We start from the raw sequence: 54,881 nt of genomic DNA, 5'->3' as shown, positions 1-54,881 counted from the left end.
CGCAGGATCTTGTGAATCACCCCGGCGTCATGCAGGAAGTTCTGCCCAAAGCGTTTGCGGGCGCGGTGCTGGAAGAGTTCGGACATCGAAGGCTCCGGAGAGCAGCCGGGCGCTTGCGGCGGCCGGCTGGAGGCGGAAAAACCATCAGTTTACCAGTCCGGCGCGGCCAGCACGAAACGCTGGCCGAACGGAATGCCGGGGTTCAGCGCGCGCCGGCCCCGGCTTCGGCCATCTGGTAGGCGGTTTCCAGGGCGACCTGCAGGCTGCCGCTGTCGATCCGGCCGGTCCCGGCGAGGTCCAGCGCAGTGCCATGGTCCACCGAGGTGCGGATGATCGGCAGGCCCAGCGTCACGTTCACCGCCGCGCCGAAACCCTTGTACTTGAGCACCGGCAGTCCCTGGTCGTGGTACATCGCCAGCACGGCGTCGCAGTGCTCCAGGTGCTTGGGAGTGAACAGCGTGTCGGCCGGCAGCGGGCCGATAAGCTGCATGCCCTCGGTGCGCAGGCGCTCCAGAGTCGGCTCGATCACGTCGATCTCTTCGTGGCCCAGGTGGCCACCTTCGCCGGCATGGGGGTTCAGGCCGCAGACCAGGATGCGCGGGTTGGCCAGGCCGAACTTGTCGCGCAGGTCGGCGTGCAGGATGCGGGTGACACGCTCCAGGCGCTCCGTCGTGATCGCATCGGCAATCTGCCGTAGCGGCAAGTGGGTGGTCACCAGCGCCACGCGCAGTCCGCGGGTGGCCAGCATCATCACCACCTGGGCGGTGTGAGTGAGGTCGGCGAGGAATTCCGTATGCCCCGAGAAGGCGATGCCAGCTTCGTTGATCACGCCCTTGTGCACCGGTGCGGTGATCATTCCGGCGAAGTGCCCGTCCAGGCAGCCCTGGCCGGCTCGGGTCAGAGTCTCCAGCACGTAGGCGGCGTTGGTCGGGTTCAGCGTGCCTGGTTCAACTGGCGCGGCCAGTGGCGTATCCCAGACGTAGAGGGTGCCCGCCGGGGCGGCGGCGCTGGGCCACTGGCCGGGGCCGACGTCCTGCAGGTCGATACTCAGCCCCAGCAGGGCGGCGCGCTGTGCCAGCAGTTCACGGCTGGCGATTGCGACGAGTGGGTGTGGCTGTACCTCGCGCGCCAGCAACAGGCAGAGGTCGGGGCCGATACCGGCGGGTTCGCCGGGGGTGAGGGCGAAAAGGTGGGAAATGCTCATCAGGAGGCTCTCGAATCGGTATCTGCAGCGGATGGGCTTACTCTACGACGAAGCCCTTGTTCTTCGAAGCTTTCGGCGGGCAAAAAGAAACCCGGCCAAGGCCGGGTTTCTTTGTGAGCGACTCAAGCGGCTTACTGCTTGATCTCGACGTAGGCTTCGTCGCGGATCTGGCGCAGCCAGGCCTGCAGCTCTTCGTCGTACTTGCGTGCGCGAAGGGTCTGGGCGGCTTGTTGCTCGCGGAACTTGTCGCTGCTGTCGGTGGCGCGACGGCCGAGGACTTCCAGCACGTGCCAACCGAACGGCGAGCGGAACGGCTTGGTGACCTGGCCTTGCGGCGCGTTGTTCATCACCTCGCGGAATTCCGGTACCAGGGATTCCGGGTCGACCCAGTTGAGGTCGCCACCGTTGAGCTTGGAGCCCGGGTCTTCGGAGAACTTCTTCGCCAGATCGCTGAAGCTTTCGCCGGCCTGGATGCGCTCGTAGAGCTTCTCGGCCAGGCGCTGCGTCTCTTCCTCGCTGCGGATTTCGCTGGGCTTGAGCAGGATGTGGCGGACGTGGACTTCGTCACGCAGCATCTTGCTGCCACCGCGCTTCTCTTCCAGCTTGAGGATGATGAAGCCGCCCGGGGTGCGGACCGGCTCGGTCACGTCGCCCACGGCCAGGCTGCCGATCATGCTGTCGAACGGGGAGGGCAGTTGGGCGGCCTTGCGCCAGCCGATCTCACCGCCCTCCAGGGCGTTGTCGCCGGCCGAGCGGGAAACCGCCAGCTGGCCGAAGTCTGCACCCTGCTTGAGCTGCTGATACATCTCCTGAGCCTGACGGCCCGCAGCCTGCACGGTTTCCGGCGAGGCACTGTCGGGGACCGGGATCAGGATGTTGGCCAGACGATACTCTTCGGAGAGCTGGATCTTGCCGAGGTCGGAAGCGAGGAAGTTCTGCACTTCCTGCTCGCTGACCTGGATGCGCTCGGCTACGCGGCGCTGGCGCACACGGCTGATGATCATCTCGCGGCGCACCTGCTCGCGGGCCTCGTCGTAGGACAGACCGTCGTGGGCAAGGGCGGCGCGGAACTGATCCAGACTCATGTTGTTGCGCTGGGCAATGGTGCCCATGGCCTGGTTCAGCTCTTCATCGGTGATACGTACGCCGGAGCGGTCGCCAATCTGCAGCTGGATGTTCTCGATGATCAGGCGTTCGAGTACCTGCTGGGTCAGCACGTGCTCAGGCGGCAGCGGCGCACCGCGCTTCTGGATGGTTGCACGGACTTCGCGCAGGCGCTGGTCCAGCTGGCTCTGCATCACCACGTCGTTGTCAACGATGGCGACCACACGGTCCAGCGGAACCACTTCGGCGTGCACGACGGAACTTGCCAACAGCGCGCCCAGCATCAGCGGGCGCAGGGCCTTACATAGCATTGTCTTCACGTTGACGATAACCCTGGATACCTTGGTCGAGGAAGCCTTCCACCTGGTTGCCAACCACGCCGCCAAGGCCTTTCAAGATGATTTGAAGGAATACACCGCGGTCGGCCTTGGACGTTGAGGTCACGAATTCCTCGTCGTCGTAGTCGACCCAGTAGCGATTGATCAGGCGCAGTTTCCAGCAGCAGCTGTCGTACTCGAAGCCACCGAAGGCTTCCAGTGTGCGGCTCTGGTTGTAGTCGAACTGCCAGCGGCCGATGGCGGCCCACTGCGGCAGAACCGGCCAGATGAACGAGAAGTCATGCTGTTCGATCTTGTACTCGTCACTGCCGTATTCGAACTGGCCGGTAGTGGGGTTGAAGCGCTTGCTGTCCGCACGGTAGCGGTAGCCGGCGTTCAGCACCTTGCGAGGATCGGCTTCGGGCTGATAGTGGAACATCAGGTTGCCGTTGTCGGTGTGGTGCGTGTTCGGGTTCCAGTTGAAGTCCGAGCTGGCGTACCAGTCGTGGTTGAAGCGATAAGTACCGGTCAGCGCGTACGGCGAACGCCAGGTGTCGGCATCCGGGTTCTTCGCGCCGCTGGCGCGCAGATCGTCTTCGGTCAGGCCGGGCAACTGAACACGGCGGTCGCTGAAGTAGTAGATCTGGCCGGCGGCAATGTAGGCGCGCTCGAAGCCATCATCCTCGATGAAGCGCGAACCCAGGCCGAGGGACAGCTGGTTGGCGTCGCCGATGCGGTCACGGCCGGTAAAGCGGTTTTCACGCCACAGCGAGTCATAGCTGAAGGTGAATTCGCCGGTGTCGAAGGTCGGCAGGTTGTCCTGGTCCTTGTACGGGACGTACAGGTACATCGCCCGCGGCTCCAGGGTCTGGCGGAACTTGGTGCCGCCGAAAGTGGTGTCGCGGTCGAAGTACAGGCCGGAATCCAGCTTGGCCAGGCCGAGCGAACGATCCGGGCTGCTGTCGTAGTCGATGTACGAGGGCAGCGTGGCTTTGCCTTTGCCGTCCAGGTCCAGGTCGTACTTGGTGTACAGCGCCTTGACCGTCGGAGTCATGAAGCCCCAGCTGCGGTTCATCGGCAGGCTGATGCCCGGCTCGGCGTGGAAGCGATCGCCGGTGGCGCGCGCCAGGCCCAGGATGTTGTTGTCCGGGCGTGGGTAACGGGTTGGATCGTTCACGTCGATGCGGTAGAAGCCTTCGTCCAGATCGCGGTCGAAACGGACGGCCTCGGTGCTGTAAGTGAAGTCCAGGCCACCCGGGTTGAACGGCAGCTTGCCGTCCAGAGTGAGCTGCGGCAGGCGATCGTACGGGGTGACGTCGGTCACGGTCGCCAGCTGGTAGGACTGCGCGTTCAGCTTGGCAGTGTAGCTGTCGCCGCGATAGGTCAGGCTGCCTTGCTGGTTGACGTAGGTCGGCGAGCCGATGCCCAGTGAGGTGTCCAGGTCCTGGAAGTAGTACGGGTCGCTGATACGGGTGTAGTCCACCTGCGCCAGCAGGCGGGAATCCAGGCCGCTGGTGTTTTTCCAGCCATACAGCCAACGGGTGTCGGTGTACTGCGGGAAGTCCTTGCGGTCGTCGTTCTTGTCGTTCAGGTAGGCTGCCGTGACCTGGCCTTCGCTGCTGTGGGTCAGGTAGCGGAACTCACCTTCCATCAACAGCCCGCGCTTGACCATGTAGTGCGGGTACAACGTGGCGTCGTAGTTGGGCGCCAGGTTGAAGTAGTACGGCGTGGTCAGCGTGAAACCGGTATCGGTCGAGCTGGCGAAGGACGGTGCCAGGAAACCGGACTGACGACGATTGTCGATCGGGAAATAGATGTACGGGGTGTAGAAGACCGGAATGTCCTTCACCCGCAGGGTCGCGTTGGTCGCGGTGCCGAAACCGGTGGCCGGGTTCAGCTTGATGTTGTTGCCCTTGACCACCCAGGCGTTGCTACCCGGTTCGCAGCGGGTGTAGGTACCGTCCTTGAGCTGGATGATCGCGTCTTCCTGGCGCTTGGCATACAGCGCGCTGCCGCGGATCTGCGCCTGGTGCATGACGTATTCGGCGTTGTCGATCTTCGCCGCGCCGTTGTCCAGTTGCAGTTCGGCATGGTCGCCGACGATCAGGGCGCCGTTGTCGCGCAGCTTGACGTTGCCGACCAGCTCACCACGGTTTTCGGCCTGGTGCAGGTTGGCCTCGTCGGCTTCCACCTGCATGCTGCCCTGGCGCAGGACCACGTTACCCGCGAGGGTGGCGATCTGCTTTTCCTGCTCGTAGCGGGAAACCTTCGCCGAGACGTAGGTCGGAGCCTCGTCGTTCGGCGTCTTGTCGTTCATGCCCGGGCGTACTGGCTCGACATAGGCGCCGCTGCAATACGGGCCCATTTCCGCCTGCTGGGCAGCGGTGAGCTTGTCGCGCGGAATCCAGTCGAGGTGACTGTAGTCGCTGCTGCGCGACTTCAGGCCGCGGCCGCCGGACTCGGTGACCAGTTGTTTGGGCTCTTCGCCAGCGCTGTTCGAGCTGCCCGAGGACTTCGAGCTACTGGCGGTGGCGCCACCGGCACTGACCGAGCTGGCGCCATGCTGCGGACGCGGTACGCTGCTGGCGCTGTTCTGCGACGAGCAGTCCCATGCGCCGGACGCGGAAGGCTGGCAGGCGAACTGCTCGCCGGGTGCCGCGGTCACAGAGGCAAGCGGTTGAATAGCCAGAAGGCCACCGGTCACCAGTAAGGGGAATTTTCTACGGAACACGGGGAAATTCACTGCCATCTTGTTAATCCGGGCTTCCTGCGAGCCTTCAGCCCAAAACGGGCCGCACGCCTATCGATGGGCTCAAAAAGATGCTGGATAATAAAGCATGACCCGCGCAACGGCTAGGGCCGTGGAGAACCCATAAAGATGTCACAGGATGCCCGTTACCAGCAGATGATCGGCTGGTTGGACTTGAGTTTGCCCGCTGTGTTCAACGCGCAAGGCTGGGGGGCGGTGCCCGAGGCCAGTCTCACCGCGGCCAGCAGCGATGCCAGTTTCCGCCGTTATTTCCGCTGGCAGGGCGAGGGGCGCAGCCTGATCGTGATGGACGCACCGCCGCCCCAGGAGAACGTCCGCCCCTTCATCAAGGTCGCCGGCCTGCTGGCCGAGGCCGGTGTGCATGTACCGAAGATTCTGGCCGAGGAGGTCGAGCAGGGTTTCCTGCTGCTCGATGATCTGGGGCGCCAGACTTACCTCGATGTACTCACTGCGCAGAACGCCGAAGAATTGTTCGAGGACGCCCTCGACGCACTGGTGGCCTTCCAGCAGGTCGATGTCGCCGAGCGCCTGCCGGCCTACGACGATGCCCTGCTGCGCCGCGAGCTGCAGCTATTTCCCGACTGGTACCTGCAGCGCCACCTGGGCGTGACCCTGGAAGGCGAGCAACTCGCCCGCTGGGAGCGCACCTGCGACCTGCTGGTGCAGAGCGCGCTGGAGCAGCCCCGCGTGTTCGTGCACCGCGACTACATGCCGCGCAACCTGATGCTCAGCGAGCCGAACCCCGGCATTCTGGATTTCCAGGACGCTGTCTACGGGCCGGTGACCTACGATGTCACCTGCCTTTATAAGGACGCCTTCCTCAGCTGGCCCGAGCCGCGTGTGCACGACGGCCTCTCGCGCTACTGGCGCAAGGCACAGGCCGCCGGCATCCCGCTGCCCGATACATTCGACGAGTTCTTCCGCGCCAGCGACCTGATGGGCGCCCAGCGCCATCTCAAGGTAATCGGCATCTTCGCGCGCATCTGCCACCGCGACGGCAAACCACGCTACCTGGGCGACGTGCCGCGCTTCTTCCGCTACCTGGAGAGCGTCATCGCGCGCCGGCCTGAGCTGGCCGACCTCGCCGCCCTGCTGGCCAGCCTGCCCAAAGACGAGACGCATCCCGCATGAAAGCCATGATCCTCGCGGCGGGCAAGGGTGAACGCCTGCGCCCGCTGACGCTGCACACGCCCAAGCCGCTGGTGCGCGCCGCCGGCGTGCCGCTGATCGAGTACCAACTGCAGGCGCTGCGCCGGGCCGGGTTCGATCAGTTGGTGATCAATCACGCCTGGCTCGGCCAGCAGATCGAGGATCACCTGGGCGATGGTTCGGCCTTCGGCGTGAGCATCCGCTACTCGCCCGAAGGTGAGCCGCTGGAAACTGGCGGCGGCATCTTCAAGGCGTTGCCGCTGCTGGGTGACGATGCCTTCGTCATCGCCAACGGCGACATCTGGACCGACTTTGACTACGCGAGCCTGCACGGCGCGCTGGCCGAGAGTGATCTGGTGCACCTGGTCCTGGTGGACAACCCTGGGCACCACACTCGCGGCGATTTCTGTCTGAGTGAAGGCCGAGTCAGCGATTACCGCGAAGGCCAGCCGAGCCTCACCTACAGCGGCATTGCCATCCTCCGTCCCGAGTTGTTCCAGGGCTCCGAGCCCGGCGCGTTCAAGCTGGCGCCGCTGTTGCGCCAGGCGATGGCAGCCGGTCGCGTGAGCGGCGCGCACCATCGTGGCCGCTGGATCGACGTCGGCACTCACGAGCGCCTGGCGGAAGTCGAACGCCAGTCGGCGGAGGGCTGAGGTGTTCTGGCCAGGCACCCTGGTAGGTGTCATTGCCGGCTGGGCATTGGCGAGCATTCCGGGCGCCATGCTCGGTGCACTGCTGGGCCAGGTGCTCGACCGGCGCCTGAAGAAACGCACGTGGCGGGGCCTGCTGGAGCAGTTGCGTGGCGGGCCCAGGGTCAGCGATCAGGAATTGCTGTTTCTCCTGCTTGGCCGACTGGCGAAGAGCCGTGGGCGCGTGGTCGATGCGCACATCCAGCAGGCGCGGGCCGAGATGCAGCGCCTGCAACTGAATGACAAGGCCCGGCGCCAGGCGATCGATGCCTTCGGTCGCGGCAAGCTGGGCGGCGAGTTGCTGGAGGTTGGCCTGCGCCAGCGCCATGGCCAGGAGGCCACTGCCGAAGGCCTGGTTCAGGCCTGCTGGCGCATGGCCTGGGCAGGCGGCGTGCCGAATGCCGCGCAGAAGAACCTGCTGCTGCAGTGGGGCGATTCGCTGGGGCTGTCCCGTAACAGGATCCTGGCGCTGTCGGCGGGCGCAGAGCCGCCCAAGCCATCCGCCACGCCGCGCGAGTCCTATACCGGGGCGCTGCGCTTGCTGGGCGTGACGGTGGACAGCGAGCCGGAAGAGATCAAGCGTGCCTACCGCAAGCTGATCAGCCAGAACCACCCGGACAAGCTTGAAGGCATGGGCGCGAGCCCAGAGCGGATCGCCGCGGCAACCAACCGCACCCGCGAGATCCAGGCCGCCTACCTGTTGGTGCGCCAGCGCCGCGGTTTTCGCTGAGCCAGGCTGCCGTCAGGGCTGCTCGATCGGCTCCAGGTGCAGCGACAGCCAGCCGCGGATGCGCCGGTAGAGCTGCTCCTGCTCGGTGCCCAGGTCGGCGGGTAGGGCGTTCATGCCGATCTGCACGTAGTTCGGTGCCTTCTGCCGCTTGCTGGCCTGCAGACGCAGCTTCGCGGCGGCAATGTCAGGCGCCTTGTCCTTGTAATAGAAGTCGCCGGTGGCGAGATTCAGCAGCGGCACGGTCTCGTCCAGTGACGGTTTGAACTCGCGCGGCATCTCCGGCGCCACCAACAGCAGGTTCTTGATCTCGGCCGGCGCACGTTCGCCCAGGTAGCGGGTTGCCCAGTAGGCGCCGGTGCCGTGACCGAGCAGCACGATGGTCTTGGGCTTGTGCTGCTGGGCCAGTTCGACGGCCGCCTGGATGCGCGCCAGTACGCGCTCGGCATGGGCCTTGCGCAGCTCCACCGGATCGGTGGGCGGTGGCGGGGCTTCCGGGCTGGCCTGGGCCGGCTCGGCGCTGCCGGCTTCGGCGGTGCTTTCCGGCGTCGGCGTGGCGCTGCCTTCGCTGCCTTTTACCTCCGGCTTGCTGGCGCTGTCGGTGGCCGTGGCGTCGGTGTCGGCGCTGGCCTTGTCCGGTGATTCCTTCGGGCGTGGAATCGGTGCGGTGCTCTGCGGGTCGGGGAGCGTAACGGCCAAGGTCTGCCAGCCGGCATCGGGCAGCTTGCGCCGCAGCGGGCCTATCGCCACCGGCCAGTCAGCGCTTTCGCCGTCGCCGGGGATGAGGATCACTGCGCCTTCGGCGTCGGCGGTGTTGGCCGGCAGCCAGAGGGCGAGGAAGGTCTCGTCGCCGGCCTTGAGCTCCTGGCGTTCGCTCTCTGGCAGCTGGCGCACCAGGCCGCTCGCTTCGTCCTGACTGCGCTCGCTGACCGCCGGGCGCTGCACCGGTGCGGCCGTCGATTTTTCATCGGTGGCGGGCTTGGCGTCTTCGGCCCAGGTTGCGCCCAGCGGTGCGAGGCCGAGGGCGGCGCAGAGGGCGAAAATGGTCGGGCGAGGCAGGTACGGCATCGGTGATATCCCTGTCTTGGCGGGCGCGAGTGCGGCCAGCCTAGCGGCTTGTATAAGCTTTGTCAGGCGCGGGCATGCCGGGTTCAATCGGGCTTGCTGTAAGGTATGCCGGCCATTTGCTTTGACCCGAGTGAAATCCATGGTGCTGTCGGCATGAGTCGTCTGTTCTGGAAAGCCTGCCTGGCCTGGTTCTGTTGCCTGCCGTTGCTGGCCGTGGCGGAAACCGCCGCGCCGCCGCTGACGCTGGACGACGCGCAGCTCGCCTGGCTCGCCGAGCACCCGCAGTTGCGCGTCGGCGCGGTGCTCGAAGCGCCCTATGTGCAGCAGGATCGCCGCCTGCAGCAGCTCTCCGGGGCCAACGTCGAGCTGCTGGAATGGCTGGCCAAAGCCCTGCGCGTCAGCCTGGAGTGGCGCACCTTCGCGGATCAGGCAGCGTTGGAAAAGGCAGTCCGCGCGGGGGAAATCGACCTCGCGCCCGGCGTCAGCCAGACACCTTCGACCCTGCGCGACTGGCTGTTCTCCGACCCCTATCTGCGCGTGCCGCGCCTGGTCGTCGGCGATCGCCGCAGCGGTACCTCGGTGGAGTTGGACAACCTCGGTGAAGGCGAATCCGTCTCCGTGCGCGGCCCCGGCCCGGTGGTGGACTACCTGCGCGGGACCTACTCGGGGCTGACCCTGCAAGTGGTCGACAGCGACCGTGAAGTGCTGCGCAAGGTGCTCGGCCGCGAAGCCAACTACGCCGTGATCGACGAGGCGCAACTGGCGCGCCTGACCCGTGAAACCGAGTTCACCGGCCTTTCCGTGGTGGCTGATATCGGCTATCCGCAATTGCTGCGTGTGGCGACCCGGCGAGGTCTGCCGGAACTGGCCGGGATCATCGATGCAGCCCTGCGCGCGGTGCCCGCGAAGGACCTCGACCAACTGCATGAACGCTGGCTGCAACCGACCTATCCGCGGCTGGGTTCCTCGCCCGGTTTCTGGCAGAACCTCTGCATCCTGCTCGGCCTGCTGTTGTTGTTTGCGGTTGCCGCGTTGCTGTTGCTGCGCCGCCAGCACCACGCCCTCGAGTCGCGCCTGCTCGCGGCACGGCGGGACATCGAGCTGCGCCAGTCGGCGGAACAGGCGCTGCGCCTGACCCAGTTCGCCATCGACAGCAGCACCGTGGGTATTCTCTGGGTCAACTGGGACAGCCACGTTCGCTATGCCAACCGCGCCGCTGAAGAAATGCTCGGCTATGTGCCGGGCGCGGTGGTGGACCGGCCACTGTCGGATTTCGAACCGGCGCTGAACATGGACCGCTGGCTCAACCTCTGGCGCCGCGCGCGCAATGCCGACGAGGCACCGTTGAGCTTCGAGACTCGCTGCCTGCGCGCCGATGGCCAGTGGCTGCCGGCGGACGTTTCCCTGAGCTTCCTGCGCTTCGGCGATTCGGAATACCTGCTGGTGTTCCTCAGCGACGTCACCGAGCGCCGCCGTGCCCGCGCCGCCCTGGAGGAAAGCGAGGCGCGCCTGCAGGGCATCGCCGCCAACGTGCCGGGGCTGGTGTTCCGCCTGGAGCCCAATGCGCCGGATGACGACTCCGATTTCGCCTATATCAGCTTCATCACTGGAGGCAGCGAAACCTCGCTGGGCTATTCGCCCGGTTACCTGCGCGAGAGTGGGCTGGGGATCATGGGGCTGGTGCATCCGTCCGAGCGCGAGGGGTATCTCGCCAGCCAGCTGGCGGCGGTGGAAGGCCACTGCAACTGGCTGTGGCAGGGCCGCATCCTCACCCGCAGCCACGAGCCGCGCTGGGTCGACATCAAGGCCACGGTACGCACGCTGGACGACGGCCGCCCGGCCTGGGACGGGGTGGTCTGGGACATCACCGAGCACAAGCAGATCGAGCTGGAACTGCAGGATTCCCGCGCGCAGCTGCGCGAGCTGTCGGCGCACCTGGAGAGCGTGCGGGAGGAGGAGAAGGCGCGCATCGCCCGCGAAGTGCACGATGAACTGGGCCAGGTGCTCACCGTGCTCAAGCTGGAGACGTCCATGTGCGAACTGGCCTATGCCGAGTTGGACAGTGGCCTGCGCGAGCGCCTGGACAACATGAAGCGCCTGATCGCCCAGCTGTTCCAGTTGGTGCGTGACGTGGCCACTGCGCTGCGCCCGCCGATCCTCGATGCCGGCATCGGTTCGGCGGTGGAATGGCAGGCTCGCCGCTTCGAATCGCGTACACAGATTCCGTGCCTGGTGCAGGTGCCGGAGAACCCGCCGGAGCTGTCCGACGCCAAGGCCATCGGCCTGTTCCGCATCCTCCAGGAGGCGCTGACCAATGTCATGCGCCATGCCCAGGCGCATACTGTGGAATTGCAGCTGAGCGTCGAGGGGCGCGAATTGTGCCTGCGCATCGCCGACGATGGCGTGGGTTTCGACCCGACTGCAACGCGCCAGGGCGTTTCCTTTGGCCTGGTGGGCATGCGCGAGCGGGTGCTGATGTTCGGCGGCACCTTGCAGATCGACAGCCAGCCCGGTGAGGGCACCACGCTGTGGATCCGGGTGCCTCTGCGCTCCCGAAGTGCGTAAGCGGGCGGCAACCATAACGACAATGACAAGAGTGGATCGGGAGGAAGAGCGGTGATTCGAGTGCTGGTGGCGGAAGACCATACGATCGTGCGTGAGGGCATCAAGCAGCTGATCGGCATGGCCAAGGACCTGCAGGTGGTGGGCGAGGCCACCAACGGCGAGCAACTGCTCGAAACCCTGCGCCAGACACCCTGCGAAGTGGTCCTGCTGGACATCTCCATGCCTGGCGTCAACGGCCTGGAAGCCATCCCGCGGATCCGCGCGCTGAACAATCCGCCGGCCATCCTCATGCTGTCGATGCACGATGAAGTGCAGATGGTCGCCCGCGCACTCAAGGTCGGCGCCGCCGGCTACGCGACCAAGGACAGCGACCCGGCGCTGCTGCTCACGGCGATCCGCAAGGTCGCCAGTGGTGGCCGTTATATCGACCCCGATCTCGCCGACCGCATGGTCTTCGAAGTCGGCCTCACCGATTCGCGCCCGCCCCATGCACTGCTGTCGGAGCGCGAGTTCTCGGTGTTCGAGCGGCTGGTGCATGGCGAGGGCGTCAACGAGATCGCCCAGCAGCTGGCGGTCAGCAGCAAGACCATCAGCACCCACAAGGCGCGGCTGATGCAGAAACTCAATGCCAACTCGGTGGCGGACCTGGTGCGTTACGCCATGGAGCACAAGCTCGTCTGACCGACCCGCGCCGCCGGCTTGATCTGCGGCAGATGGCTCGCTGAATTTTCCCTCCACGATGTGCGACGTGTCCGATTTCTGTAACACACCGTCTATCTAGCGGGCGTGAGGCAGGGAATGATTGCCGGCTTCATGCAGTACGTCGTGATAACAAGGAGAAGAAGATGTTGCGAGCGGTAAGGGGAGGGCTGCTGTTCAGCCTGCTGGGGAGCGCTGCGATGCCAGCGCTGGCGGACTACGTCACGGTGATTTCCTTCGGTGGCGCCAACAAGGAAGCCCAGGAGGCAGCCTTCTACAAACCGTTCAAGGAAGTGACCGGCAACGCCGTCGTCCACGGCTCCTACAACGGCGACCTGGCCAAGCTCAAGCGCATGGTGGAAATCAGCCATGTGTCCTGGGACGTGGTGGAAGTCGAGGCCCCCGAACTCGCGCGCGGCTGCGAGGAAGGGCTGTTCATGAAGCTCGATCCCAAGACCCTGGGCAACACCGCCGATTTCGTTCCCGGCGCGGTGCAGCCGTGCGGCGTCGGCATCTTCGTCTGGACGACGCTTCTGGCCTACAACCAGAGCAAGCTGCAGGGTACGCCGAGCGGTTGGGCGGACTTCTGGGACACCAAGAAATTCCCCGGCAAGCGCGGTCTGCGCTGGGGCGCCAAGTACAGCCTGGAATTCGCCTTGATGGCCGACGGCGTCGCGCCCAAGGACGTCTACAAGGTGCTCGCCACCAACGACGGCGTTGACCGCGCCTTCCGCAAACTCGATGAGCTGAAGCCGAGCATCAACTGGTGGAAGTCCGGCCAGGACCCGGTGCGTGACCTCGCCGACGGCACTGTGGTGATGAGCTCCGCCTACAACGGCCGGATCGCCGCCGCACAGGCCGAGCAGAAGGGCTTCCGCATGGTCTGGGCCGGCGGCATCTATGACTTCGACTTCTGGGCGTTGCCTTCGGGCGTGTTCAAGAAGGAACTGGCCGAGCAGTTCGTCAACTTTGCCGGCCAGCCGCAGCAGCAGAAGGCCTTCGCCGAGAACATTTCCTACGGTCCGACCAACCGCAAGGCCGTGGAACTGCTGGCGCCGGACGTGGCCGCCAACCTGCCCACCGCACCGCAGAACATCGCCAATGCCGTGGGCATGAACGTGGCGTTCTGGGCCGAGCACGGTGACGCGCTGGAGCAGCGCTTCCAGGCCTGGGCCAAGCGCTGAGGCGGTTTGTCAGGCCCACTGCGCGGTGGTGGGCCTGGCATTTCGAATCGCTAATTTTTGTAGGGCGATCCCTACAAAGCATCCTCTCTAAGCCTTATAGCAATCTCTCATACCGCCCGATTTGCGTGCCGGTCCAGCTTCTCTAGGCTTGATTCAACGGCATTTACAAAAAAACAAAGGTGCGGTGATGGCCGAGAATCAGGCAAACGATGTGCTGGTGAGTTTCCGTGGCGTGCAGAAGAGCTACGACGGCGAATCCCTCATCGTGAAGGACCTCAATCTGGACATTCGCAAAGGCGAATTCCTGACACTGCTGGGGCCGTCCGGTTCCGGCAAGACCACCAGCCTGATGATGCTGGCCGGTTTCGAAACTCCTACCGCCGGTGAAATCCAGCTCGCCGGCCGCGCCATCAACAACGTCCCCCCGCACAAGCGCGACATCGGCATGGTGTTCCAGAACTATGCGCTGTTCCCGCACATGACGGTGGCCGAGAACCTGGCCTTCCCGCTCTCGGTGCGCGGTATGAGCAAGACCGACGTGAGCGAGCGCGTGAAGCGTGCGCTGTCGATGGTCCAGCTCGACACCTTCGCCGGTCGCTATCCCGCCCAGCTCTCCGGTGGCCAGCAGCAGCGCGTGGCCTTGGCCCGCGCGCTGGTCTTCGAGCCGCAACTGGTGCTGATGGACGAACCCCTGGGTGCGCTGGATAAACAGCTGCGTGAACACATGCAGATGGAGATCAAGCACATCCACCAGCGCCTGGGTGTGACCGTGGTCTACGTGACCCACGACCAGGGCGAAGCCCTGACCATGTCCGATCGCGTGGCCGTGTTCCACCAGGGCGAGATCCAGCAGATCGCCCCGCCGGCCGAGCTCTACGAGCACCCGCGCAACTCCTTCGTCGCCAACTTCATCGGCGAGAACAACCGCATCGCCGGCCAGCTCCAGGCCCGCGATGGCGACCGCTGCACCGTGGGCCTGGCCCGTGGCGAGAAGGTCGAGGCGCTGGCGGTCAACGTCGGCAACGTCGGCGATACCGTCAGCCTGTCGATCCGCCCCGAGCGCGTGCGCCTCAACGGCCACAGCGAAAACTGCGTGAACCGCTTCTCCGGCCGCGTCGCCGAGTTCATCTACCTGGGTGACCACGTGCGCATTCGCCTGGAGGTCTGCGGCCGTACCGATTTCTTCGTCAAACAGCCGATCGCCGAGCTCGATCCCGCGCTCAGTGTTGGCGACGTGGTTCCGCTGGGCTGGGAAGTCGAGCACGTCCGCGCGCTCGACCCACTGTCCGCGGCGTAACGAAAGCGGCCCGGCCACTCCCGGACGCATCCAAGAAAAACAAACTGCACACTGTGGAGACAACAATAATGTCGAAGTCCTTGAAAGCATCGGGGCTCAAACTCGCAGCGCTGACTCTGGGCGTGGCCTTCGCGGCCCAGTCCATGGCCGCCACCGACCTGACCGTGGTGTCCTTCGGCGGCGCCAACAAGAACGCCCAGGTGAAGGCGTTCTACGGCCCCTACGAGAAGAGCAGCGGCAACAAGATCGTCGCCGGCGAGTACAACGGCGAGATGGCCAAGGTGAAGGCCATGGTCGACACCAACAGCGTCTCCTGGGACCTGGTGGAAGTCGAGTCGCCGGAGCTGGCTCGCGGCTGTGACGAAGGCCTGTTCGAGACCATCGACCCGGCCATCCTCGGCAAGGCTGACGACTACGTACCGGGCGCCGTGAGCAACTGCGGCGTCGGCTTCTTCGTCTGGTCTACCGTGCTGGCCTACAACGCCGACAAGCTGAAGACCGCACCGACCAGCTGGGCCGATTTCTGGGATACCAAGCAGTTCCCGGGCAAGCGCGGCCTGCGCAAGGGCGCCAAGTACACCCTGGAATTCGCCCTGATGGCCGACGGCGTCGCGCCCAAGGACGTCTACAAGGTGCTGGCCACCAAGGAAGGCCAGGATCGCGCCTTCAAGAAACTCGACCAGATCAAGCCGAACATCCAGTGGTGGGAAGCTGGCGCCCAGCCGCCGCAGTACCTCGCCTCCGGTGACGTGGTCATGAGTTCCGCCTACAACGGCCGCATCGCCGCCGTGCAGAAAGAGAGCAACCTGAAGATCGTCTGGAACGGCGGTATCTACGACTTCGACGCCTGGGCCATCCCCAAAGGCGCCAAGAAAGTCGACGAGAGCCTGAAGTTCATCGCCTTCTCGGTTCAGCCCGAGCAGCAGAAGACCTACTCCGAAAACATCGCCTACGGCCCGGTCAACAAGAACGCCGTACCGCTGCTGAGTAAGGACCTGCTGAAGGATATGCCGACCACCCCGGAAAACATGCAGGGCCAGGTCGGTATGGACGTGACCTTCTGGGCTGACTACGGCGAGCAGCTGGAACAGCGCTTCAACGCCTGGGCTGCCAAGTAAGTAGCAGCAGTGCCAAACCGCCACGGCCTCCCGGACCGTGGCGGACCGGAGCCGCCACCCCCTCGCGGCGGCTCCTCCTGACACCACACCTTGGCCGCCCTTGGGCGGCCCGTTTTACCGGAGTTCGCTATGGCCACCGCTGTGTCTCTGAACGAGGTCGCCGGCCCCACCCTCAAGCAGCGCCTGGCGCGCGCGGAGCGGATGAACCGTCTGAAGTCCCAGGCGCTGGTGCTGCCCCTGCTGGTCTTCCTGTTGCTGACCTTCCTGGTGCCCATCGCGGCGCTGCTCTACAAGAGCGTGAACAACCCCGAGGTCGTCGGCGCCATGCCGCTGACCGTCAACGCCATTTCCGAATGGGACGGCAAATCGCTGCCTTCGGATGCGGTGTACAAGGCGCTGAGCGACGACCTGGTCGCCGCGCGCAAGAACCAGACTATCGGTGATCTCTCCAAGCGCCTGAACATGGAGCTGGCCGGCTACCGCAGCCTGCTCTCCAAGACCGCGCGCGCATTGCCGTTCAAGGAGCAACCAGCGTCGTACAAGGACGCCATGGAAGCCCTCGACGAGCGTTGGGGCGACCCGGCCTACTGGCAGGCGATTCGTCGCAATGCCAGCTCCGTCACGCCTTATTACCTGCTGGCGGCGCTCGATCACCGCATCGACGACCTGGGCGAGATCGCCCGCGCCACGCCTGACCAGTCGATCTACCTGGACATCTTCGCCCGCACCTTCTGGATGGGCGCGGTGATCACCCTGATCTGCCTGGCGCTGGCCTACCCGCTGGCCTACCTGCTGGCGATCCTGCCGACCCGCAAGTCCAACCTGCTGATGATCATGGTGCTGCTGCCGTTCTGGACCTCGATCCTGGTGCGAGTCGCCGCGTGGATCGTGCTGTTGCAGTCGGGGGGCCTGATCAACGGCGCGCTACTGAAGATGGGCCTGATCGACCAGCCGTTGCAGCTCGTGTTCAACCGCACCGGCGTGTACATCTCCATGGTCCACATCATGCTGCCGTTCATGATCCTGCCGATCTACAGCGTGATGAAGGGCATTTCCCCGAGCTACATGCGCGCCGCGATTTCGCTGGGCTGCCACCCGTTCGCCAGCTTCTGGAAGGTCTACTTCCCGCAGACCGTGGCCGGCGTCGGCGCCGGTTGCCTACTGGTGTTCATCCTGTCGATCGGCTACTACATCACCCCGGCGCTGCTGGGCAGCCCGAACGACCAGATGGTCAGCTACTTCGTCGCCTTCTACACCAACACCACCATCAACTGGGGCATGGCCACGGCCCTGGGCGGCCTGCTGCTGTTCGCCACCCTGGTGCTCTACGTGATCTACGGCTGGCTGGTAGGCGCGAGCCGCCTGCGCCTGGGCTGATGGAGGAGCCTGTTCAAGGCCTTGCCGAACGCAGCTCAGGCAAGGCGAGAACAGGCGAGAAAGCGCAGTTTACGCGCAGTAAATGAGCATTTTGAGCCTGTTCGCAACGCCGCATGAGCAAGTGCAGGCAGGTATTGAGCAGGCTCCGAGGAGAACAAGAAGATGCTGAGTCCCTATATGTCCCCAGTCGAGCGCGTGTGGTTCTACACCCTGCGCATCCTCTGCGGTCTGATCCTGTTGTTCCTGGTGCTGCCGGTACTGGTCATCGTGCCGCTGTCGTTCAACTCCGGCACCTTCCTGGTCTACCCGCTGCAGGGCTTCTCTCTGCGCTGGTATGCCGACTTCTTCAACTCCGCCGAGTGGATGCGCGCGCTGACCAACAGCATCATCGTCGCCCCGGCGGCCACCGTGCTGGCGATGGTCTTCGGCACCCTGGCGTCGATCGGCCTGACCCGCGGCGAGTTCCGCGGCAAGGCGCTGGTCATGAGCCTGGTGATCTCGCCGATGGTCGTACCGGTGGTGATCATCGGTGTGGCCAGCTACCTGTTCTTCGCGCCGCTGGGCCTGGGCAACAGCTACATCTCGCTGATCATCGTCCACGCGGTGCTCGGTGTGCCCTTCGTCATCATCACCGTGTCGGCGACCCTGCAGGGCTTCAACTACAACCTGGTGCGCGCCGCCGCCAGCCTGGGCGCGCCGCCGGTGCTGACCTTCTTCAAGGTCACCCTGCCGCTGATCGCTCCCGGCGTCATCTCCGGTGCGCTGTTCGCCTTCGCCACCTCCTTCGATGAAGTGGTGGTGACCCTGTTCCTCGCCGGCCCAGAGCAGGCCACCCTGCCGCGCCAGATGTTCAGCGGCATCCGCGAGAACCTCAGCCCGACCATCGCCGCCGCGGCGACCCTGCTGATCGGCTTCTCCGTCCTGCTCCTGCTCACCCTTGAGTGGCTGCGCGGCCGCAGCGAGAAACTGCGTACCGCACCGACTTCCTGATTCACAGTGTTTCGCGGACGGTTTCGTCCCTGTGCTCACCCACAGGGGCGGGATTGATCCGCGATTTTTTTGCCTGCGACCTTGCCTGAGCTGTCGCCCCCTCCTGCATTTTTCGCCTCGGCCATCGGTGGCGATCATCGGTGCGATCCCCTTCGAGCCGTCCGAGCGGCTACAATGCGCGCCATCCGTGATTTCCGCCCACAGAGGTGCGCCATGCAACCCTACGCCATCGCTCCGTCGATCCTTTCCGCCGACTTCGCCCGCCTGGGCGAGGATGTGGACAAAGTGCTCGCTGCCGGCGCCGACATCGTCCACTTCGACGTGATGGATAACCACTACGTGCCGAACCTCACCATCGGCCCGATGGTCTGCACGGCCTTGCGCAAGTACGGCGTCACTGCGCCCATCGACGTGCACCTGATGGTTTCCCCGGTGGATCGCATCATCGGCGACTTCATCGAAGCCGGTGCCACCTACATCACCTTCCACCCCGAAGCGACCCAGCACATCGACCGCTCCCTGCAATTGATCAAGGACGGTGGCTGCAAGGCGGGCCTGGTGTTCAACCCGGCCACCTCGCTGGATGCGCTGAAGTACGTGATGGACAAGATCGACATGGTCCTGCTGATGAGTGTGAACCCCGGCTTCGGCGGGCAGAAATTCATCCCCGGCACCCTCGACAAGCTGCGTGAAGCCCGCGCCCTGATCGACGCCTCCGGCCGCGACATCCGCCTGGAGATCGACGGTGGGGTGAACGTGAAGAACATCCGCGAAATCGCCGAAGCGGGCGCCGACACCTTCGTCGCCGGTTCCGCCATCTTCAATGCACCGGACTACGCCGAGGTCATCCGCGCCATGCACGCTGAGCTGGCGCAGGCGCGCAAGTGATGAGCGCTGCACAACTGCCGTTCGCCGGGCTGCCGCGTCTGGTGATGTTCGACCTGGACGGCACCCTGGTGGATTCGGTCCCCGACCTCGCCGCGGCGGTGGACAAGATGCTGCTGGCGCTCGGGCGCCAGCCGGCCGGCCTGGACGCGGTGCGTCACTGGGTCGGCAACGGTGCACGCGTGCTGGTGCGCCGCGCCCTGGCCAATGACATCGAACACGATGGGGTCAGCGAGGAAGACACCGAGCGCGCCCTCGAACTGTTCATGGACGCCTACGCCGATAGCCACGCGCTGACCGTGGTCTATCCCGGCGTGATCGAGACCCTGAAGTGGCTGAAGAAGCGCGGCGTTGAGCTGGCGTTGATCACCAACAAGCCCGAGCGCTTCGTCGGCCCGCTGCTCGACGAGATGAAGCTGGGCAAGTTCTTCCGCTGGATCATCGGCGGCGACACCCTGCCGCAGCAGAAGCCCGACCCGGCCGCGCTGCTATTCGTGATGAAGATGGCCGGTGTGTCGGCAGAACAGGCGCTGTTCGTCGGCGACTCGCGCAACGACATCCTCGCGGCCAAGGCCGCCGGCGTGCGCAGCGTGGGCCTGAGCTACGGCTACAACCACGGCCGCCCCATCGCTGAGGAAACCCCGACACTGGTGCTCGACGACCTGCGCCATCTGCTGCCTTGCTTCGACTCGGGCAAAGCGATAGTGTTGCCCGACTCCGCTTCAAAACCCGCTCAGCGAGACAGCACCGTGGAAACGGCTCCCCACACACTCTGGATGAAAGTCATCAAGGCCCTGGCCCGCTGGCGCTGGCGCGCCTGACATCCTTTGGCCGGTACGCCGGCGTGTGTGCACCCAAGTCCGTTTCCCCCTCAGAGCCCGCTTACTATCTGCTGCGCGTCGGCGGCACTGCGTTGAAATCGCTTTCGAGATGCTCATTTACTGCGTGTAAACTCCGCTCTCTCAAGCGATTTCGCCTTGTTCCGCTCTAGCTCGCGAGATCCTAAACAGGCTCTTATTCCACGAGGCTGATCATGACCCGCGAAGAATTCCAGCGCCTGGCCGCCGAAGGCTACAACCGCATTCCGCTGACCTGCGAAACCCTTGCCGACTTCGATACCCCGCTGTCGATCTACCTGAAGCTCGCCGATGGCCCCAACACCTACCTGCTCGAGTCCGTACAGGGCGGCGAGAAGTGGGGGCGTTACTCGATCATCGGCCTGCCCAGCCGTACCGTGCTGCGAGTGTACGGTCACCAGGCGAGCATCAAGGTCGACGGCGTCGAGACCGAGAACTTCGAATGCGCCGACCCGCTGGCCTTCGTCGAGGAGTTCAAGGAGCGCTACCGCGTACCGACCATCGCCGGCCTGCCGCGCTTCAACGGTGGCCTGGTCGGCTACTTCGGTTACGACTGCGTGCGCTACGTCGAGCAGCGCCTGGCGCAGTGCCCGAACCCGGACCCGCTGAACAATCCTGACATTCTGCTGATGGTCTCCGACGCGGTGGTCGTCTTCGACAACCTCGCCGGCAAAATGCATGCGATCGTCCTCGCCGACCCGGCGCAGGCCGACGCTTATGACAAGGGCCTGGCACAACTGGATGAGTTGCTGGAGCGCCTGCGCCAGCCGATCACCCCGCGCCGTGGCCTGGACTTCAGCGCGGTCAACGCGCCGGAGCCGCAATTCCGCGCCAGCTTCACCCGCGAGGACTACGAGCGGGCGGTGGACACTGTGAAGGAGTACATCCTCGCCGGTGACTGCATGCAGGTCGTGCCGTCGCAACGCATGTCCATCGACTTCGCCGCTGCGCCCATCGACCTGTACCGTGCGCTGCGCTGCTTCAACCCGACGCCCTACATGTACTTCTTCAACTTCGGCGACTTCCACGTCGTGGGCAGCTCGCCGGAAGTGTTGGTGCGCGTCGAGGATGGTGAAGTCACCGTGCGCCCCATCGCCGGCACCCGCCCGCGTGGCGCGACCGAAGAGGCCGACCGCGCCCTGGAAGAAGACCTGCTGTCCGACGCCAAGGAAATCGCCGAGCACCTGATGCTCATCGATCTGGGCCGCAACGACGTCGGCCGCGTGTCCGACACCGGCACGGTGAAGGTCACCGAGCAGATGGTGATCGAGCGCTACTCCAACGTCATGCACATCGTTTCCAACGTCAACGGCCAGCTCAAGCCCGAGCTTTCGGCGATGGACGCGCTGCGCGCCATTCTGCCGGCCGGCACCTTGTCCGGAGCGCCGAAGATTCGTGCGATGGAAATCATCGACGAGCTGGAACCTGTCAAGCGTGGCGTCTACGGTGGCGCCGTGGGATACCTCGCGTGGAACGGCAACATGGACACCGCCATCGCCATCCGCACTGCGGTAATCAAGAACGGCGAGCTTCACGTCCAGGCTGGCGGCGGCATCGTTGCCGACTCCGTGCCGGCGGCGGAGTGGGAAGAGACCATCAACAAGCGCCGCGCCATGTTCCGCGCCGTCGCGTTGGCCGAGCACACGGCCAAGGTGCATGGCCGCGACTGAGTGGCCGGCTCGATGAAAGCCCCGCTTCGGCGGGGCTTTTTATTGGGGCTCGAACCGCCGGATGCCGGCTGGAATCCACCGGCTGGCGCGGGACGTTCCGCTTGCTCCGAGCTGCCCCCTCTCCCTCTGGGAGAGGGTTGGGGTGAGGGGAACGCCCAACGCAGGAATATCAGGGGATACAGCTCTTGGTAGGAGCGAGCTTGCTCGCGAACTGAGTCTGCCGGCTCCTCCATCGCTGGGCGGGTTCGCGAGCAAGCTCGCTCCTACAGCACATGACGTGTCGCGCACCGGGACTCAACCGGCCTGCCGTGCTTCCACCACCTGCAGATTCGCTTTGCGCCGGGCCAGCGCCACATCGGCTTGCTGCGAACGCTCCTCCACATAGGCCGCCAGGTGATCCACCGCGACGTACTGCATTGCCTTGTGGCTGTCGTCCAGCGTGGTCACCGGCAGGGCGATGCGCCCGCAGGACAGTGCCTTGCTGAAATTCTCCCGGTTCAGGTTGCGGAACCAGCGCTCGCGCACCTGCTCCAGCGGCACCAGGACATCCCCGAAAATCTGATAGACCAGGCTCACCGTCTCCGGGCGGGGGGCGGGGCGGACATCTGCGGTCGACTGCATGGGACTCTCCTGTTCCGATGGTGGTGGCGACAAGAGAAATATAGCAAAGGTTGTATTTATCTTCAATCGACACGCAAGAAAAACCCCGCCTAAGCGGGGCTTTCCTGTTGCGAACGGAGTTCAGCGAACCAGGGTTGGTGCGCGACGGTGGCGCACGGTGGACCACCAGAACACCCAGCCGATCATGCGGATCTGCCCGCTATCGAACTGCTCCGGCGGGTACTCCTCGTCAGGGTACTCGTCGCGGTTGAAGCTGCGCAGGCGGATGCCGCCACCCGGCAGGCGATAGACGAATTTCACCCGCAGCATGCCCTCATGTTCAAGGGCGTAGATCTCGCCGTCGGTGATGTGCGTGGTGGCGGTGTCGATGCCGATGGTGGAGCCATCCATGATCAGCGGCTCCATGCTGTTGCCGGTGAGCTGGGCGCAGATCGCCGCCGCTGGATCGACCCCCGCCGCGCGCAGCGTGGCGTAGGAAAAACGCAGCTTGCGCCCCTCTATCTCGCGTACTGCGGTGCGGCCGGCGCCGGCCGCCAGTTCCACTTCCTTGTAAAGGCGTAGTTCCACTTCGTCCTCGTCCAGCGGCGTATCGCTATCCCATGGGTGCAGCGGTTCCAGTCGCAACGGGCTGCCGTCGGCGGGCGCCGCGGTCGGCGTGCCGGCGCTTTGCGTCGGTGCACCTTCGCCGGTGGCCAGCCAGGTCGGCGAGACGCCCAGCGCGCTGGCGATCTCGATCAGCTTGCGCGTGCTCTGGGCCTTGCCCGAGGTCAGCTTGTGGATGGTGTTCTGCGAAACCCCGGCGGCTTCGGCAAGGGTTTCCTGCTTGAGGTTACGCGAGGCCATCGCCTGCTTCAGGCGCTCTGCCAGCGTCGATGAGGGTGAGTTTTCCATGGGGGCACTCTACCTCCTGGGTTGTAGCGTGTAAATAGCTTTGGTGTTGACTAAATATAGCCATGGTTGTAATCATAAAAGCCAGCAGCCCACCGGAGAAACCAGAATCGGTTTGGCTGAAGGGAGGCGACCGGCTTCCCCTCACCACGGCAAGGAAGCCGCGGGTTGCCTGCCCTGCAGGCTGGAGGACGCGGGCAGGCCAGGGAGATGCCGCCCGCGTACCGGCAATGGATGCCGTCCGACGAGTCGGCGTCCGCGACGAATAGATCGCGACTGACCACCCCAGGCGGCCGAAGGCTCGGCGACCACGGAGGGCCCGTCGCCAGGAGGATTTACATGAACCACCCAACGAACTGCCCGCTGCAGCCCCATGACACCGCTCCTGCGGAGGTGCGCCGTGGCTGATATCGCCGACTACGCCAACGACCTGGTGCTGGAGCGCATCGAGGACATGCTGCACAGCCGCCGCTCCTCGGCGGCCATCAACTCCGCCGAATACTGCGAGGACTGCGGCGACGACATTCCACTGGCGCGCCGCCTGGCCGCGCCGGGCTGCACCCGCTGTATCGACTGCCAGGCCATGGACGAGCTGGAGCGGCGGCACTGAGCCGCCCCGGGAGAAATACAGTGATCAAACCCATCGATGAAATGCTCAAGCTCTGGGCCGAAGAGATGCACAACCCTGGCAGTGCCGGTGGCGGCTATGCCGGCGGCAACCTGCTGGCGATGATGATGGCCAACAAGGGCGAGATGATTCGCGGCACACGGGGCAGCAAGGTGATCCTCGACCGCGTCGCCGAACTGGACCTGATCATCAACCACCTGCCCGACGAGCAGAAGGACGTAGTCACCGAGCATTACCTCAACCGTGACAGTGAGGCCTCGCAGAAGTACCGGCACTGCCGCTGCAGCCGCAACACCTTCTACCTGCGCCTGCATGTGGCGCATCAGAGCATCCAGTCACGGCTGATGCGCCGCGTCGCCTGATCCGCCCGTTCCATGACCCGAAGCCCGGCCTTGCGCCGGGCTTTGTGCTTCTCGCCGAGCGCACTGCGCTATGCTCGCGCCCCATGAAAACACCAATCCTCATTCGTCGTGCCGAACCCGGCGATGCCGATGCCATCCTGCGTATTCTCGGCGAAACCTACGAAGCCACCTGGAAGCCCGAGCTCAGCGCCGAAGCCATTGCGCGTTTCGAGTCTTCTACGCACACCAGCGTGTACGTGCATGAACGCCTGCCGTTCTTTCAGGTTGCCTGCATTGCTGACGAAGTGGCCGGCATGCTCGACTGGCGTGAGGACTTCATCGATGCCCTGCATGTTTCTCCCCATTATCAGCGCCTGGGCATTGGTGCGGCTCTGCTGCGTCAAGCGGAAGTTGCCATAGCCGAGGCGGGCTATGTGCGTGCCCGTCTGGAGACCGATACCTTCAACCTGCTGGCGCGGGCCTTCTACGGAAAGCACGGTTATGCGGAGGTCGATTTCTACCCTGATGAGGAATGGCACAGCGGCTTCACTACCGTGCTGATGAGCAAAGACCTCTGAAATTTCCGACGCTGGATTTCGGCGTTTCGATGGCACATTGCGGTGTGTCATCTGCGTATTGCAGCGCATTCCCCGAGAAGCCTTGTTCCGGTGGGAATCGAGGGGTACAAAGTAGTCATTCTTGTAAAGGTGCGTCCCCAGGGAGCACAACGCGAAACCCCGAAAAGCCCGGCCATTGAGCCGGGCTTTTTCATGCCCGCGTTTTTTATCCGCCGTTTCGGCGGGTGGCCGGCGAGAGCGTCGGCAGTCATCCCCGGTTGGCTGATAGCCGCCGGTTTCGCCCGTTCGCGGGCGTCTTTATCCAAGGTGAGCCAATGGGCAACGAACCGCAGACCCTGGCCGATGTGCCTTTGTGGGGGCTGATCCTGCTCGCTGTCGCGGGCGGCATCAGCGGTGAAATGTGGCGCGCCGACAAGGCGGGCCTGGGTGGTTGGCGATTGCTGCGCCGGTTGGCGTTGCGTTCCGGCGCCTCGATTGTCTGCGGCATGGCGGTGATGTTCCTGGCCATGGCCTGCGGTGCTTCGCTGACCCTTGCCGCCGCTATCGGCAGCCTGACCGCAGCGGCCGGGGCGGAGATCGCCGTCGGACTTTATGAACGCTGGGCGGCGAAGCGCCTGGGCGTGTGCGAACTGCCGCCGAGCGAGCGCGGACAAGAGTGAAGCTGCAAGGAGACGACATGTCCGAACAACCTTTGACCCTGGCGCTGCTGCTCGACACGGTGGAGCAGGCGCTAGCCACGCGATTGACCGAGATCGGCGCCTTTCTGCGCGGCCCACTCAAGCAAGTGCCGGCGACACTTCCTGCGCTGGCGCTGGAGTACGCCGGCCTGCTGCCCGGCCGTGATCCCGGCAATGGGCAGACCGCACTGATCTGCCGGCTCCAGGCGCGCATTCTGGTAACCAAGGATGACGCGGACGCTGAGGCCCTCGCGCTGCGCAGCGTCGCCTCGCTGGCTGTGCTTTTGCGTGCCCAGAACTGGGGGCTGGAACTGCAGCCGGTGAGTTTCGTTCAGGCCCAGCCGGACAGCGAGAACCCTGCGCTGGCGACGTGCCGGGCCTGGCTGGTCGAGTGGCAGCAACCGGTATTGCTCGGCGAAACGGAATGGCCGTGGGAAGACCAGTCGCCGGGCAGCCTGGTGCTGGGGTTCGATCCCGAGACCGGTCCCGGTCATGAGGACGACTACTTCGACCCGGGAGCGCTGCAATGAACCAGGACTATGTGAGTGCCGAGCACGACCGCATGCTGGCCGCGCTGGTCATGCCATGCGAGGTCGTGGCCGTGGACCTGGCGGCGGCGCGGGTACGCGTGCGGTCCGGCGAGTGGACCAGCGCCTGGGTTCGCTGGCACGCACAGGCCGCTGGTGCCGCTCGGCACTGGCGCGCGCCGAGCCTGGGCGAGCAGGGTGTACTGCTCAGTCCGTCCGGAATGGCCGCCATGGGGACCTTCGTGCCGGGGCTGTTCGGCGCGGGGTCGGCGCCGCCGAACAATCGCGGCGAGGTGGAGAGCTGGCATTTCCCCGATGGCGCGGTGCTGAGCTACGACTGGCAGGCGCATCGCTATGACCTGCAACTGCCCGCCGGCAGTGCGACGGTGAAGGTCGGCGGCACCCAGGTGGTGGTCGATCCGGGTGCGGTGAGCGTGACCGCCGCCAGCATCCAGTTGACCGGCCCGGTGACCATCAAGGGCGCACTGACGGTGAACGGCAATATCAGCAGTACCGGTTCGATCATGGACACCGCCGGCAACAGCAACCATCACACCCACTGAAGTCGCTTCGACTTCTCACCCTGGCCCGCCAAGTGCGGGCCTTTGCATTTCTGGAGACCTGCCATGGGCAAACAATCCTGTGCGCATTCCGAGTGGCGGAGGGCATGGCCATGATCGGCATGGATCGACGCACTGGCCAGCCGCTCACGGGGCTGGCGCATCTGAAGCAATCCATCGAGGACATTCTCGGCACGCCGCTGGCCAGCCGGCGCATGCGCCCCGAATACGGCAGCCGCCTGCGGCGCATGGTCGACCTGCCGGTGACCGAAGGCTGGAAGGGCGCGGTGCAAGCGGAAGTCGCCCGCGCCATCGGCCGCTGGGAGCCGCGCTTGCGCCTGAGTTCCGTGCAGGTGGTCGCGGTAGTCGGTGGCAATGTTTCGCTGCGATTGCGCGGCATTTATCTGGGCGATGAGATCGGACTGGAGGTGGCGGCATGAGCCTGATCGATCTGTCCCAACTGCCCGCCCCTGAGGTCGTTGAGATCCTCGACTACGAGACGCTCTACGCAGAGCTGCTGGCGGATTTCCGCAGCACCATGGGCGAGAGTTGGACGGCGGCGGTGGAGTCCGACCCGGTGGTCAAGCTGCTGGAACTGGCGGCCTACCGGGAACTGCTGCTGCGCGCCCGGATCAACGACGCCGCTCGCGCCGTGATGCTGGGTTATGCAACCCAGGGCGACCTGGATCAACTGGCCGCCGGCTATAACGTCAAGCGCCTGGTGATCCAGCAGGCGGATGCCACGACCTCGCCACCGACGCCGGCCGTGCTGGAGGGCGATGACTCGCTGCGCAACCGCACCCAGCTGGCCTTCGATCAGCTTTCGGTGGCCGGCCCGCGCAATGCCTACGTGGCCTTCGCACTCGGTGCCGATGGGCGTATCGCGGATGTCTCGGCAATCAGTCCGCAACCGTGCGAGGCACTGGTCAGCGTGTTGTCTTCCGAGGGCAACGGGGTTGCCTCGGAAGAGCTGCTCCAGGCGGTGCGCACGGCACTGAACGATGAGGACGTTCGTCCGGTGGGCGATCGCCTCACCGTGCAGTCTGCCGCCATCGTGCCCTACCAGGTCGACGCTGTGCTCTACATCTATCCCGGCCCGGAGGCCGAGTTGATCCAGCAGGCCGCCGAGGCTTCGCTGCAGACCTACATCGCCACCCAGCGCCGCATCGGCCGTGATATCCGCCGCAGCGCGCTGTTCGCCGCCTTGCATGTGGAAGGTGTGCAGCGTGTCGAACTGGCGAAGCCGGCGGCGGACGTGGTGCTCGACTCCACCCAGGCGGCGTACTGCAGCGGGTACCAGATCCGCGTGGGAGGTTCGGATGAGTAGCCGCCTGCTGCCGATCAACTCGACGCCGCTGGAGCGCGTACTGGCGGATGTACAGGCTGCCGACCTGCCCGTGCCGCTGCGCGAGCTGATGGACCCGCAGCGCTGCCCGGTGGCCTTGCTGCCGTACCTCGCCTGGGCCTGGTCGGTGGACCGCTGGGACCCGGCCTGGAGCGAGGTGGTGAAGCGCAAGGCGGTGGCCGCGGCGTTCCGCATCCACCAGCACAAGGGAACCATCGCCGCCCTGCGGCGGGTGATCGAGCCGCTGGGTTACCTGATCGAGATCATCGAGTGGTGGCAGGGCTCGCCCATGGGCGAACCCGGCACCTTCCGCCTGCGCATCGGGGTGCTCGACAGCGGTATCAGCGAAGAAATGTACCAGGAGGTGGAGCGTCTGATCGAAGACGCCAAGCCGCTCACGCGGCACCTCATCGGGCTGGATATCAGCCTGGAATCCCAGGGGCGGATCACCGTCGGCTCCGGGCAATACGACGGCGACATCGTCACCGTCTACCCCTACCTCCCGGATGTGATCGAAGCGATCGGCAGCCACGGCATGCCGGGCCGGGAGCACACCATCGATAGCTTGAGTGTCTACCCATGGCAGTAACCTACTACGCACTACTCACCACGATCGGTGCCGGCAAGCTGGCGAATGCCACCGCGCTGGGCACCACCCTGAAAATCACCCAGCTCGCGGTGGGCGACGGCGGCGGCAACGTGCCGACCCCCGACGCCAGCCGCACCCAGCTGGTCAACGAAGTCCGCCGCGCACCGCTGAACCGGCTGAGTGTCGACCCGGCGAACAGCGCGCAGATCATCGCCGAGCAGGTCATCCCCGAGGACGTGGGTGGCTGGTGGATCCGCGAGATGGGCCTGTACGACGAAGCCGGCGCGCTGATCGCCTACGCCAACTGTGCGCCGTCCTATAAACCACAACTGGCCGAAGGCAGCGGCCGCACCCAGACCGTGCGTATCGTGCTGATCGTCAGCAATGCGGCGTCGGTGGAGTTGAAGATTGATCCGAGCGTGGTGCTGGCGACGCGGGAGTATGTCGATTCGGCTTTTCTGACGCGAGTGGCGTCGGCAACCAGCCTCGGGGTTGTCAAACTGGCAACAGCGGCAGAGGTCCAGGCTGGTACTGAAGCGACTCACAGCATTACACCTGCCTCACTGGCAACTCGAACTGCCACGGAAACGCGCACGGGCCTGATCGAGCTGGCAAGCGCTGCTGAGGTGCAAGCCAAGATCGATACCACTCGAGCGGTCACGCCTGCTGGACTTTCCTCCTGCAAGGCATCCGAGGATGCCTCCGGATTGGTGGAGCTCGCTACCACGGCTGAAACAGTCTCCGGAGCGGATGCGGAGCGTGCTGTGACGCCGGCGGGTTTGAGCGCTCGAACTGCGACTGACACTCGGACGGGGTTGGTGGAGTTGGCTACTGCCGCAGAGGTCCAGGCCAAGACGGACACCATCAGAGCGATTACTCCTGCCAGCCTGGCGGCGTGCACAGCGACCGAGGCTCGGGCTGGGTTGGTTGAACTCGCAACGACCACCGAAGCGGCAGCTGGCACAGACACGGAGCGAGCTGTAACTCCCGCAGGTCTCGCGTCCGGCATCAGCTCGCGTTTTAGTGCTGAAAACGTCTGGCGGTCTGCATCTGTGGTCCTGAACGTGGCGGGCGCCGTCAAGTACGAACGCTTGCCTACGGGGCTGGTGCGAATGTTCGGCACAGTCATTCCTACCGGCAATAGTGAGGGCAAGGGGACTGTGCGGATTAACTTTCCGTTCGCGTTGAGCTCCGTCTGGTCAGTCGTTGCGAATGAGTACCAGGCCGAGTCGACCGTTGGCTCGGGAATTCAGGCATCTCCCAACGTGGTTACCGGTTCATACGTGGACATCTGCTTCAAAACCTTCCCAAACGGGGCCTTGCGCATCGACTACCAGATACTTGGTAGCGTCTGAAGCTGCTTTCTGACAGTTGCTTACGATCAACTGCAGTTTCGTTTCATGAGTCTGTCCGCACTGCCCTTACGACGGGGCACGTAAGAGAAAGGCTCGCCACATCAGCACGATGTCCTTTCGACCTGCTGAACGTCCTAAAGCCAACCGCCTCCCGGCGGTTTTTTTATGTCTGGAGAAAACCCTATGAGCTTCTTTCACGGCGTCACCGTGACCAATGTTGACGTCGGTGCGCGCACCATTGCGCTGCCGTCGTCCTCGATCATCGGCCTGGTGGATACCTTCACTCCCGATGCCAAGCTGACAGCGCAAGCCGATGTGCCGGTGCTGCTCACCAGCCTGCGCGAAGCGGCTGCCGCGTTCGGTACCGCGTCGGCGATCTACAAGTCCTGCACCGCCATCTTCACCCAGTCCGCCGCGGTGGTCGTGGCGGTGGGCGTGGCGAAAGTCGAGGATGCTGCACAACTGACTTCCGCGATCATCGGCACCGTCACCGAGGCCGGCCAGCGTACCGGCCTGCAGGCGCTGCTCGACGGTAAGTCGCGCTTCAACGCCCAACCGCGTCTACTGGTCGCGCCGAAACATTCCGCCACCCAGGCGGTAGCCACCGCCATGGGCGCGCTGGCCGAGAAGCTGCGCGCCATCGCCATCGTCGACGGCCCGAACACTACCGACGAGGCCGCCATCGCCTACGCCGGCGAGTTCGGCAGCAAGCGCATCTACCTGGTCGATCCGGGCGTGCAGTACTGGGATACCGCCAGCAGCGCCACCGTCGATGCAGCGGCTTCCGCCAACGCCGCCGCGTTGTTCGCCTGGACTGACAGCCAGTACGGCTTCTGGTCCTCGCCATCGAACAAGGAATTGCTCGGCATCACCGGCACCGGCCGTCCGATCGAGTTCCTCGACGGCGACGAGACCTGCCGCGCCAACCTGCTCAACAACGCCAACATCACCACCATCATCCGTGACGACGGCTACCGCCTGTGGGGCAACCGCACGCTGTCCAGCGATGCCAAGTGGGCCTTCGTGACCCGCGTGCGGACCATGGACATGGTGATGGACGCCATCCTCGCCGGGCACAAGTGGGCGGTCGACCGCGGCATCACCAAGACCTACGTGAAGGACGTCACCGAGGGCCTGCAGGCCTTCATGCGCGATCTGAAGAACCAGGGCGCGGTGATCGACTTCGAGGTCTACGCCGACCCGGAACTCAACACCGCCAGCCAGCTGGCCCAGGGCAAGGTGTACTGGAACATCCGGTTCACCGACGTACCGCCTGCCGAGAACCCCAACTTCCGCGTCGAGGTGACCGATCAGTGGCTCACCGAAGTCCTGGACGCAGCTTAAGGAGAACCCCAGATGATTCCGCAGATCCTTACCAACACCAACCTCTTCGTCGACGGCGTGAGCTTTGCCGGTGACGTGCCCTCCCTGACCCTGCCTGCCCTCAAGGTGAAGACTCAGGAGTACCGTGCCGGCGGCATGGACGCCCCGATCCTGCTCGACATGGGCCTGGAGGCAATGGAGGCCAAGTTCACCACCAACGGCGCGCGCCGCGAGGCCATGAAGTTCTTCGGCTTGAGTGACCAGGGCTCCTTCAACGGCACCTTCCGCGGCTCCTTCAAAACCCAGAAGGGCGGCACCGTGCCGGTGGTCGCCACCGTGCGCGGCCTGCTCAAGGAAGTCGATCCGGGCGAGTGGAAGTCCAACGAGCTGGCCGCCTGCACCTACAGCGTGGCCGTCACCTACTACAAGCTGGAAATCGAAGGTCGCGAGATGTTCGAGATCGACCCGGTCAATTCCGTGCGCAAGATCAACGGCGTTGACCAGCTCGCCGCGCTGCGCGCTGACCTGGGCGCCTGAGGAGAACCCTGATGCAAGACTCCGTCAAACAGCCCGCGTGGCTGAGCCTGTCCGAAGACGCGGCGGTGGTGAAGCTGTCCCGTCCGACCTCCTGCAATGGCGTCGAGGTCGATGCCGTTACCCTGCGCGCGCCGACCGTGCGCGATATCCGCCAGGCCAGCAAGGTCTCCAGCGACGACGAGGAGCGCGAACTGCAGTTGTTCGCCTCGTTGGCGCAGGTGAGCCGCCAGGATCTGGAGGGGCTCAAGCTCAGCGACTACCAGCGCCTGCAGCACGCCTACTTTCGCCTGGTGCGAGAGGACGCGGATGAGCTTCGCGCGGATGCGCCAGCTGGCGCGGCAGCTGGCGGCTGAGTCGGGCTTCACGGCCGGCGAACTGGACCGCATGACTCTCAGTGACCTGCGTTGGTGGCTGGGGGACGAGGCGGGCTAGTTCGCCCGTAAGGAGGCACCGTGCCCCGGTGCCTCCTGTCGTCAGAGGGGAGTGAAATGAACATGAGTGAAAGCCCAAGGGTGACGGTAGTCCTCGGCCCCGAATTGGGAGAGGCATTGGAGCGGTCGCTTGGCGGGACGCTGAAGGACTCGCTCGGTCTGGCAGTCGCTGATGCCTTGCTGCGCCTGGAGAGTGCACGCGCGGGGCGAGCCACGGAGCGAGCAGGCGGCGCACCGCCGACTCTGGATCTGCATCAATCGTGGCGCGACGGGGCGCAAAGCGGGAACCAGCTGGCTCAGCAGACACTTGAAGCCCTCCGAGAAATTGCCGCGCTGCTTCGTCAACCGGGAGTCGTAGCGGCGCGACCCGCCACAGGACTGCTCGGCAGCACCACAATTGCCCTGCCTCCCGTAGCGTACGAGTGGTCCAAGAAAGAGTCCGCGATTCCCGAGGCCTTCTCCGGTCCCAGGGAGGCCGCGGTATTCGGACTTCGCAATGCGCTCCAGTACGAGCAGCGCATTCAGGAAATTGCCGTCAGGGGAGGATTGGTGCCGGGCCAAGCATCCGAGGCTCTGGTGGCGAAGCAGGTCGAAGCGGCTGCCAGAGGCAGCGGCATGGATTCCAGCGCTGCGCTGGACATGGTCCGACTGATGATGAATGCCGGACTCACGCTTGAGCGGAGCCTGCAGTATCTGCCCGCGGCGACAAAGCTTCAGTACGGCAAGGCACTGACATCTGAAGCTGTGGTGGGCCTTGTCACGAATATCCTGCAGCAGGGCAACGGCGATGCGGCGGACGTGGAGCGGGGGCTGGGGGTGATCTCATGGCGCGCCCAGCAGGAAGGCGTGTCCGTCGAGCAGTTGGTCCGCCGATTGGACGCCGGGCAGGATGTACGCTCCTGGAAGCAGGTTCTGCAGCGTCCCGAGCAGATGCGGGTCGATCCGGGCGTGGAATTGCAGAGCTCAGTCGATGCGCGACGCAATACCGTGCAGGGGCGGCGTAACGCTACGGAGAATTCCCTGGGCGGCATGCTCCAGGCCGGCGGGAGCGTTAGCCTGAGGACAATGGATGCGGGGTTGCCGTTGGCCACAAGCGTTGCCACAGGTTTGACTCGGGCAGCCTCTCTGGATGGCGCGCGGATGGCTCTGGCAACGCTTCAGTTCGGTCTGGCGCAGGAGATGGCTGCGGAATTTGCTGCGGAGTTGGGCTACGAAAGACAAGCACAGGGCATTCGTTCGCTGGATCCCGGTCCGCTGCGATCTCCGGGAGCCTTGATCGATTATTTTCGGGAGCGGCTGGCGGGTGAGAAGCCGTCGCCCAATGCTTCGGCGACAGCGCGCCTGCCATCGCTGGGGCAAGCTCTGAGCCAGACTCTGCAGCACCAGACGCTTGTTCAGATCAGCCCTGACTCTCCCAAAGAGTCGTTGCTTGATCGTTGGCGCGCTGTGGGTGGGGCCGTTGGTGCTCCGGCAGATTCTCCGGCGGTGGGGCCCTCGGTCGGTAGCGTTGTGGGTGGGGGACTGCTCGCCGCCTTGTTGCTTTCCCCGGTGGGCAGTCTGATCGGGGCCACTCTCGGCATCCTGGCGAGCCAGGACGCTGACGACAACGGGGCGGCGGCTAAATCGGGCACATCTCGCGACGCGGAGCATGCGCCGGTGCAACCATCGCCACGCGATCCCAGTTCTGCCAGCGGTGCCTTGGCCCCAGACCAGGCACAGAACTGGACCTTCTCTCCCCAGATCAGCATCAACGTAGCCGGCAACGTCAGCGACCCCGATCAACTGGCCAACGAACTGCTACCGCGCTTGCGGCGGATGCTGGCGGATTTCTCTCAGGACCGGCAGCGCGATGCGCTGTTCGACATGGCCGTGGTTTAAGGAGGCGGTATGGCGTATTGGCAACAGATGCAGAACGGCCTGTCGCAGCTCGCCCGGGCGGCCGAGGATGGTCGCCGCGATCTGGACGAGGTGATCGCGCCAGTAAACGGTGCGGTCAGTGAAATCCGGGGGGCGGCCGGCGAGCTGGAAGGTTTGCCGGGTGTTACGCCGGAGATGGCGGGCAAGGTGCAGCGTGCGATGCAGGGCATCGAGCGCGCGCAGGTAAAGGTCAACAAGGTGGTCAACACCTACAACAGCGCTACGCGAGCCTTGAAGGGCATCGATGAGCGCATGCAGGGGCTGGGCGAACAGGTGGACCGGGCCAGGAAGGCGGTGGACAAGGTCATCGGCAAGGTCGGTGATTCGCTGGGTTCGATACTGCCCAGCTCGGTACTGGCGCCCAAGCCCTCGCCCGGTGATTTCATGTGCGCGATCCCCCAGCCGCATCTGCTGGTCATGACGGTGCTGGGTTCGCAGACCCAATTCTACTTCAATATCGACACGGTGCCCTTCGAATCGGCGACTCGCACCAGCCAGCTCACCTGGAAGGACCAGGCGCGGCTAGGCCGCCGGGGCGCGCTGCAATATGTCGGCGTTGGTTCGGAGACGCTGCTGCTGAGTGCGAAGCTCATGCCGGCCCTGTCGCGGGCATCGGGTAAGCGCGTGGGATGGAAGATTCCGAACCAGCTGCGCGAAATCGCCTTGAGCGGCAAACCGGTGAGCCTGATCAGTGGCTATGGGGATCCCCTGGGAACCTGGTGCCTGACGAAGGTGACCGAGACGCAGAGTGCTCTGCTCACTAATGGGGCCCCGCGTAATCAAGTCTTCGAACTGGAGTTCAGCCGCTATGGCGACGACAACGATGTATCGCAGCAGTAATGGCGACGTGCTGGATCAGCTCTGCTATCAGCACTACGGCCACCTCAAGGGTTGCGTGGAGGCGGTGCTCAACGCCAATCCGGGCCTGGCCGACGAGCCGCAACCATTGCGTGCCGGCGTGCTGATCCGCATGCCCGACCTGGGGGCGCCGGACAACCCGCAGGTCCGCTTGTGGGATTGATTCGGCTGTTCCATCCAGGCCCCGCAAGCGCGGGGCTTTTTCATTCGGGTGACCTATGAAACCTGTCTTTCGCATCGTCGCCGATGGGCGCGACATCACGGCACAGGTCAATGATCGCGTGCTCGATTTGGAAGTGACCGATAAACACGGTCTGGAGTCGGACACGCTTTCGCTCACCCTCGACGACCGCGCCGGCACGGTGGCACTGCCTCGGCGCGGCGCAGAGCTGGCGCTGTACCTGGGTTACGCGGAAACGGGCGTAGCACCGATGGGGCGCTACAAGGTCGACACCATCACTTTCAGCGGTGCGCCAGACACGCTGGTGATCAAGGCCAAGTCTGCGGACTCGCGCAACGTCGCGAAATCCATACGCAGCGACAGTTGGGAGGACGTGACGCTGGCGGAGGTCGTCGAGCGCATCGCCGGCCGCAACGGCTGGACAGCCCGGTGTGAGGTGACGACGCGGATCGTCCGCGCGGACCAGATCAACGAGTCCGACTATCACTTCATTACCCGGTTGGCGCGGCAGTACGACTGTACGGCGAAGATCGCCGACCTGAAGCTGTTGGTCATGCCACGCCAGGCTGGCCGGAGCGCATCGGGGCAGCCGCTGGACAGGGTTCTGCTCCAGCGCGAAGACGTCAGCTCCTTCAGCTTCACTCTGGATGATCGCAAGGTGGTCGCGCAGGTGAGCGTGCCGTACCAGGGGGCCGATGGCGTCCTGCGGACAGTCACGGTGGCCAATCCAAACGCGCCGAAGAAGGTGCAGGCCGAGTACGTCGAGCGCCACGTCCAGGCCAACGAGGCGGCGGCGAAGCAACTGGCCAGGTCGCGCCTGGCGGACTTCAACCGGCAGACCGCCGGCGTACGCCTGCAACTGCCGGGACGCACCGATCTGTTTGCCGAGTGCCGGGTCGAGTTGAGTGGTTTCAAGGCGGGAGTCGACGGCGTTTACCTGGTCGATACCGTTACCCAGCACTACGACGCAGGCGGCTGGACCACTCGTGTGATGTGCAATGGCGGTAACGATGGCAAGGCGCAGGCGGGGGAGGGCGGCTGACATGCTTATCGACGAACGCCAGCTCTTGCTGGTCCTGCCCAACGCCCGCCCCGTAGCGGGCGTTTTTCTGCCAGCGCTCGATGCAGCCATGCGCGACTTCGGCATCGACACGCCGCCGCGCGTTGCTGCCTTCATTGCCCAGGTCGGCCATGAAAGCGCTCAACTGACCCGTTGTGTGGAAAACCTGACCTACAGCGCCCAGCGATTGGCTGCCGTCTGGCCGCGGCGCTTTCGCAGCGCCGATGGCTCGCCCACGGCGCTGGCGCGGGAGGTGGCGTACCAGCCGGAGCGCATCGCCAACCTCGTCTACGCCGGGCGCAACGGCAATGGCGATGAGGCGTCCGGCGATGGCTGGCGCTTCCGTGGGCGCGGTCTGCTGCAGGTGACCGGGCGGAGCAATTACCGTTCTGTCGGCGAAGGTCTCGCGCAACCCTTTGTCGCCCGCCCGCAATTGCTGGCGGAGCCGCGCTGGGCATGTCGATCCGCCGCCTGGTGGTGGCAGCGCAATGGGCTCAACGAACTGGCCGACGCGGCGCGTTTCGAGGACATCACCCGGCGCATCAATGGCGGGTTGAATGGCCTGGATGAGCGTGTTCGGCTATGGCGGCGCGCACAGGAGGTGCTGGCATGAGCCGCTTCTGGCTGGCGCTGGGCATCGCGTGTTTTCTGCTGGGTGGATTCCTTGGAGGTTGTCTGGCGGCGCGCTTCTATGGCGGGCAACTGGAGAGCCTGCGTCGGGACCAGGCGCGCTGCAGCGAGGTGGGCAAGGCGTTGGAGGCGAGGCTGGCGCTGCAGAACGAGCAGGTCGTGGCGCTGGAACAAACGGCTCGTCAGCGCGCTGAAACCGCTGAGCGAGCCCTGGCGGCGGCCCGCGAGCAGGCAGAGAGCCACGAAGCGGCCGCCAGCCGGCTTCTGCTGGGGCGCAGCCAGGGCGAGGAGTGCGCCGTGGTGCGCGAGCTGATCGACCGGGAGCTGTTGCCATGAGATGGCTGGCGCTGACCCTTCCGCTATGGCTTGCCGGCTGCGCCACGACCGCAACGCAGCCCGTGGCAATCCGAATCCCTGTCCCGGTACCGTGCCGGGCGCCGGCCATCGAGCCCCCTCGCTTCGCCACCGCCAACCTGCGCCCGGCGGACGATCTGCAAACCAAGGTGCGCGCGCTGCTGGCCGAGCGGCAGCAGCGCCTCGCCTACGAAACCCGCCTGCGCGCGGCCCTCGACGCGTGCCGCTGAAACTTCCTACCTTCGTCGGCAGGGGCGCCACGCGTATTGCGCTGGCGCCCGGCCTTGGGCTACTGTTCGGCCATCGCTAGGCGAGACCGCAACCGTGATCCACCGCACCCGCATCATCACCTCCCTCCTCAAGGCATTCGCCCGTTGGCGCTGGCGCGCCTGATTCCTTCTTTCCCGGCATAGCGCCGGTCTCTTCTTACGCGTCCATTTCTTCCATCCGCTGGCATAATCGCCAGATTCGCGCAGCCTGCGAGGCCGCAACGGGTGTCGACGATGGCGCGATCCGAAAGCAGTGCAATCATGAGGTTCGAGCAGACATGCTGCTGATGATCGATAACTACGACTCCTTCACCTACAACCTGGTGCAGTACTTCGCCGAGTTGAAGGCCGACATCCACGTCATTCGCAATGACGAGCTGAGCGTCGACGAGATCGCCGCTCTCAATCCCGAACGCATCGTCCTGTCCCCCGGCCCGTGCACGCCGAACGAGGCGGGCGTGTCCCTGGAAGTCATCGAGCGCTTCGCCGGCAAGCTGCCGCTGTTGGGCGTGTGCCTGGGGCACCAGTCCATCGGCCAGGCCTTCGGCGGCGATGTGGTACGTGCCCGCCAGGTCATGCACGGCAAGGTCAGCCCGGTGTTCCACAAGGACCTGGGCGTGTTTACCGGCCTGAACAATCCGTTGACCCAGACCCGTTACCACTCCCTGGTGGTAAAGCGCGAGACGCTGCCCGACTGCCTGGAAATCACCGCCTGGACAGCGCTGGAAGACGGCTCGGTCGACGAGATCATGGGCCTGCGCCACAAGACGCTGAACGTCGAAGGCGTGCAGTTCCACCCCGAGTCGATCCTCTCCGAACAGGGCCACGAGATGCTGGCCAACTTCCTCAAGCAGACCGGCGGGGTGCGCGCATGAATATCAAGGAAGCCCTCAGCCGCGTGGTCAACCAGCTGGACCTGACCACCGAGGAAATGCAGGACGTCATGCGCGAGATCATGACCGGGCAGTGCACCGACGCGCAGATCGGCGCCTTCCTCATGGGCATGCGGATGAAGAGCGAGACCATCGACGAGATCGTCGGCGCCGTGGCAGTGATGCGCGAGCTGGCCGACCAGGTCGAGCTGGACAGCTTGAAGCACGTGGTCGATGTGGTCGGCACCGGCGGCGATGGCGCGAACATCTTCAACGTATCCTCGGCGGCGGCCTTCGTGGTCGCCGCAGCGGGCGGCAAGGTCGCCAAGCACGGTAACCGTGCGGTTTCCGGCAAGAGCGGCAGCGCCGACCTGCTGGAAGCAGCCGGCATTTACCTGGACCTCAAACCCGTCCAGGTGAAGCGCTGCATCGAGACCGTCGGCGTCGGCTTCATGTTCGCCCAGGTCCACCACAAGGCCATGAAACATGCCGCCGGCCCGCGCCGCGAGCTGGGCCTGCGTACCCTGTTCAACATGCTCGGCCCGCTGACCAACCCGGCCGGCGTGAAGCACCAGGTGGTCGGCGTGTTCAGCCAGGCGCTGTGCCGTCCGCTGGCCGAAGTGCTCAAGCGCCTGGGCAGTGAGCACATCCTGGTGGTGCATTCCCGCGATGGACTGGATGAGTTCAGTCTCGCCGCGCCGACCCATGTCGCCGAACTGAAAGACGGCGTGGTCACCGAATACGAAGTGCAGCCCGAAGACTTCGGCATCAAGAGCGAGAGCCTGATCGGTCTGACCGTGGACAGCCCGCAGCAGTCGCTGGAGCTGATCCGTGACGCCTTGGGCCGACGCAAGACCGAGGCCGGGCAGAAGGCCGCCGAGCTGATCGTGCTCAACGCTGGCGCCGCGCTCTACGCGGCAGACCTGGCCACCAGCCTGCACGAAGGCATGCAATTGGCCCACGACGCCCTGCACACGGGGCTGGCGCGGGAGAAGATGGAAGAGCTGGCGGCCTTCACCGCCGTTTACCGAGAGGAGAACGCACAGTGAGTGTGCCGACGGTTCTGCAGAAGATCCTGGCCCGCAAGGCCGAAGAAGTCGCCGAACGCCGCGCCCGTGTCGCCTTTGCGGAGGTGGAACAACTGGCGCGTGCGGCCGATGCTCCGCGTGGTTTCGCCAACGCCCTGCTGGAGCGCGCCAAGCGCCGCGAGCCGGCAGTGATCGCCGAGGTGAAGAAGGCTTCGCCGAGCAAGGGCATCCTGCGCGAGAACTTCGACCCTGCCGATATCGCCCGCAGCTACGAGGAAGGTGGCGCTGCCTGCCTCTCGGTGCTGACCGACATCGACTTCTTCCTCGGTAGCGACGCCTACCTGAAGGAAGCCCGCGCGGCCTGCTCGCTGCCGGTGATCCGCAAGGACTTCATGATCGACCCGTACCAGGTGGTGGAAGCCCGTGCCATCGGCGCCGACTGCATCCTGCTGATCGTCTCGGCGCTGGATGACGTGCGCATGGCCGAGCTGGCCTCGGTGGCCAAGGACGTCGGCCTCGACGTGCTGGTGGAAGTGCATGACGCACCGGAACTGGAGCGCGCGCTGAAGACCCTGGACACTCCGCTGGTCGGCATCAACAACCGCAACCTGCACACCTTCGAGGTGAGCCTGGAGACCACCCTGGACCTGCTGCCGGAAATCCCGCGCGAGCGCATGGTGATTACCGAAAGCGGCATCCTCAATCGCGCCGATGTCGAGCTGATGGAAGTCAGCGATGTGTTCGGCTTCCTGGTCGGCGAAGCCTTCATGCGTGCCGACGAGCCGGGCACCGAGCTCAAGCGCCTGTTCTTCCCCGAGCGCAGCAAGGTCAAGCTGGGCGCCGATCCGGACTGACAGCTCTTTGTAGGAGAGAGCTTGCTCGCGAACTGCCCAGGCGCAGTAGTGGCCTTGTAATGTTCGCGAGCAAGCTCGCTCCTACAGAATCAGGGCAACAAAAAAGCCGGCAATTGCCGGCTTTTTTGTTTTCTGGCGTTTCTTCAGCGGGTGCCGAAGACCACCATGGTCTTGCCCTTCACGTGTACCAGACCCTGCTCCTCCAGGCTCTTGAGCACGCGACCGACCATCTCGCGGGAGCAGCCGACGATACGGCCGATTTCCTGACGGGTGATCTTGATCTGCATGCCGTCCGGGTGGGTCATGGCGTCCGGCTGCTGGCACAGGTCCAGCAGGGTGCGCGCGACACGACCGGTGACGTCGAGGAAGGCCAGGTCACCGACCTTGCGCGTGGTTTTGCGCAGGCGGTCCGCCATCTGGCTGCCGAGGGTGAAGAGAATCTCCGGGTCCTGCTGGCTCAGTTCGCGGAACTTCGCATAGCTGATCTCAGCGACTTCGCATTCGGTCTTGGCGCGAATCCAGGCGCTACGCTCCTGGCCGGTACTGCCTTCCTTCTCGAAGAGCCCCATCTCCCCGAAGAAATCGCCGGTATTGAGGTATCCGATGATCATCTCGCGGCCATCGTCATCCTCGATCAGGACGGTTACCGACCCCTTGATGATGAAGAACAGGCTCTCGCAGCGGTCACCGGCGTAGATGATGGTGCTCTTGGCGGTGAAGCGGCGGCGATGACAGTGCGCGAGCAACTTGTCGAGGTTCTTTATTTTGGGTGTGAGGGTAATAGCTACCATGCCCGAGTCCCGGAAAGTAGAAAAAGTGGCCTTTGCACAACAGGCGCTAATGATTTGTTATGACCAGCTGTAGTGCCGTGCGTCCCTGGCTCGATCCCCCTCGATCCGCAGGGCGGCGATTGCCTAGCTGAGCATTCTTGCGTGAACGTAAATCCGCAAGAGCTTAACAGACGTCGTGTTACCAGCAATTGGAAGTCTGGAACGTTCGTGTAGGCAATTTCCGAGAGTGTGCCAGTAAACCGGCGCCAGCTTAAGTGATAAATGCATACTTGCCGTGTGGAAATGAGACCTGGGTAACAGCCGTCGCTCCCACTGGGCGTGCTAGGGGCCTGTGATAAGCTGTCGCCCCTTTTTTTTCCGGCGGAGTTCCTTGCAATGAAAGCGCGAATCCAGTGGGCGGGCGAGGCGATGTTCCTCGGCGAATCCGGCAGTGGCCACGTCGTGGTGATGGATGGTCCGCCAGACGCCGGTGGCCGCAACCTGGGCGTGCGCCCGATGGAGATGCTCCTGCTCGGTCTGGGCGGCTGCACCAACTTCGACGTGGTCAGCATCCTGAAGAAGGGCCGCCAGCCAGTGGAAAGCTGCGAAGCCTTCCTTGAAGCAGAGCGTGCCGACGAGGACCCGAAGGTGTTCACCAAGATCCACGTGCACTTCGTGGTCAAGGGCCGTGGTCTGAAGGAAGCGCAGGTCAAGCGCGCGGTCGAGCTGTCGGCCGAGAAGTACTGCTCCGCCTCGATCATGCTCGGCCGTGCCGGCGTCGAGATCACCCACGACTACGAGATTGTGGAACTGGGCTGACAGGCACCTTCATCCTTTCATCATCAAGGGTGCGCAAACTCTGGCAGAGGTCGACTGACCTCTGCATAATGCGCCACCTTTTTTCAGGGCCATTCGGCCCGAAACCAAGCAACCACAATCGCCATCGCGAAGAGGTGTAAACCGTCCTACGCAGGTGCCGCCGTACGCATCTGACGGGCATGCTCAACCACGCGGCAGAGCCGCATTTGACGAGAGTTATCCCACGGTGAAAAGCAAACTCAAGCTCCACGGGTTCAACAACCTGACGAAGACCTTGAGCTTCAACATCTATGACATCTGCTATGCCGAGACGCCTGAAGACCAGCAGGCTTACGTGCAGTACATCGACGAAGAGTACGATGCTGAACGACTCACGCAGATCCTCACCGATGTTGTCGACATCATTGGCGCAAACATCCTGAACATCGCTCGTCAGGATTACGATCCGCAAGGCGCCAGCGTAACCATCCTGATCTCCGAGCAGCCGGTCACCCCGACTGACAGCCAGATCGAGGAATCCCCGGGGCCGCTACCGGAAACCATCCTGGCGCACCTCGACAAGAGCCATATCACCGTGCACACCTATCCGGAGATTCATCCGGTGGAAGGCATCGCGACCTTCCGGGTGGACATCGATGTGTCGACTTGCGGCGTTATCTCGCCGCTGAAAGCGCTCAACTACCTCATCCACCAATTCGATTCGGACATCGTCACCGTGGATTACCGCGTGCGCGGCTTCACCCGCGATGTGGAAGGCAAGAAGCACTTCATCGACCACGAGATCAACTCGATCCAGAACTATCTCTCCGACGACACGTACGAGGCCTATCAGATGACCGACGTGAACGTGTACCAGGAGAACCTGTTCCACACCAAGATGCTGCTCAAGGAGTTCGACCTGGACAACTACCTGTTCGGTGACGCGACCCGCAACCTGTCGCCCGAGCAGCGCAAGCAGGTGGAGGAGCGCGTACGGCACGAAATGCTGGAGATCTTCTACGCGCGCAACATGCCGCGCTGATCGAGCTACTGCGCTGGGAGACACGGCGTTGAAAAGCCGGGCTGAAATGCTCATTTGCTGCAGCAAACTCCGCTTTCATCCTGACTTTTCGCCTTGTCTCTCCTGCGCTCGCAACGCTCGACAGTAGAAACGAAAAAGGGGCGCCCACTGGGCGCCCCTTTTTTTGTCGGCCGGATCAGATCCGGTAGGTGGACTTGGTCATCACCTTGGACAGCAGGGTCATACCGAACTTCACCGGCGCCGGGAAGCGCAGGCCGCCGGCCTCGATGGCGCTGGTGGCGTGGTGCTCCTCGTCCTCGCGCATCTGCTCGAGAATGGCGCGGGACTTCTGGTCCTCGGCGGGGATTTCCGCCAGGTGTTCGTCCAGGTGCTTGCACACCTGATCTTCGGTGGCGGCGACAAAGCCCAGGCTGACCCGGTCGCTGATCAGCCCGGCAGCAGCGCCGACGCCGAACGACAGGCCGTAGAAGATCGGGTTGAGCACGCTCGGGCGGCTGCCCAGTTCGCGGATGCGCTGTTCGCACCAGGCGAGATGGTCGACTTCCTCGTCGGCGGCTTCTTCCATGGCCTTGCGCACCTTCGGCAGCTTGGCGGTCAGCGCCTGGCCCTGGTACAACGCCTGCGCGCAGACCTCGCCGGTATGGTTGATGCGCATCAGGCCGGCCACGTGGCGGGCATCGGTGTCGCTGAGCTCGGCATCCGGCTGGACGATGGCGGGGGACGGGCGCCCCGGATGGCCACTGAAAGGCAGCAGGGTGCGCAGCGCGGCATCGGCCTGCAGCAGGAAGCGGTCGGCGGGGGAGTAGTGACGGTCGGCGGACATGGCGCACCTCCGGAAGGAACATTCGCCCGGCAGTTTACCGGATGGCGGATGACAGGTCTTGCCGAGGTGCGCGCAGCGTCTTCTTGTCGATTGCTCGGCGATCAGCCCGGCGGCCAATGCATCTGGCGCTGACCCAGCACGTGCATGTGGATATGGTGCACGGTCTGGCCGCCCAGGTCGTTGCAGTTCATCACCACACGGAAGCCCTCGTCGCAGCCTTGTTCCCTGGCCAGGCGCTGGGCGGTGAAGAGGATGTGCCCAGCCAGCGGCTTGTCTACCTCGGTCAGGTCATTGAGCGTCGAGATGTGCTTCTTCGGGATTACCAGGAAATGCACTGGCGCCTGCGGGCCAATGTCGTGGAAGGCAATCACCTGCTCATCTTCATAGAGCTTGCGCGCGGGAATGTCCCCGGCGACGATCTTGCAGAACAGACAGTCCACGAAATGCTCCTCCAGTCGTGTGGTCAGGAGCACGAGTTTAGCGGCCGTCGACCACCGCGCCCAGTTCCGGGCCGGTCAATGCAAGGAGCAAGCGTGCAGAACGATATCCATGACCTGGGCCTGGTGCTCGATTCCAGGGTCAAGCTGATCGTCATCGAGTCCTGGGACGAACCTCGTGTGCTGGAGACCCTGACCGGCCTGGCGGTACGGCGTGGGCTCAACCTGCAGCTGTGGTCGGCAACCGAAGGTCTGCAGCGCCTCGGCTTTGGTGGCGAGCCCCAGGGCGAGGGCGACAGCCGTGAGGCCGAGAATGCACTGCGCCTGATCAAGGCCGATCCGCAGCCGAACCTCTATGTGCTCTGCGATCTGCATCCCTATCTGGTGGATAACCCGCGTGCCGTGCGTCTGCTCAAGGAGATCGCCATGGCCGAGGGAAATTTCCGCCCCACAGTGGTGCTGGTTTCCCATGCATTGAAATTGCCCGCCGAGGTCCAGCGCTTCGCCGCGCGCTTTGCCTTGTCGCTGCCTTCCGAGGATGAACTGGTCGGGCTGGTACGCGAGGAAGCGAGCCGCTGGAGCGAGCGCAATAAAGGCGCGCGCGTGCGCACGGACAACCGAACGCTGCGCCAGGTGGTGAAGAACCTGCGCGGACTCACTCACGGTGAGGCGCGGCTGTTGGCGCGCAGCGTGATCTGCAACGATGGGGCGATCACCCAGGAAGACTTGCCCGAGCTCAACCGCACCAAGTTCGAGCTGCTCAATCTCGATGGCGTGCTCAGCTTCGAGCACGATACCGCGCGCTTTGCCGAAGTCGGCGGGCTGGCCAGCCTCAAGCGTTGGCTGGGCGAGCGGCAGAGCGCATTCACCGAAGGCAAGGACAAGGACCTGCCCAAGGGCGTGCTGCTGGTCGGTGTTCAGGGCGGTGGCAAGAGCCTGGCAGCCAAGGCGATCGCGGGTCTCTGGGGCCTGCCGCTGCTGCGCCTGGACTTCGGCAGCCTCTACAACAAGTACTTCGGCGAGACCGAGCGCAACCTGCGTGAAGCGCTACGCCTGGCCGACAGCATGGCGCCCTGCGTGCTCTGGGCGGACGAAATCGAAAAAGGCGTGGCCACCGGTGACCAGGACAACGGCGTCAGTCAGCGCGTTCTGGCCACGCTGCTGACCTGGATGGCCGAGCGCAAGGCGCCGGTATTCATGGTGGCCACCGCCAACGCCATCGATCGCCTGCCGCCGGAGCTGGTGCGCAAGGGGCGCTTCGACGAGCTGTTCTTCGTCGACCTGCCGGATCATGCCGTGCGGATGGACATTTTTCGCATCCACCTCGTGCGTCGTGAGCTGGAGGTGGCGCAGTTCGATCTGGGCGAACTGGCCGAAGCGGCAGACGGTTTCTCGGGTGCGGAGATCGAGCAGGCAGTGGTCGGCGCCTTCTATGCCGCACAGGCACGACAGAAGGCGGTGGACCAGACGCTGTTGCTGGAGGAAATCCGCCGTACCGCGCCCTTGTCGGTGGTCATGGCGGAGGAACTGGCCGCGCTGCGCCAGTGGGCGGACGGCCGTACCGTGCGCGCGGACTGAGTGCCGGTCAGCTGGCCAGCGCCAGGCGATTGATACGTCCGGCCAGCTTGCGCATGAGCCAGCGCGGCAGTAGGCGCACGCCGCAGGCGAACAGGCGGTTGCGCCAACCGGGGATGATGAGAGCGGGCGCGCGACGCAGCGCTTTCACGGCCAGGAAGGCCACTTCCTCGGGCGACATGACGCGCTTGCCGTCATCGAGCTTGCCCAGGCGCATGTCGGCATTGCGGTAGAAGGCCGTGCGGGTCGGCCCCGGGCACAGCACGGAAACCTTGATGCCGCGGCCCTTGAGTTCTTCGCGCAACCCCTCCGAGAAGTGCAGCACGAACGCCTTGCTGGCGTAGTAGCTGCTCATCCAGGGGCCGGGCAGCAGGCTGGCCATGGAGGCGACGTTGAGAATCCGTCCGCCGCCGGTTCGTTCCATCATCGCGCCGATGCCGTGGCACAGGCGTGCCAGGGCCAGGACATTGAGCTCCAGCAGTTCCTGCTCGCGCGACCAGTCCTGGTCGAGGAAGGCGCCGGAGGTGCCGATGCCCGCATTGTTCACCAGCAGCTCGATTTGCCGCCCGCTCTGCTCCAGCTCGTGCAGCAGGCCGGAAATCTGCAACGGCTCGGACAGATCGCAGACGCGGAACAGTACTTCCACCCCGAAACGCTGAGACAACTCGCAGGCGGCCGTTTCCAGTGCATCGCGCTGGCGTGCTACCAGGATCAGTGCCTGGCCCCGGCGGGCGAGGGCTTCGGCCAGGGCCAGGCCGATACCGCTGGAAGCGCCGGTGATGAGGGCAAAACGAGGCATTCAGGAGTCTCTGTGACGGGGTGGCGTTCGACCACGCCCGCCACGGGTTGTTGCATTACTGATCCGAGTCGCCGCCTTCGGTATCGCCACTGCTGAAGTCGCCGTCAGAGGGCTCCGCGGTGGCTGCCGGATCGGCAGCTTCGTCGCCTTGCTGGTACTGCGAGGCTTGCGCTGCTTGGGCACGCTCGACGTAGCTCTGGTAGGCGGGGATCGCGATGGCGGCGAGGATACCGCCAAACACCGGGAACAGCAGCCAGGAGAAGGCCAGGACCTTGACGCCGGTGCTGTTGGGCGGCGGCGGCGGACCGAAGCGGTTGGCGGTCTGCTCGCCGGGCATGAACAGCATCAGCAGGCTGAGGACCACGTTGACGAAGGGCACCAGCAGGGCGAGCCAGAGCCAGCCGGACCAGCCCAGGTCATGCAGGCGCTGCACGCCGATGGGCACGCTGAAGACCATGGCGGCGATGACCACCGCAGCAATGGCGGCTACGCCCAGTGGCAGCGAGACGGCCATCAGCAGACTGGCGACCAGGTAAGCACCAAAGACGATGAAGGACAGTGCGGCGGACCAGCCGAGGTAGCGCACGCGGCCGATCCGGCCGGACAGGCTGCGGACCTTCAGTTCGCCGAATTCCGGTAGGTCGTCGCCGACCTGTGCTTGGGGCGGAGCGTAGGGAGAGGCCGTTGCGTTCGCGGTTGGCGCCGCGGTGGTGGGCACCGGATTGGCTGCCAGTTCTGCCTGACGCGCCAGATACTTCTCGATGACGATGCCGCAGGCGCTGCACTCGATAGAGCTGGCCTGTTCATGCCCACACTTGGGGCAGGTCATCCGCTCGTTGCTGGCAGCTTCACCGGCGGCGCGGGCCGCCAGAGTCGACTCGCTGGGGTGGTCGTCGGTTTCCACCAGGCTGAAACCGGCAACGCCTTCGGCTTCCTTGCGGGCGTTGGCGCCGGCACCATGGAGCGCGCGCAGGTACTTGTCGGCTTCGTCGCCGGACAGATCGCGCTTGAGCACGACCGGCTGGCCGCTGAACAGCGCTTCGATTTTCGAGGCGTCGCTCTTGAACAGGCGGGCGAGGTTTTCCTTGGCGGTTTCCAGAGGGGTCTGCGGCATCAGCGCGCCGTCGAACACGATCTTGAAGCGGGATTGATCCATCGGGGCATCCTTGTCTTCTGGCTATGTTGGAATCGCTACAGCGTAATCGGGCCGCCGGGGGCCAACAAGCAGCCCCGGCGGATATATCGTGAGCGGTGCCGCAGCTCAGACCAGCAGTTGGTTGGACAGGCCGGCGCTGCGTGTCAGGGCCTGGCGGTACTCGTGGTCCAGCCGGGCGATCAGGTCGCCCACCGCGGGCAGGTCGCGGATATCGCCGACGCCTTGGCCGGCGGACCACACGGTCTTCCAGGCCTTGGCCTCGTCGCTCACCGGCTTGAGCTTTTCACCGTAGTTGAGCGCGCCCTTGTCGTTCAGCCGTTGCATGTCGAAGCCGGCGGCCTCCAGGCTCTGCCGCATGAAACTGGCTGGCACGCCGGAAACGGCGGGCGTATGGATGATGTCAGAGGCGCGGGCGTCGAGCAGCATGTGCTTGTAGTCCTCGGACGCGGCGCTTTCGCGGGTGGCGATGAAACGGGTGCCAAGGTAGGCCAGGTCGGCCCCCAATACCTGGGCGGCAAGGATTTCGTGGCCATGGTTGATGCAGCCGGCCAGCAGCAGGGTCTTGTCGAAGAACTGGCGGATTTCGGCGATCAGTGCGAAGGGGCTCCAGGTGCCAGCATGGCCACCGGCGCCAGCGGCCACGGCGATCAGGCCGTCGACGCCCGCCTCCGCCGCTTTCTCGGCATGCCGGCGGGTAGTCACGTCATGGAATACCAGGCCGCCATAGCTGTGCACGGCGTCCACCACCTCGCGCACCGCGCCCAGGCTGGTGATGACGATGGGCACCTTGTGCTCTACGCAGAGCTTCAGGTCCTCCTGCAGGCGTGGGTTGGTGTTGTGGACGATCAGGTTCACCGCATAGGGCGCGGCCTGCGGGTCGGCGGCCAGCCCCGCCTCGATCTCTTCCAGCCAGGCCTTGAAGCCGCTGCTCTCGCGCTGGTTCAGCGCCGGGAAGCTGCCGACGATGCCGCTCTTGCAGCAGGCCAGCACCAGTTGCGGGTTGGAGACCAGGAACATCGGTGCCGCCACCAGGGGAATGCGCAGGCGGCGGTCGAGCAGGGCGGGCAGGGACATGACAGTCTCCTTGTCGGGGTCAGAAGGGTTTGACGACCACCAGGATCACGATGGCGAGCAGGAACAGCACCGGCACTTCGTTGAACCAGCGGTAGAACACATGGCTGCGGCCGCTCTCGCCACGGGCGAAGCGCTTGAGCATGGCGCCGCAGGCGTGGTGGTAGCCGATCAGCAGGACGACCAGGGTCAGCTTGGCGTGCATCCAGCCCTGGGTCAGCCAAGCCGGATTGAGGTAAAGCATCCAGGCACCAAGCACGAGGGTGAGGATCATCGACGGCCCCATGATGCCGCGGTAAAGCTTGCGCTCCATGATGCAGAAGCGCTCGCGGCTGGCGGCGTCCTCGCTCATGGCGTGGTAGACGAACAGGCGCGGGAGGTAGAAGAGGCCGGCGAACCAGCAGACTACGGCAATGATGTGAAAGGCTTTCAACCACAGATAAAGCATCGGGACTTCCTCGGATCACGGTAGAGCCGATAGTAGTGGCGCCGTGCAATGCCGTCATCCCTGTGGCGGCGGCTGCGTAGGAAAGATCGCCTGCCTGCGTCAATCGGTATCGCAGAGCGGCCAGTTGCCCCTGATCGGAAAGACGAAACGCTCGCGCCGCGTAACCCTCAATTCAGGCTGATTCGCTCTGTTCAGCGGGGGCAGCGGCTCATATCATGACTGCCCCTGAATTTGGCCCCATAGGTGGAGTGACAGGCAGATGATCAAGGTCGGTATCGTAGGCGGTACGGGTTATACGGGCGTGGAACTGCTGCGCCTGCTGGCGCAGCATCCCCAGGCTTGCGTCGAGGTGATTACCTCGCGTTCCGAGGAGGGCGTGAAAGTCGCCGATATGTACCCGAACCTGCGAGGCCACTATGACGGCCTGGCCTTCAGCGTGCCGGACGTGAAGCGTCTGGGCGAATGCGATGTGGTGTTCTTCGCCACTCCGCACGGCGTGGCCCATGCGCTGGCCGGCGAACTGCTGGCAACGGGTACCCGCGTGATCGACCTCTCCGCGGACTTCCGCCTGCAGGACGCCGAGGAATGGGCCAAGTGGTACGGCCAGCCCCACGGTGCTCCGGATCTGCTGCCCGAGGCCGTCTACGGCCTGCCGGAAGTGAACCGCGAGGCCATCAAATCCGCACGCCTGATCGCCGTTCCAGGATGCTACCCGACTGCCACTCAGCTCGGCTTCATTCCGCTGCTGGAGAATGGCCTGGCCGATGCCAGTCAACTGATCGCCGACTGCAAGTCCGGCGTCAGCGGTGCCGGCCGTGGTGCCAAGGTCGGTTCGCTGTTCTGCGAAGCCGGCGAGAGCATGATGGCGTATTCGGTGAAAGGCCACCGTCACCTGCCTGAAATCAGCCAGGGCCTGCGTCGCGCGGCCAAGGGCGATGTTGGCCTGACCTTCGTGCCGCACCTGACCCCGATGATCCGCGGGATCCACGCGACGCTGTACGCACGCGTGGCCGACCGTGGTATCGATCTGCAGAAACTGTATGAAGAGCGCTATGCCAACGAGCCGTTCGTCGACGTGATGCCGGCCGGCAGCCATCCGGAAACCCGTAGCGTGCGTGGCGCCAATGTCTGTCGCATCGCGGTGCACCGTCCGCAGGGCGGCGACCTTGTGGTGATCCTGTCGGTGATCGACAACCTGGTGAAAGGTGCGTCCGGCCAGGCGATCCAGAACATGAACATCCTGTTCGGCCTGGACGAGCACCTGGGCCTGTCCAACGTCGCGCTGCTGCCTTGAGGAAAGACTGCCCCGGAAAGGCGGCCAATTGATCTGGACCAATGGATGAGTCGGATTAGTTGACCGTTTTTCTGGGGTAAGCGGATAATGGTCCGCAATGTTGTAACGTACGGCTTCGGCCGGGAGAGTTTTCACCATGACCATCGAAACCTTCACCCCCACTCCGCTGATGTTCTCGCAAGGCGCTGCGAACAAGGTGAAGAACCTGATCGACGAAGAAGGCAATCCGCGCCTCAAGCTGCGGGTGTTCGTCACGGGCGGTGGCTGTTCGGGCTTCCAGTACGGGTTCACCTTCGATGAAGACACCGCGGACGACGACACGATCGTCGAGCGCGATGGCGTCAACCTCGTGGTCGACCCGATGAGCTTCCAGTACCTCGCCGGTGCGGAAGTGGACTACCAGGAAGGCCTCGAAGGTTCGCGGTTCGTCATCAAGAACCCGAACGCAGCGACCACCTGCGGCTGCGGTCAGTCCTTCTCGATCTGATGCCGTTGATATGAAAACGCCGCGCAATTGCGCGGCGTTTTTGTTGGTGCCGTCGGATCAGGTTGGATAGTGCGCGCCAAGAATGCGCGGCCCCGTCGCGGCCGTGACTTCCGGGCAGTTTCCGGGCTCGCGCTCGAGAAAACGATGGGCCAGCCAGGCGAAGGCCATGGCTTCCATCCACTCCGGCGGAACGCCGCGATCGAGGCTGCTGATCACCCTGGCGCCAGGCATGTGCGCGGCCAGTCGCTGCATCAGCGTCGTATTGAAGGCGCCGCCACCGCAAACCACCACTTCCTCGCAGCCGGGCTGCGCATCCAATAGTGCCGCGGCGATGCTTTGGGCGGTCAGCTCAAGCAGGGATGCCTGCACATCCTCGCTTTTGACGGGACCATGCTTGGCCAGGATCGCGTTCAGCCAATTCAGGTTGAAGCGCTCGCGCCCGGTGCTCTTCGGGCCTTTGGCGGCAAAGAAGTCATCAGCCAGCATCTTTCGCAGCAGCGCCTGATCGATACTGCCACTGGCAGCCCAGGCGCCGTCGCGGTCGTAGGCTTCGCCACGCTGCTCCTGAATCCAGGCATCCAGCAGCACGTTGCCGGGGCCGCAGTCGAATCCGCGAACCGGCTTGCCAGGCCCGAGCAGCGATACGTTGCTGAATCCGCCCACGTTGAGGATGGCGCACTCTCGATCATCGCTACCGAACAGTGCGCGGTGAAAGGCGGGTACCAATGGTGCGCCCTGGCCGCCGGCGGCTACGTCGCGACGGCGGAAGTCGGCCACTACGTCGATGCCGGCCAGCTCGGCGAGCAGCGCCGGGTTGCCGATCTGCACGGTGAAGCCCAGATGCGGCTCATGGCGAATGGTCTGGCCGTGGCTGCCAATGGCGCGAATGGCGCTGGCGCTCAGCTTCTCGCGGGCGAGGAGTTCGTTGATGCCCTGTGCAGCCAGGCGTACCCAGCTGTTTTCCGCGAGGGCGGAGCGGGCGATTTCGTCAGGGCCGGAGGAGCAGAGTGCCAGGAGGTCGGCGCGGAGTGCCGCAGGCATCGGGAGGTAGTGGGAGGCGAGCAGGGTGGTCTGCTCGCCCTGCTCGATCAGGGCAATGTCCAGTCCGTCGAGACTGGTACCGGACATCACCCCCAGATAGAGCGGCATGGCTCAGCGCTTGTTCAGGGCCAGGAAGGTTGCTTTCTCCTGGTCCATGCGCGCGATCAGCGGTTGGGTCTGAGCCAGGAAGCGCTTGCGCTCCGGACCGCTCAGCGGGTCGGCTGTGGGCAGCTTGGCGCTCAGCGGGTCGACGTGCTGGCCGTTGACCTGGAACTCGTAATGCAGGTGCGGGCCGGTGGCCAGGCCAGTCATGCCGACATAACCGATGATCTGCCCCTGCTTCACTGCCACGCCGGAGCGGATGCCCTTGGCGAAGCGGCTCATATGGCCGTAAACGGTGCGATAGCGCTGGCCGTGCTGGATCACCACGGCGTTGCCGTAACCACCCTTGCGGCCGGCTTCGAGAATCTTGCCGTCGCCAGTTGCCTTGATCGGCGTGCCGATGGGGGCTGCGTAATCCACCCCCTTGTGTGCACGAATCTTGTTCAGGATCGGGTGGAAACGCCCAATCGAGAAGCGCGAGCTGATGCGAGCGAAGTCCACCGGAGTGCGGATGAACGCCTTGCGCATGCTGCTGCCGTCGGCGCGCAGGTAGCTGGTGTTGCCCTGTTTGTTGGTGTAGCGCACCGCGGTGTATTCCTTGCCGCGGTTGACGAAGCGTACAGCCAGGATGCTGCCGGTGCCGACCTGCTTGCCCTTCACCTGCTGGGATTCGTAGATCACATCGAACTCGTCGCCCTCGCGAATATCCTGGGCGAAGTCGATGTCGTAGCCCAGAACGTTGGCCATCGACATGATCAGGTCATGGGACAGGCCGGCATTACGGCCAGCAACGAACAGCGAACTGTCGATGCGACCGTGGGCATAGTTGGCGTGGACCGAGGGCTTCACCAGGTCGCGCTTGAAGTCATAGCCCTTGGCGGACTTGGCCAGGCTGATGGTTTCAAGATCGCTGCGCTTGACCTTCAGGCCCTGCAACTCGCCGTTGGAGCCGATGAGGAAGTCCACGTCCTGGCCGACATCAAGACGGGTGAACTGCTTGGCGTCCTTGTTGGCGGCAAGCATGTCGTGCACGGCGTTCGCCGGCAGGCCGGCCTTCGCGAACACGTTGGAAAGAGTGTCGCCCTTGCCCACGGTCACGCTCTTCCACGCAGGATCTGCGGGAGCGGAGGGGGAGGGTTGCTGCTTCGAATCGGCGAGATCGTTCTTCTTTTCCGCGTCTTTTCCGGCGCTGTTCTGGTCGTCCGGCTGGCCTTCTATCTGTGCAAAAGGCGAAGAGCCGTCGTCTTCCGTGACCGAATTGGGTCGAAGATCGTCTTTTTCCTGGAGAATCTGCTCGGTGCCGTTTTCCAGCTCAAGGTTGAGCGTGGTCTTCTTCGCCTCGACCTCGGCCGAGGGGAACACCAGCAGAGCCAGGCTGAGGAGCGCTGCTACACCGCTTGCGGCCAGCAGATGGCTCTTCGGGTAGTACGGCGCTTTCTGATCGGATTGCGTCATGGCGTGAGTGGTGTTTTTGGAATGTGAAATAACTGCCTAAAATATAACCAAATTCCCTCTGAAGCAACCCTGATGTCGGGCTTCTGACGTCATGTCCTCTGGCGCTGGGCAAAACTTGTTTTTAGTGCCTGTTCTTGTATCGTTGGTTCCCTTTCGCAATTCGCAACGTACAGGAACCTGCAATGAAGTCGGTCGAAGAGCAGCTGGCGCTGATCAAGCGTGGAGCAGACGAAATTCTCGTGGAAGCCGAGCTGATCGAAAAGCTCAAGCGCGGCCAGCCCCTGCGTATCAAGGCCGGCTTCGACCCGACCGCTCCGGACCTGCACCTGGGTCATACCGTCCTTATTAATAAGCTGCGTCAGTTCCAGGACCTGGGCCATCAGGTCATCTTCCTGATCGGCGACTTCACTGGGATGATCGGTGACCCCAGCGGGAAAAGTGTTACCCGCCCACCCCTCACTCGCGAGCAGGTTCTCGACAACGCTGAAACGTACAAGGCCCAGGTCTTCAAGATTCTTGACCCCGCGAAGACTGAAGTAGCCTTCAATTCCACCTGGATGGACCAGCTTTCCCCCGCTGATTTCATTCGTCTGGCTTCCCAGTACACCGTTGCTCGTATGCTGGAACGCGATGATTTCAGCAAACGCTATGCCAGTAATCAGTCCATCGCCATTCACGAGTTCCTTTATCCGCTGGTTCAGGGCTACGACTCGGTGGCCCTGCGTGCAGATGTCGAGCTCGGCGGCACCGACCAGAAATTCAACCTGCTGATGGGGCGCGAGCTGCAGCGCGCCTATGAGCAGGAGCCTCAGTGCATCCTGACCATGCCGCTGCTCGAAGGCCTGGATGGCGTCAAGAAGATGTCCAAGTCCCTGGGGAACTACATCGGCATCCAGGAAGCGCCGGGCGTCATGTACAGCAAGCTGGTCTCCATCCCGGACACTCTGATGTGGCGCTATTTCGAGTTGCTGAGCTTCCGCTCCATGGAAGAGATCGAAGGCTTCAGGAAAGACGTCGAGGCTGGCGCCAACCCGCGCGACATCAAGATCAAACTGGCCGAAGAGATTGTGGCTCGCTTCCATGGCGAAGAGGCGGCTGCTTCGGCGCACAAGTCTGCAGGTAACCGTCTTAAAGAGGGCGAGCTGCCGGAAGATCTGCCGGAAGTGGAAGTCGCTGCTGCAGAAGACCTGCCGATTGGCGCTGTCCTTAATAAGGCAGGCCTGGTGAAGAACTCTGCCGTCGCTCGCGATCTGCTGTCGTCTGGCGGTGTGCGTGTGGATGGTGAGGTCGTGGATCGCAGCTTTGTCTTCGAGATCGGCGCTACCCATGTGCTGCAGGCGGGCAAGAAGGCCTTCGCTCGCGTCTCCCTGGTCGCTGAGTGAAGAAAGTTTAAATTAGTCGTTGACGGCCCATTTAAACTCCCTATAATGCGCACCACTCCCAGCGACGAAGCGCTGAAAGAACTTGAAAATCAAGTACTTACAGAGATT

At 64.3% G+C, this 54,881-nt stretch carries 58 protein-coding genes (1 of these 58 running past the window's edge); 42 read left to right on the top strand and 16 right to left on the bottom strand.

Annotated features, from left to right (window positions below):
• From rsmA to ACNFH5_RS00275, 4 genes are all read right to left on the bottom strand, one after another.
• On the bottom strand, window positions 1-86 hold the beginning of the coding sequence (gene rsmA, locus ACNFH5_RS00290; RefSeq protein WP_416743392.1) for a 16S rRNA (adenine(1518)-N(6)/adenine(1519)-N(6))-dimethyltransferase RsmA. 742 nt of this gene lie to the left of the window's left edge; the window shows 86 of its 828 coding nt (coding positions 1-86); it begins with the start codon at window positions 84-86; the stop codon falls past the left edge of the window.
• A gap of 116 nt (window positions 87-202) precedes the next feature.
• A complete protein-coding gene (pdxA, locus tag ACNFH5_RS00285; RefSeq protein ID WP_416744358.1) occupies window positions 203-1,198 on the bottom strand; it encodes a 4-hydroxythreonine-4-phosphate dehydrogenase PdxA in 996 nt (331 codons plus the stop codon).
• A gap of 137 nt (window positions 1,199-1,335) precedes the next feature.
• A complete protein-coding gene (locus ACNFH5_RS00280) occupies window positions 1,336-2,628 on the bottom strand; it encodes a peptidylprolyl isomerase (RefSeq protein ID WP_416743390.1) in 1,293 nt (430 codons plus the stop codon).
• Window positions 2,609-5,374, bottom strand: a complete 2,766-nt coding sequence (locus ACNFH5_RS00275; protein ID WP_416743388.1) for an LPS-assembly protein LptD — start codon at window positions 5,372-5,374, stop codon at window positions 2,609-2,611. The genes ACNFH5_RS00280 and ACNFH5_RS00275 overlap by 20 nt, the downstream gene beginning before the upstream one ends.
• A 129-nt stretch (window positions 5,375-5,503) precedes the next feature.
• On the opposite strand from ACNFH5_RS00275, the gene ACNFH5_RS00270 reads away from it, so the two are divergent.
• The 3 genes from ACNFH5_RS00270 to ACNFH5_RS00260 are packed head-to-tail and all read left to right on the top strand — an operon-like array spanning window position 5,504 to window position 7,963.
• The gene (locus ACNFH5_RS00270) at window positions 5,504-6,526 is read left to right on the top strand and encodes an aminoglycoside phosphotransferase family protein (RefSeq protein WP_416743387.1); all 1,023 of its coding nucleotides are present in this window, start codon (window positions 5,504-5,506) and stop codon (window positions 6,524-6,526) included.
• Window positions 6,523-7,197: an N-acetylmuramate alpha-1-phosphate uridylyltransferase MurU gene (gene murU / locus ACNFH5_RS00265; protein ID WP_416743386.1), complete on the top strand. Its 675-nt coding sequence runs from the start codon at window positions 6,523-6,525 to the stop codon at window positions 7,195-7,197. The genes ACNFH5_RS00270 and murU overlap by 4 nt, the downstream gene beginning before the upstream one ends.
• A 1-nt stretch (window position 7,198) precedes the next feature.
• Window positions 7,199-7,963 (top strand): DnaJ domain-containing protein, encoded by a 765-nt coding sequence (locus tag ACNFH5_RS00260; protein WP_416743385.1) that lies wholly within the window; start codon window positions 7,199-7,201, stop codon window positions 7,961-7,963.
• Window positions 7,964-7,975: 12 nt separating this feature from the next.
• Here the strand turns inward: ACNFH5_RS00260 and ACNFH5_RS00255 are convergent, their stop codons facing one another.
• A complete protein-coding gene (locus ACNFH5_RS00255) occupies window positions 7,976-9,028 on the bottom strand; it encodes an alpha/beta hydrolase family protein (protein WP_416743384.1) in 1,053 nt (350 codons plus the stop codon).
• Window positions 9,029-9,181: 153 nt separating this feature from the next.
• Here ACNFH5_RS00255 and ACNFH5_RS00250 point away from each other — a divergent pair, with 153 nt between their 5' ends.
• From ACNFH5_RS00250 to trpE, 10 genes are all read left to right on the top strand, one after another.
• Window positions 9,182-11,593 (top strand): PAS domain S-box protein, encoded by a 2,412-nt coding sequence (locus ACNFH5_RS00250; protein WP_416743383.1) that lies wholly within the window; start codon window positions 9,182-9,184, stop codon window positions 11,591-11,593.
• 51 nt (window positions 11,594-11,644) lie between these two features.
• On the top strand, window positions 11,645-12,274 hold the full coding sequence (locus tag ACNFH5_RS00245; protein WP_045212692.1) for a response regulator transcription factor: 630 nt from the start codon (window positions 11,645-11,647) through the stop codon (window positions 12,272-12,274).
• A gap of 164 nt (window positions 12,275-12,438) precedes the next feature.
• On the top strand, window positions 12,439-13,476 hold the full coding sequence (locus ACNFH5_RS00240) for an ABC transporter substrate-binding protein (protein WP_416743382.1): 1,038 nt from the start codon (window positions 12,439-12,441) through the stop codon (window positions 13,474-13,476).
• 187 nt (window positions 13,477-13,663) lie between these two features.
• Window positions 13,664-14,773 carry an ABC transporter ATP-binding protein gene (locus ACNFH5_RS00235; RefSeq protein WP_024763595.1) on the top strand — a complete coding sequence of 370 codons (1,110 nt, stop codon included), beginning with the start codon at window positions 13,664-13,666 and terminating at the stop codon, window positions 14,771-14,773.
• Window positions 14,774-14,841: 68 nt separating this feature from the next.
• The gene (locus tag ACNFH5_RS00230; RefSeq protein ID WP_416743381.1) at window positions 14,842-15,891 is read left to right on the top strand and encodes an ABC transporter substrate-binding protein; all 1,050 of its coding nucleotides are present in this window, start codon (window positions 14,842-14,844) and stop codon (window positions 15,889-15,891) included.
• A gap of 129 nt (window positions 15,892-16,020) precedes the next feature.
• On the top strand, window positions 16,021-17,268 hold the full coding sequence (locus ACNFH5_RS00225; RefSeq protein WP_416743380.1) for an ABC transporter permease: 1,248 nt from the start codon (window positions 16,021-16,023) through the stop codon (window positions 17,266-17,268).
• 162 nt (window positions 17,269-17,430) lie between these two features.
• Window positions 17,431-18,258: an ABC transporter permease gene (locus ACNFH5_RS00220; protein WP_416743379.1), complete on the top strand. Its 828-nt coding sequence runs from the start codon at window positions 17,431-17,433 to the stop codon at window positions 18,256-18,258.
• 213 nt (window positions 18,259-18,471) lie between these two features.
• Window positions 18,472-19,146 (top strand): ribulose-phosphate 3-epimerase, encoded by a 675-nt coding sequence (gene rpe / locus ACNFH5_RS00215; RefSeq protein ID WP_088420343.1) that lies wholly within the window; start codon window positions 18,472-18,474, stop codon window positions 19,144-19,146.
• A complete protein-coding gene (locus tag ACNFH5_RS00210) occupies window positions 19,146-19,964 on the top strand; it encodes a phosphoglycolate phosphatase (protein WP_416743378.1) in 819 nt (272 codons plus the stop codon). The genes rpe and ACNFH5_RS00210 overlap by 1 nt, the downstream gene beginning before the upstream one ends.
• A gap of 212 nt (window positions 19,965-20,176) precedes the next feature.
• Window positions 20,177-21,670: an anthranilate synthase component I gene (gene trpE / locus ACNFH5_RS00205; RefSeq protein WP_416743377.1), complete on the top strand. Its 1,494-nt coding sequence runs from the start codon at window positions 20,177-20,179 to the stop codon at window positions 21,668-21,670.
• A gap of 294 nt (window positions 21,671-21,964) precedes the next feature.
• On the opposite strand, the gene ACNFH5_RS00200 is transcribed toward trpE, so the two are convergent.
• Both ACNFH5_RS00200 and ACNFH5_RS00195 read right to left on the bottom strand, forming a co-directional pair.
• Window positions 21,965-22,291: a pyocin activator PrtN family protein gene (locus ACNFH5_RS00200; protein ID WP_416743375.1), complete on the bottom strand. Its 327-nt coding sequence runs from the start codon at window positions 22,289-22,291 to the stop codon at window positions 21,965-21,967.
• Window positions 22,292-22,411: 120 nt separating this feature from the next.
• Window positions 22,412-23,182: an XRE family transcriptional regulator gene (locus ACNFH5_RS00195; RefSeq protein WP_416743374.1), complete on the bottom strand. Its 771-nt coding sequence runs from the start codon at window positions 23,180-23,182 to the stop codon at window positions 22,412-22,414.
• Between the two features lie 397 nt (window positions 23,183-23,579).
• Between ACNFH5_RS00195 and ACNFH5_RS00190 the strand changes: the two genes are divergently transcribed.
• From ACNFH5_RS00190 to trpC, 23 genes are all read left to right on the top strand, one after another.
• Window positions 23,580-23,789 (top strand): TraR/DksA C4-type zinc finger protein, encoded by a 210-nt coding sequence (locus ACNFH5_RS00190; protein ID WP_416743372.1) that lies wholly within the window; start codon window positions 23,580-23,582, stop codon window positions 23,787-23,789.
• A 20-nt stretch (window positions 23,790-23,809) separates the two neighbouring features.
• Window positions 23,810-24,169 carry a hypothetical protein gene (locus tag ACNFH5_RS00185; RefSeq protein ID WP_045212666.1) on the top strand — a complete coding sequence of 120 codons (360 nt, stop codon included), beginning with the start codon at window positions 23,810-23,812 and terminating at the stop codon, window positions 24,167-24,169.
• Between the two features lie 83 nt (window positions 24,170-24,252).
• The gene (locus tag ACNFH5_RS00180) at window positions 24,253-24,726 is read left to right on the top strand and encodes a GNAT family N-acetyltransferase (protein ID WP_416743370.1); all 474 of its coding nucleotides are present in this window, start codon (window positions 24,253-24,255) and stop codon (window positions 24,724-24,726) included.
• Window positions 24,727-25,040: 314 nt separating this feature from the next.
• Window positions 25,041-25,385 (top strand): phage holin family protein, encoded by a 345-nt coding sequence (locus ACNFH5_RS00175; RefSeq protein WP_024763586.1) that lies wholly within the window; start codon window positions 25,041-25,043, stop codon window positions 25,383-25,385.
• 17 nt (window positions 25,386-25,402) lie between these two features.
• Window positions 25,403-25,933, top strand: a complete 531-nt coding sequence (locus ACNFH5_RS00170; protein WP_416743368.1) for a hypothetical protein — start codon at window positions 25,403-25,405, stop codon at window positions 25,931-25,933.
• Window positions 25,930-26,493, top strand: coding sequence for a phage baseplate assembly protein V (locus tag ACNFH5_RS00165; protein WP_416743366.1), 564 nt, complete (start codon window positions 25,930-25,932; stop codon window positions 26,491-26,493). The genes ACNFH5_RS00170 and ACNFH5_RS00165 overlap by 4 nt, the downstream gene beginning before the upstream one ends.
• Window positions 26,494-26,603: 110 nt before the next feature.
• Complete coding sequence (locus ACNFH5_RS00160; RefSeq protein ID WP_416743364.1) at window positions 26,604-26,930, top strand: GPW/gp25 family protein; 327 nt, start codon at window positions 26,604-26,606, stop codon at window positions 26,928-26,930.
• Window positions 26,927-27,817 carry a baseplate assembly protein gene (locus ACNFH5_RS00155; RefSeq protein WP_416743362.1) on the top strand — a complete coding sequence of 297 codons (891 nt, stop codon included), beginning with the start codon at window positions 26,927-26,929 and terminating at the stop codon, window positions 27,815-27,817. The genes ACNFH5_RS00160 and ACNFH5_RS00155 overlap by 4 nt, the downstream gene beginning before the upstream one ends.
• On the top strand, window positions 27,810-28,424 hold the full coding sequence (locus tag ACNFH5_RS00150) for a phage tail protein I (RefSeq protein ID WP_416743361.1): 615 nt from the start codon (window positions 27,810-27,812) through the stop codon (window positions 28,422-28,424). Before ACNFH5_RS00155 ends, ACNFH5_RS00150 begins: the two co-directional genes overlap by 8 nt.
• Window positions 28,415-29,779, top strand: a complete 1,365-nt coding sequence (locus ACNFH5_RS00145; protein WP_416743359.1) for a phage tail protein — start codon at window positions 28,415-28,417, stop codon at window positions 29,777-29,779. Before ACNFH5_RS00150 ends, ACNFH5_RS00145 begins: the two co-directional genes overlap by 10 nt.
• Window positions 29,780-29,962: 183 nt before the next feature.
• Complete coding sequence (locus ACNFH5_RS00140) at window positions 29,963-31,123, top strand: phage tail sheath C-terminal domain-containing protein (RefSeq protein WP_416743358.1); 1,161 nt, start codon at window positions 29,963-29,965, stop codon at window positions 31,121-31,123.
• Window positions 31,124-31,135: 12 nt separating this feature from the next.
• On the top strand, window positions 31,136-31,639 hold the full coding sequence (locus tag ACNFH5_RS00135; protein WP_416743357.1) for a phage major tail tube protein: 504 nt from the start codon (window positions 31,136-31,138) through the stop codon (window positions 31,637-31,639).
• 11 nt (window positions 31,640-31,650) lie between these two features.
• Window positions 31,651-31,992 carry a phage tail assembly protein gene (locus ACNFH5_RS00130; RefSeq protein ID WP_416743355.1) on the top strand — a complete coding sequence of 114 codons (342 nt, stop codon included), beginning with the start codon at window positions 31,651-31,653 and terminating at the stop codon, window positions 31,990-31,992.
• Window positions 31,993-32,127: 135 nt separating this feature from the next.
• Window positions 32,128-33,948 (top strand): hypothetical protein, encoded by a 1,821-nt coding sequence (locus ACNFH5_RS00125; protein ID WP_416743353.1) that lies wholly within the window; start codon window positions 32,128-32,130, stop codon window positions 33,946-33,948.
• Between the two features lie 9 nt (window positions 33,949-33,957).
• Window positions 33,958-34,827 carry a phage tail protein gene (locus ACNFH5_RS00120; protein ID WP_416743351.1) on the top strand — a complete coding sequence of 290 codons (870 nt, stop codon included), beginning with the start codon at window positions 33,958-33,960 and terminating at the stop codon, window positions 34,825-34,827.
• A complete protein-coding gene (locus ACNFH5_RS00115) occupies window positions 34,796-35,008 on the top strand; it encodes a tail protein X (protein WP_416743349.1) in 213 nt (70 codons plus the stop codon). Before ACNFH5_RS00120 ends, ACNFH5_RS00115 begins: the two co-directional genes overlap by 32 nt.
• A gap of 55 nt (window positions 35,009-35,063) precedes the next feature.
• The gene (locus ACNFH5_RS00110) at window positions 35,064-36,068 is read left to right on the top strand and encodes a phage late control D family protein (RefSeq protein ID WP_416743347.1); all 1,005 of its coding nucleotides are present in this window, start codon (window positions 35,064-35,066) and stop codon (window positions 36,066-36,068) included.
• Window position 36,069: 1 nt separating this feature from the next.
• Window positions 36,070-36,699, top strand: a complete 630-nt coding sequence (locus tag ACNFH5_RS00105; protein WP_416743345.1) for a glycoside hydrolase family 19 protein — start codon at window positions 36,070-36,072, stop codon at window positions 36,697-36,699.
• Window positions 36,696-37,052 (top strand): hypothetical protein, encoded by a 357-nt coding sequence (locus ACNFH5_RS00100; protein ID WP_416743343.1) that lies wholly within the window; start codon window positions 36,696-36,698, stop codon window positions 37,050-37,052. Before ACNFH5_RS00105 ends, ACNFH5_RS00100 begins: the two co-directional genes overlap by 4 nt.
• Entirely contained in the window at window positions 37,049-37,300 is a 252-nt protein-coding gene (locus ACNFH5_RS00095) for a hypothetical protein (protein ID WP_416743341.1), read from the top strand. The genes ACNFH5_RS00100 and ACNFH5_RS00095 overlap by 4 nt, the downstream gene beginning before the upstream one ends.
• A 317-nt stretch (window positions 37,301-37,617) precedes the next feature.
• A complete protein-coding gene (locus tag ACNFH5_RS00090) occupies window positions 37,618-38,214 on the top strand; it encodes an aminodeoxychorismate/anthranilate synthase component II (RefSeq protein WP_416743339.1) in 597 nt (198 codons plus the stop codon).
• A complete protein-coding gene (gene trpD, locus ACNFH5_RS00085) occupies window positions 38,211-39,260 on the top strand; it encodes an anthranilate phosphoribosyltransferase (protein WP_416743337.1) in 1,050 nt (349 codons plus the stop codon). Before ACNFH5_RS00090 ends, trpD begins: the two co-directional genes overlap by 4 nt.
• Window positions 39,257-40,093 (top strand): indole-3-glycerol phosphate synthase TrpC, encoded by an 837-nt coding sequence (gene trpC, locus ACNFH5_RS00080; protein ID WP_416743335.1) that lies wholly within the window; start codon window positions 39,257-39,259, stop codon window positions 40,091-40,093. The genes trpD and trpC overlap by 4 nt, the downstream gene beginning before the upstream one ends.
• 143 nt (window positions 40,094-40,236) lie before the next feature.
• Here trpC and crp read toward each other — a convergent pair whose 3' ends face one another.
• A complete protein-coding gene (gene crp, locus ACNFH5_RS00075; protein WP_024763566.1) occupies window positions 40,237-40,884 on the bottom strand; it encodes a cAMP-activated global transcriptional regulator CRP in 648 nt (215 codons plus the stop codon).
• A 375-nt stretch (window positions 40,885-41,259) separates the two neighbouring features.
• Here crp and ACNFH5_RS00070 point away from each other — a divergent pair, with 375 nt between their 5' ends.
• A complete protein-coding gene (locus ACNFH5_RS00070) occupies window positions 41,260-41,682 on the top strand; it encodes an OsmC family protein (protein WP_015475289.1) in 423 nt (140 codons plus the stop codon).
• Window positions 41,683-41,908: 226 nt separating this feature from the next.
• Entirely contained in the window at window positions 41,909-42,703 is a 795-nt protein-coding gene (gene speD / locus ACNFH5_RS00065) for an adenosylmethionine decarboxylase (protein ID WP_138525630.1), read from the top strand.
• A gap of 175 nt (window positions 42,704-42,878) precedes the next feature.
• Here speD and coq7 read toward each other — a convergent pair whose 3' ends face one another.
• Together coq7 and ACNFH5_RS00055 are read right to left on the bottom strand one after the other, a co-directional pair.
• Entirely contained in the window at window positions 42,879-43,526 is a 648-nt protein-coding gene (gene coq7 / locus ACNFH5_RS00060; protein ID WP_081520755.1) for a 2-polyprenyl-3-methyl-6-methoxy-1,4-benzoquinone monooxygenase, read from the bottom strand.
• Between the two features lie 101 nt (window positions 43,527-43,627).
• On the bottom strand, window positions 43,628-43,966 hold the full coding sequence (locus tag ACNFH5_RS00055; RefSeq protein ID WP_416743333.1) for a histidine triad nucleotide-binding protein: 339 nt from the start codon (window positions 43,964-43,966) through the stop codon (window positions 43,628-43,630).
• 93 nt (window positions 43,967-44,059) lie between these two features.
• On the opposite strand from ACNFH5_RS00055, the gene ACNFH5_RS00050 reads away from it, so the two are divergent.
• The gene (locus ACNFH5_RS00050) at window positions 44,060-45,541 is read left to right on the top strand and encodes an AAA family ATPase (protein ID WP_416743331.1); all 1,482 of its coding nucleotides are present in this window, start codon (window positions 44,060-44,062) and stop codon (window positions 45,539-45,541) included.
• 7 nt (window positions 45,542-45,548) lie between these two features.
• Here the strand turns inward: ACNFH5_RS00050 and ACNFH5_RS00045 are convergent, their stop codons facing one another.
• The 4 genes from ACNFH5_RS00045 to hemJ form a co-directional block, all read right to left on the bottom strand.
• A complete protein-coding gene (locus ACNFH5_RS00045) occupies window positions 45,549-46,337 on the bottom strand; it encodes an SDR family NAD(P)-dependent oxidoreductase (RefSeq protein ID WP_416743329.1) in 789 nt (262 codons plus the stop codon).
• Between the two features lie 55 nt (window positions 46,338-46,392).
• Window positions 46,393-47,493 (bottom strand): DUF805 domain-containing protein, encoded by a 1,101-nt coding sequence (locus tag ACNFH5_RS00040; protein WP_416743327.1) that lies wholly within the window; start codon window positions 47,491-47,493, stop codon window positions 46,393-46,395.
• Between the two features lie 105 nt (window positions 47,494-47,598).
• On the bottom strand, window positions 47,599-48,567 hold the full coding sequence (locus ACNFH5_RS00035; protein WP_416743325.1) for an NAD(P)H-dependent flavin oxidoreductase: 969 nt from the start codon (window positions 48,565-48,567) through the stop codon (window positions 47,599-47,601).
• A gap of 19 nt (window positions 48,568-48,586) precedes the next feature.
• Window positions 48,587-49,012, bottom strand: coding sequence for a protoporphyrinogen oxidase HemJ (gene hemJ, locus ACNFH5_RS00030; protein WP_416743323.1), 426 nt, complete (start codon window positions 49,010-49,012; stop codon window positions 48,587-48,589).
• A 259-nt stretch (window positions 49,013-49,271) separates the two neighbouring features.
• Between hemJ and argC the strand changes: the two genes are divergently transcribed.
• Both argC and erpA read left to right on the top strand, forming a co-directional pair.
• Complete coding sequence (gene argC / locus ACNFH5_RS00025; RefSeq protein ID WP_416743322.1) at window positions 49,272-50,306, top strand: N-acetyl-gamma-glutamyl-phosphate reductase; 1,035 nt, start codon at window positions 49,272-49,274, stop codon at window positions 50,304-50,306.
• A gap of 136 nt (window positions 50,307-50,442) precedes the next feature.
• The gene (gene erpA, locus ACNFH5_RS00020; protein WP_045212604.1) at window positions 50,443-50,793 is read left to right on the top strand and encodes an iron-sulfur cluster insertion protein ErpA; all 351 of its coding nucleotides are present in this window, start codon (window positions 50,443-50,445) and stop codon (window positions 50,791-50,793) included.
• 57 nt (window positions 50,794-50,850) lie between these two features.
• Here erpA and ACNFH5_RS00015 read toward each other — a convergent pair whose 3' ends face one another.
• Both ACNFH5_RS00015 and ACNFH5_RS00010 read right to left on the bottom strand, forming a co-directional pair.
• On the bottom strand, window positions 50,851-51,942 hold the full coding sequence (locus ACNFH5_RS00015; RefSeq protein ID WP_416743320.1) for an anhydro-N-acetylmuramic acid kinase: 1,092 nt from the start codon (window positions 51,940-51,942) through the stop codon (window positions 50,851-50,853).
• A 3-nt stretch (window positions 51,943-51,945) separates the two neighbouring features.
• Complete coding sequence (locus ACNFH5_RS00010) at window positions 51,946-53,391, bottom strand: peptidoglycan DD-metalloendopeptidase family protein (protein ID WP_416743318.1); 1,446 nt, start codon at window positions 53,389-53,391, stop codon at window positions 51,946-51,948.
• 182 nt (window positions 53,392-53,573) lie between these two features.
• Here ACNFH5_RS00010 and tyrS point away from each other — a divergent pair, with 182 nt between their 5' ends.
• Window positions 53,574-54,773, top strand: a complete 1,200-nt coding sequence (tyrS, locus tag ACNFH5_RS00005) for a tyrosine--tRNA ligase (RefSeq protein ID WP_416743316.1) — start codon at window positions 53,574-53,576, stop codon at window positions 54,771-54,773.
• Window positions 54,774-54,881: the final 108 nt, after the last annotated feature.

The sequence above is a fragment of the Pseudomonas sp. NY15435 genome (assembly GCF_048068295.1).
Lineage (GTDB): Bacteria > Pseudomonadota > Gammaproteobacteria > Pseudomonadales > Pseudomonadaceae > Pseudomonas.
The sequence above is the reverse complement of the archived record's forward strand: the minus strand, read 5'-3'. Positions and strand labels throughout refer to the sequence as shown.

Bases quoted from the DNA above. Each gene is read 5' to 3' on its own strand.
- ACNFH5_RS00275 (WP_416743388.1), bottom strand. From the start codon at position 5,374: ATGGCAGTGAATTTCCCCGTGTTCCGTAGAAAATTCCCCTTACTGGTG.
- ACNFH5_RS00270 (WP_416743387.1), top strand. From the start codon at position 5,504: ATGTCACAGGATGCCCGTTACCAGCAGATGATCGGCTGGTTGGACTTG.
- murU (WP_416743386.1), top strand. From the start codon at position 6,523: ATGAAAGCCATGATCCTCGCGGCGGGCAAGGGTGAACGCCTGCGCCCG.
- ACNFH5_RS00255 (WP_416743384.1), bottom strand. From the start codon at position 9,028: ATGCCGTACCTGCCTCGCCCGACCATTTTCGCCCTCTGCGCCGCCCTC.
- ACNFH5_RS00250 (WP_416743383.1), top strand. From the start codon at position 9,182: ATGAGTCGTCTGTTCTGGAAAGCCTGCCTGGCCTGGTTCTGTTGCCTG.
- ACNFH5_RS00240 (WP_416743382.1), top strand. From the start codon at position 12,439: ATGTTGCGAGCGGTAAGGGGAGGGCTGCTGTTCAGCCTGCTGGGGAGC.
- ACNFH5_RS00235 (WP_024763595.1), top strand. From the start codon at position 13,664: ATGGCCGAGAATCAGGCAAACGATGTGCTGGTGAGTTTCCGTGGCGTG.
- ACNFH5_RS00230 (WP_416743381.1), top strand. From the start codon at position 14,842: ATGTCGAAGTCCTTGAAAGCATCGGGGCTCAAACTCGCAGCGCTGACT.
- ACNFH5_RS00225 (WP_416743380.1), top strand. From the start codon at position 16,021: ATGGCCACCGCTGTGTCTCTGAACGAGGTCGCCGGCCCCACCCTCAAG.
- ACNFH5_RS00220 (WP_416743379.1), top strand. From the start codon at position 17,431: ATGCTGAGTCCCTATATGTCCCCAGTCGAGCGCGTGTGGTTCTACACC.
- rpe (WP_088420343.1), top strand. From the start codon at position 18,472: ATGCAACCCTACGCCATCGCTCCGTCGATCCTTTCCGCCGACTTCGCC.
- ACNFH5_RS00210 (WP_416743378.1), top strand. From the start codon at position 19,146: ATGAGCGCTGCACAACTGCCGTTCGCCGGGCTGCCGCGTCTGGTGATG.
- trpE (WP_416743377.1), top strand. From the start codon at position 20,177: ATGACCCGCGAAGAATTCCAGCGCCTGGCCGCCGAAGGCTACAACCGC.
- ACNFH5_RS00200 (WP_416743375.1), bottom strand. From the start codon at position 22,291: ATGCAGTCGACCGCAGATGTCCGCCCCGCCCCCCGCCCGGAGACGGTG.
- ACNFH5_RS00195 (WP_416743374.1), bottom strand. From the start codon at position 23,182: ATGGAAAACTCACCCTCATCGACGCTGGCAGAGCGCCTGAAGCAGGCG.
- ACNFH5_RS00180 (WP_416743370.1), top strand. From the start codon at position 24,253: ATGAAAACACCAATCCTCATTCGTCGTGCCGAACCCGGCGATGCCGAT.
- ACNFH5_RS00175 (WP_024763586.1), top strand. From the start codon at position 25,041: ATGGGCAACGAACCGCAGACCCTGGCCGATGTGCCTTTGTGGGGGCTG.
- ACNFH5_RS00170 (WP_416743368.1), top strand. From the start codon at position 25,403: ATGTCCGAACAACCTTTGACCCTGGCGCTGCTGCTCGACACGGTGGAG.
- ACNFH5_RS00165 (WP_416743366.1), top strand. From the start codon at position 25,930: ATGAACCAGGACTATGTGAGTGCCGAGCACGACCGCATGCTGGCCGCG.
- ACNFH5_RS00160 (WP_416743364.1), top strand. From the start codon at position 26,604: ATGATCGGCATGGATCGACGCACTGGCCAGCCGCTCACGGGGCTGGCG.
- ACNFH5_RS00155 (WP_416743362.1), top strand. From the start codon at position 26,927: ATGAGCCTGATCGATCTGTCCCAACTGCCCGCCCCTGAGGTCGTTGAG.
- ACNFH5_RS00150 (WP_416743361.1), top strand. From the start codon at position 27,810: ATGAGTAGCCGCCTGCTGCCGATCAACTCGACGCCGCTGGAGCGCGTA.
- ACNFH5_RS00145 (WP_416743359.1), top strand. From the start codon at position 28,415: ATGGCAGTAACCTACTACGCACTACTCACCACGATCGGTGCCGGCAAG.
- ACNFH5_RS00140 (WP_416743358.1), top strand. From the start codon at position 29,963: ATGAGCTTCTTTCACGGCGTCACCGTGACCAATGTTGACGTCGGTGCG.
- ACNFH5_RS00135 (WP_416743357.1), top strand. From the start codon at position 31,136: ATGATTCCGCAGATCCTTACCAACACCAACCTCTTCGTCGACGGCGTG.
- ACNFH5_RS00130 (WP_416743355.1), top strand. From the start codon at position 31,651: ATGCAAGACTCCGTCAAACAGCCCGCGTGGCTGAGCCTGTCCGAAGAC.
- ACNFH5_RS00125 (WP_416743353.1), top strand. From the start codon at position 32,128: ATGAACATGAGTGAAAGCCCAAGGGTGACGGTAGTCCTCGGCCCCGAA.
- ACNFH5_RS00120 (WP_416743351.1), top strand. From the start codon at position 33,958: ATGGCGTATTGGCAACAGATGCAGAACGGCCTGTCGCAGCTCGCCCGG.
- ACNFH5_RS00115 (WP_416743349.1), top strand. From the start codon at position 34,796: ATGGCGACGACAACGATGTATCGCAGCAGTAATGGCGACGTGCTGGAT.
- ACNFH5_RS00110 (WP_416743347.1), top strand. From the start codon at position 35,064: ATGAAACCTGTCTTTCGCATCGTCGCCGATGGGCGCGACATCACGGCA.
- ACNFH5_RS00105 (WP_416743345.1), top strand. From the start codon at position 36,070: ATGCTTATCGACGAACGCCAGCTCTTGCTGGTCCTGCCCAACGCCCGC.
- ACNFH5_RS00100 (WP_416743343.1), top strand. From the start codon at position 36,696: ATGAGCCGCTTCTGGCTGGCGCTGGGCATCGCGTGTTTTCTGCTGGGT.
- ACNFH5_RS00095 (WP_416743341.1), top strand. From the start codon at position 37,049: ATGAGATGGCTGGCGCTGACCCTTCCGCTATGGCTTGCCGGCTGCGCC.
- ACNFH5_RS00090 (WP_416743339.1), top strand. From the start codon at position 37,618: ATGCTGCTGATGATCGATAACTACGACTCCTTCACCTACAACCTGGTG.
- trpD (WP_416743337.1), top strand. From the start codon at position 38,211: ATGAATATCAAGGAAGCCCTCAGCCGCGTGGTCAACCAGCTGGACCTG.
- crp (WP_024763566.1), bottom strand. From the start codon at position 40,884: ATGGTAGCTATTACCCTCACACCCAAAATAAAGAACCTCGACAAGTTG.
- ACNFH5_RS00070 (WP_015475289.1), top strand. From the start codon at position 41,260: ATGAAAGCGCGAATCCAGTGGGCGGGCGAGGCGATGTTCCTCGGCGAA.
- coq7 (WP_081520755.1), bottom strand. From the start codon at position 43,526: ATGTCCGCCGACCGTCACTACTCCCCCGCCGACCGCTTCCTGCTGCAG.
- ACNFH5_RS00045 (WP_416743329.1), bottom strand. From the start codon at position 46,337: ATGCCTCGTTTTGCCCTCATCACCGGCGCTTCCAGCGGTATCGGCCTG.
- ACNFH5_RS00040 (WP_416743327.1), bottom strand. From the start codon at position 47,493: ATGGATCAATCCCGCTTCAAGATCGTGTTCGACGGCGCGCTGATGCCG.
- ACNFH5_RS00035 (WP_416743325.1), bottom strand. From the start codon at position 48,567: ATGTCCCTGCCCGCCCTGCTCGACCGCCGCCTGCGCATTCCCCTGGTG.
- hemJ (WP_416743323.1), bottom strand. From the start codon at position 49,012: ATGCTTTATCTGTGGTTGAAAGCCTTTCACATCATTGCCGTAGTCTGC.
- argC (WP_416743322.1), top strand. From the start codon at position 49,272: ATGATCAAGGTCGGTATCGTAGGCGGTACGGGTTATACGGGCGTGGAA.
- erpA (WP_045212604.1), top strand. From the start codon at position 50,443: ATGACCATCGAAACCTTCACCCCCACTCCGCTGATGTTCTCGCAAGGC.
- ACNFH5_RS00015 (WP_416743320.1), bottom strand. From the start codon at position 51,942: ATGCCGCTCTATCTGGGGGTGATGTCCGGTACCAGTCTCGACGGACTG.
- ACNFH5_RS00010 (WP_416743318.1), bottom strand. From the start codon at position 53,391: ATGACGCAATCCGATCAGAAAGCGCCGTACTACCCGAAGAGCCATCTG.
- tyrS (WP_416743316.1), top strand. From the start codon at position 53,574: ATGAAGTCGGTCGAAGAGCAGCTGGCGCTGATCAAGCGTGGAGCAGAC.